Here is a 56,091-nt window from a genome sequence, read left to right on the forward strand (position 1 = left end):
GAAGCCGCCGCCTATGCCGAAGAAGCCGGAGGCGAGGCCAACAACAAGGCCCGTGGCCGCCAGGAGCGGCAGCAGCTTTGGCGCGGTCTCCAATGAAAGCCGGGCATCGGGATTGCTGCCGCCTCGGCGACGCCGCGTCATCAACGCGCCGACGACCAGCATGAGAAGCCCGAACAGCGCCAGCAGCTTCTGGCCGTCCACGGCCTTGCCGACTGCGGCGCCGATGATCGTGCCGACAATGCCCGCCACGGCGAACGCCACCGCGCAGGGCCATTTCACGGTCCGCGCCCGCGCATGCCCGACAAGGCCGAAGGCAGCGCTGGCCGCCACCGCCACCGCGCCGGTGCCGATCGCCTCATGCGGCGAGCCGACACGAACGACATAGAACAGGAGCGGGACGGCGAGGATCGAGCCCCCGCCGCCGACCAGGCCGAGCGAGAACCCGACCACGCTTCCCGAGGCGACCGCGAGCGCGTCCTGGATCAGGCTAGCGTCCATCACCGCCCCAACAGGCGGGAGAAGAAGCTCTGGCCCGGCTGCGCGTCTTTCGCCGGATCTCTTTGGACGGATTCAACCGGCAGGCCGGCCGAGCGCCACGCCGAGATGCCGCCCTGCATCACATAGGCTTCCGCGCGTCCGGCCTTTGCGACGAGCCGCGAGGCGTTGTTGCTGGTCCGCGTGCCGCCGGCGCAGAAGAAGACGACGCGCTGTTCGGGCGCCAATGGGAGTTCCGAAACATCCAGCCGGCTGAGCGCAATGTTCTGCGACCCCGGAATATGCGCCTGCGCATATTCGCCAGGTTCCCGCACATCGACGAGCAAGGCACCCTCCTTTTGAAGGCGCGCGACGGCTTGCGCATCGAGGCTCTTGAGCGAGCGTGTCATGGTCGTATTCCTTCTTCTCAGCCGAACGGCTTGGTCTTCTACGGACAGAAGATCCGCTTCATGGTTTCGAGGATCTGTACCGCCCGGACATCGGATATCCGGTAGTACAGCGTCTGGGATTCACGACGAAAAGCGACGAGATCATCTTCGCGCAGGCGCGCAAGATGCTGGGATAATGCCGATTGACTGAGTCCGACTTCGTCAGCCAGAGCCGTGACGGTCATTTCTCCCTGGCCCGCGAGATGGCAGAGGATCAACAGGCGGTGCTCGTTGGCGATCAGCTTCAGGAACTGCGCCGCTTCGCCCGCCTTCTGCTGCAACCCGTCGAGAGCATCGGCCTCCATGGGTAGGCTCCTTTATGCGATGTTGCTAATTTAGATAACGCTAATATATAGAGCGCAACTGAACCGCAAGGAGGCCGGCATGCCAAAAGCGAACATCCCCGATATCCAGGCGTTCTTCGACGAGGCGACCTTCACGGTCAGCTATCTCGTCAGCGATCCGGCGACGAAGCGCGGTGCGGTGATCGATCCGGTGCTGGATTATGACCCGGCCTCCGGCGAGGTCGATATCGGCTCCGTCGAGGCGATCCTGGCAGCCGCGCGAAATTCCGGCATCTCTATCGAATGGGTGCTGGAGACCCACGCCCATGCCGATCATCTGTCGGGCGCGCCCTATATCAAGGCGCAGACCGGCGCGAGGATCGGCATCGGCGAGCACATCAAGGACGTGCAGCGGATCTTTCGTCCCGTCTTCAATGCGCTCGACCTTCATACGGACGGGCGCGACTTCGATCGTCTCTTCGCCGAAGACGACACGCTCGCGATCGGCGAGATCGAGGTCGAGATCCTCCATACGCCCGGCCACACACCGGCGGATGTCAGCTACCGCATCGGCGATGCCGTTTTCGTCGGCGACACGCTGTTCATGCCGGACTACGGCACCGCGCGCGCCGATTTTCCCGGCGGCGGCGCCCACCAGCTCTACCGTTCGATCCAGCGCCTGCTGACGCTGCCGCCCGAGACGCGGCTGTTCATGTGCCACGATTATCTGGCGCCGGGCCGGGACAGCTATGCCTGGGAAACCACCGTGCGCGCGGAGCGCGAGGAGAACATCCACCTGAAGGGCGGCGTCGGCGAGCAGGACTTCGTCGCGATGCGCACCGCGCGCGATCACACGCTCTCGGTGCCGAGACTGCTCTTGCCCTCGATCCAGGTGAATATTCGGGCGGGACGCTTTCCGGAAGCGGAGGACAACGGCGTCCATTACCTGAAGATCGCCGTGAAGCCGAAGAGCGAAGAATTCCGACGGTCCATGGCGGGCGGCGGCTGAACGGACGCCGCTCATTCAGCTCCGAGGGTTGCGCCGTGGCGATCGGGTGAAGGTATGTCGGGCGGGGCGAGATTCCCCAAAGTGCCGAAGTGGCATTCCCCAGTCGGTCGCTAGGATGCTGTCGCCGCCTCCATGATCAGATCGATTTGAGCAAGCCGCCATCGATGCGGATCAGACTGCCGGTGATGTAGGACGCGCGGTCGCTGGCGAGAAAGGCGACGAGGTCGCCGAGTTCTTCCGCCCGGCCATAGCGTCCGGCAGGTATGGCTGCGATCGACTGTGCTTTAACCGCCTCGACCGACTGTCCAAGCCGCTTGGCCGTTGCCGCGTCGAGTTCGTCGACCCTGTCGGTCTGGATGCGGCCCTGGACGACCACATTAACCGTGACGCCATGCGGCGCGACTTCGGAGGCCAACGTCTTGCTCCAGCCGACCAGCGACTGGCGGAGCGCGTTGGAGAGCGCGAGGCGCGGCAGCGGTGCTTCGACGCCGGACGAGGTCAGCGTGACGATGCGGCCCCAGCCCCGGTCGATCATGCCGGGCAGCAACGCGTTGCTGATGGTGACGAGCGGCGTGACCATGATCGCGAACTGCTTCGCGAGCAGATCGGGGGTGAGGTCCTTGGCTTCGGCAGGCGGCGGACCGCCGGAATTGTTGACGAGGATGTCGATGCCGCCTGCCTGGCAGGCATTGATCAGCGCGTCCACGGAAGCCGGGTCAGTCAAGTCAAGCCGTTCGGCGCGAATGCTGCCGCCGGCCGCCGGATCGATCCGGCTGCCGAGCGCCGCGATCGCCTCGGTCGAGCGCGAGGCGCCAATGACCGCCGCGCCCTCATTGGCGAGCGCGATGGCGACCGCGGCCCCGAGACCCTTGCTGGCGCCGAGCACCAGCGCACGCTTGCCTTCGATACCAAGTTTCATACGGCGATCTCCTCAACCTTCCGGGTCTGGCGGGCGAGCAGCCTTTCGATATCAGCGACATCGGCGGGCGAGAGCACCGAGCCCGGCTTCCGCTGCTTGGCCGACGCGATGACACCGCGCTTGGCGAGCACATATTTGCGGCAGGCGAGACCGATGCCCTGCTGTTGCTCGTAGCGAGCCAACGGAAGATAGGCATCGAAGATGTCCTGCGCACGGTCCATATCACCGCGCCCACAGGCCTCCACCACGCCGACCATCATTTCCGGGTAGCAGAAGCCAGTCATGGCGCCGTCGGCGCCGCGTGCCATTTCCTCGGGCAGAAACAGGCCACCATTGCCGCAGAGGATGGAGATCCGCCGCGTCTCGCCCTTGTCGCTGAGGGCCCTGAGCGCGCTGATCTTGGCAAGGCCGGGCCAGTCCTCATGCTTGAGCATGACGCATGTCGGCACGTCGCGGACGATCCGGTCGATCACCTTGGCGGCGATGGCTACATTCGTGGTCAGCGGATAGTCCTGCAGCACGAAGGGAGTCTTGCCGAGCGCCTCTCCGACCGAGGCGTAGTAATTGTAGATCTGGTCGTCGGTCTTCAGCGTCCAGGGCGGCGCGACCATCACGCCGGCCGCGCCCATGTCCATCACGCCGTCGGCAAGCTCGCGCATCGGCGCGAGGCCCGGGGCCGACACCCCGACGATAATCGGCAGGCGACCCGCGACGCGGTCGATAACCCGGCGCGCCACCAGCCGCGATTCCTCGGCCGTCAGCTTCGGTGCCTCGCCAAGCTGGCCGAGGATCGTCAGGCCAGTCGCGCCGGCCTCCTCATAGAAATCGACCATGCGATCGATGCTGGCATCGTCGAGCGCGCCATCCTCCTTGAAGGGGGTAACGGCGATGACATAGACGCCCTTGGCGTCTTCGGTCAGAAGCGGCATCGGTTGGCTCCGGGCTTTCGGTCAGCGTGTCCAATAAAGAAGGGCGGGATTATCGACGAACACGCGGCGTTGCGCTTCGGCCGGCACGGCGTCGAGCGCCAGGGCGATGAGATCATCCTCTTCCGGCACGGTCTCGAACAGCTCCGTATGCGGCCAGTCGCTGCCCCAGAGCAGGCAGTCCGGATGGCTTGCGGCGAGAGCCCCGACGACCGAACGGTAACGGTCGGGCGCGGTCCCAGGCAGACGATAGGGTGCCGAAATCTTGACATGCACGCGCCCATCGTCGAGCGCGCGTTGCAGCGTCGCCAGCGGGCGCGGAGCGTCGTCGAGCGGCATGAAGGCGAGATGGTCGATGACGGCGGCGATGTCGTGACGGGCGGCGAGTGCGGCGACGCTGTCGATCGCGTCGGGGCCGACCTGGAACTGCAGGTGCCAGCCGCGCGCGCGGATGCGGGGCGCCAGCGCCGCCGCGGCATCGAGACCGATGCCCGCTTTGTTGCGCAGATTGATGCGGATGCCACGGACGCCGGCGCGGTCAAGCGTGCCGAGTTCCGCGTCGCTGATGGCTGGGTCCACCACGACGACGCCGCGAAGCTGCGCGGGGTGGGCAGCGAGCGCGTCGAGGAGAACATGGTTGTCGAGACCATAGACGCTTGGCTGAACCAGGACGCCTCTGGCGATGCCGAAGCTTTCGGCAACCGCCACCCAGTCCTCGATGCCGCGCATCTGCGGCGTGTAGCTGCGCGGGCTCGCAAGAGGCGCGCCGGCCGAAAACACATGCAGATGGCTGTCGCACGTTCCCTCCGGCAGCCGCAGCCCGCGCGGGTTCCGCAGCGGGCGCGGCGGCAGGCAAAGCGGTGCGTCTTCGGTATCAGCCATGCGGCATGCCCGTCAGGAAATCGAAGTCCGCGCCCTCGTCGGCTTGCAGGACATGCTGGTCATAAAGGCGGGCATAGCCGCGCGCCGGCGAAGGCTGCGGCGGCGGCAGGTCCGCCATGCGCCGCTCAAGCTCCGCCGCGTCGATCAGAAGCTCGATCCGCCGCGCCGGCACGTCGAGCCGGATGCGGTCGCCGGTCCTGACGGCGGCCAGCGGGCCTCCGGCCGCCGCTTCCGGCATGACATGCAGGATCACCGTGCCGAAGGCCGTGCCGCTCATGCGCGCGTCGGAGATCCGCACCATGTCCTTGACGCCCTGGCGGGCCAGATGGCGCGGGATCGGAATATAGCCAGCCTCGGGCATGCCCGGCGCCCCGCGCGGGCCAGCATTGCGCAGCACCAGTACGTCGTCGGCGGCGATGCCGAGCGTTTCGTCCTCGAGCCGCTCGGTCATGTCGCGCACCGAATCGAACACCACGGCGCGCCCCTCATGCACCTGCAGTTTCGGATCGGCGGCCGAATGCTTAATGACGGCGCCGTTGGGCGCCAGATTGCCTGAAAGGACCGCGAGGGCGCCGTCGGCCGAGACCGGGTTGTCGCGGCTTCGGATGATCTGATGCTCGTAGCGCGGCGGCAGGTTGGCGACGCAGTCGCGGAGCGTGCCGCCGAAGGCGAGCGGCGCGTCGAGATCGACGACATCGGTGAGTTCTGACAACAGCCGCGGCACGCCACCGGCCGCGTGGAACTCGCCCATATAGGCGACGCCCGAGGGCTTGAGATCGACGAGGACCGGCACGATCCGGCCGAGGCCGTCGAGCTCCGCCATGTCGAGCCTGCGCCCGAGCCGCCCATAAATCGCCGCGAGATGCACCACCGCATTGGTCGAGCCGCCGAGCGCCTGCAGGACGGCGAGGCCGTTGCGCAGCGCCGCCGGCGTCAGCACGTCGGCCGTCGTCACGCCAGCTTCCGCCATGGCGACCGCCACGCGGCCGGTTTCCTCGGCGATGCGGATGCGCTCCGCCGAGGTGGCGGGCGCCGATCCGGACATCGGCAGCGCCAGCCCCATCGCCTCGACAAGGCAGGCCATTGTGCTGGCCGTCCCCATGACGGTGCAGGTTCCCACGGAACTTGCCAGGCGGCCATTGATCTCGCCGAGTTCGGCCTCATCCAACTGACCGGCCCGGAATTGACCCCAGAGACGGCGGCAATCGGTGCAGGCGCCGAGCCGCTCGCCGCGATGATGGCCGGTTTCCATCGGCCCGGTCGGCAGGATGATCGCCGGCACCTCGCTGGAGGCTGCCGCCATGACCTGGGCCGGGATCGTCTTGTCGCAGCCGCCGATCAGCACGACGGCGTCCATCGGCTGCGCGCGCACCATTTCCTCCGTCTCCATCGCCATCAGGTTGCGAAGGAACATCGAGGTCGGCGCGGCGAAGCTCTCGTGGATGGAGATCGTCGGGAACACCATCGGCATGCCGCCGGCCAGCATGATCCCGCGCTTGGCGGCTTCGATCAGCTGCATGACATTGCCATGGCAGGGATTGTAGTCCGAATAGGTGTTGGCGACGCCGATGATCGGCCGATCCAGGGCATCGTCGGAATAGCCCATCGCCTTGATGAAGGCCTTGCGCAGGAACAGCGAGAAGTCCTGGTCGCCATAACTCGTCAGCCGTCTGCGAAGCCCGCGCGTCACCCTCGATCTCCCTTGCACGGATCACCGCGATCGCGTCGGGTCATTCCTACAGGGGTGGCGTTTATTGTCAATAATGATCAGCTGTATCGATGAGCTGCGAAGCGAAGGCTGATCGTTTTCTCCTTTCAAAATCGTTGAATCGGCTCTAGTTTAAAGGACAAACGGACGCGGTTGGGCGCAGAAATTATTGACAAGAGCGAGGTGGATCGTGCGGGTTGGCATGGTGGGCGCAGGCTGGGTCACTCAGTATCATCTGCCGGGATGGGCGGCGGTCGATGGTGCGGATGTGGTCGCGATCTGCGATCCCGACGGCGAGGCCGCTTCTGATCGCGCGCGCGCCTTCGGCATTGGAGCGCAGTTCGACACGATCGAAGCGATGCTGGATGGCGCGGAGCTCGACGCGCTCGACATCTGTTCGCCGCGGCCGCTTCACGCCCCGCATGTGCGGGCTGGCGCGGCGCGTGGCCTGGCGCTGCTCTGCCAGAAGCCGCTCGGCGTCGATCTTGGCGAGGCCGAAGCGCTGGTGGCCGACACGGAGGGCCGCGCCCGCCTGATGGTGCATGAGAATTGGCGCTTCCGCCCCTATTATCGCCGGCTCGCCGCCTGGCTGCGCGAGGGCGTCGTGGGCGACATCGTCTCCATCCGCTTCGAGTTTCATTCGAGCGGCATGCTGCCCGGGCCGGATGGTGCGCGGCCGGCGCTCGTCCGCCAGCCCTTTTTCCGTTCACTCGATAGACTGCTGGTGATGGAAGTGCTGATCCATCACCTCGATACGCTGCGCTTCCTGTTCGGCGAGTTTGACATGGTCACGGCTCGCCTTGGGCGAAGCAACAGCGAGATCATCGGCGAGGACAGCGCCATCCTGACGCTTTCCCGGCGCGGCGATGGCGTGCCGCTCTCGATCTCCGGCAATCTGGCGGTGCATGGCGCACCGCCAGCACCGATCGATCGCCTCAGCATCTATGGCTCGAAGGGAACGATCCTTCTGGAAGATGCGGATCTCCGCCTCGTCGGCGCAGAGCTGCGGCACGCGCCGTTCGATGCGCGCGAAAGCTATCAGGCGGCCTATGGCGCCGCGATCCGGCACTTCGTAGAACAGACGCGGTCGGGCGCGCCCTATGAGACCAGCCCGCAAGATAATCTTGAAACGTTGCGGCTGGTCGAGCGAGCGTACACGCTTAGCGGATTCGAGGCGTGCGCATCCGCGGCATCGCCGCAACTGGCATGAACCCGGCATCGGATGGCAAGCATGATCGATCTTGAGGTTCCCCCCGGCGACGAACACGAGGATATCCGTATCGTCCGGGCGCTCGAAGAGGACATCATTTTCGGGCGGCTGGCGCCGGGCGCGCGCCTGACCGAGGATTCGCTGCTGTCGCGCTTCCCGGTGACGCGCCATTTCGTCCGCCAGGCGCTGGTGCAGCTCGAGCAGATGGGCATCATCGTCCGGGAGCGGAACAAGGGCGCCACCGTCCGCTCGCTGACCCCGTCCGAGGTGCGGCAGATCTATGATGTGCGCGAACTGATTCAGCGTCAGGCGGCGCTTCTGATCCCGCTGCCGGCGCCGCACAGCCTCATCGAGACGCTTCTGGCCATTCACAAGGAGCATGGCGAGCATATCGAGAACGGCTATCTGCGCGGCGTGCACGAGACCAATGACCGCTTCCATCTCACGCTGTTCGGCGCTTGCGGCAATAAATATCTCGTGCAGTCGATCGAGCTTTATATGCGCTACAGCCTGCCGGTGCGCGCCAACTCGATGTCCGACCGCGCGGCGCTCGACATCTCGCACAGCCACCACAGGCTCATGATCGACATGCTGTCCGGCCGCGACAACTGGGTGCTGGCGCAGCTCTGTGTGGATCACCTTCAGCCGAGCAAGCGGCGCTATATCGAATTGGTCGAAAAGTGATCGCGCCCGCCGGGGAGGGCGGCGGGCGCGATCAGGTTCCGCATCAGTAGTCGATGCGGAACAGCGACACGCCCTGGCGCGGGAGGTCTGTCGCGAGAGTAAGGACGCCGTCGGCCGTCACGGTGCGTGTTTCCAGCACCGCGAGCTTCCCGGCGGCTTCGAGCCGCTCGTAATCGGCGCCCGTGACCGTCTGCGGCGAGCCCATCTTCTGCCACACGCCGAACGCGTTCGAATGGTCCTTGTCCATCCGGTAATGGGTGAGGCGATGACTGCCGGGACGCAGATTGGCGAGCGCCAGTGTCACCGTGGCGGCGCCGTCCTCGATATCGTCGTCGTGATAGTTCCATACGAGAACGCTGACGCCGCGCGCGTCGCGCGTCGCGACGGCATTGACGTCCGGCGTGTCGCGCACGCCATGCAGCATGATGTCCTCGATGGCTACCGCGTGGTCGCTCTTCGTCTCGATCCATTCGCCGCCGAGCTTACCGAGCATGCGGAAGCCGTTGAGCACCGCCTTGTCGACGCCATTGGTCGCAAGGTCGCGGAAGCCGTCGAACCAGGGCTGGTCCTCGAACAGGAAGGCCCAGGTGACGGCGCCCTCGATCTCGACGCCTGCGCGCTTGGACAGCTCATAGGTCCGGATCATGCTCTCGACGACATAGGCGCCGTAGAGCGGGCCGTTGCGATAGCCGTTCTGCGGGTGCACCCGCGCCGAGCAGGCCGCGCATCCCTCGGGGTCGGACTCGCCGATGACGGTCGGCAGATGGCGCAGCGTCGGGAACTCGTTGACGATGGCGAGGTTCGCCTCGATGTCGCGCAGCTGCTTGTGCAGGCCCATGCGGACGTGATCCTGCCAGACCACCGGATTGCCCTTGGCATGGAAGGCGATGAAGTCGATCGGCGTGTCGGTGTCGACGATGAACTGCAGGAACGCGCGGAGGAAAGTCTGGGCCTTCGGGTTGTTGAAGGCGCCGCAGGTGTGCGGCCCGCCGACCCGGACGCCGGGCAACGCATCCTTGAGGGCGCGGGCGGTGACCGCATACATCGCGCAGAATTCCTCGACCGTGCCCTTCCAGTAGTGGCCGTCCGGCTCGTTCCACACTTCCCAAGGCCAGCCGCGGACGACGTCTTCGCCATACCGGTCGGCAAGGTGGCGCGCCCAGGCATGGACGAGGTCGCCCCACTTCTTGAGGTCTTTCGGCGGTGAAGCCCAGCCGGTCATGATCGTCGCGTAGCGGTCCTCGAGCGACCAGCTGTGGCGATAGGGGCCGGGGTCGGTGGAGAGCGCTTCCGGCATGAAGCCGACCTGTACGAGCGGGATGTTCCCAGCCTCGACATAGGCATCGAAGATGCGGTCCATGATGGTCCAGTCATAGACCGGATTGCCACCGGCATCCTCGGTATAGGCGTTGGTCGATCCCCATTTGAGCGAATAGGTGCCATCGCCCGAGGTGAGGAGGTTATGCGTGCGTACGCGCACCGGCTCGGGGCTGAGCTCGGTCAGTTCCTTGAGCAGTTTCTTGCCATTGGCGGTGTCAGTGTAGTTCGGCTCGTCATAGCCGAACCAGTTCCACAACGGCTTGTAGGCGCCGCGCGACTCGGCAGCGTCGACGTCGATCCTGACGTCATAAGTCTTGGTCATCGGTGCTCCACCCTTGGCCGTCGGTTTTGAGGAAGGATCGGCCCGCAGGCGCTGATCGTCGGCACGCACGCTAACCCGGTCACTGTTTTTGTCAATAATGAAATCCCGATCGCACTAAGCCTTCGCGGATTTCCGCAGCAATGCGGCGGAGAAATCTGGTGCTTTGTCGATAATCCGGTTGCTCTCACGTTGGAAATTGTCGATAACAGGGGGCGAGCCGGGTCGTGGAGGAGCCTGCGATGGCCGGACATCGAGGACGCGTCGTGTCGGCCGCAGAGCCGGCTGGGCGTCAGGCCTGCGCGTGCGGGCATGAGGAGGAACGACAATGCTGTTCAAGAATCTGCTCGCGGCAATCCTTCTGACCGCCGCGTCCGTCCTGCCGGCTGGCGCCCAGGACTTCATCGCCGGCATTCCGCGCAACGAGACGCTGATCGTCCAGGGCCCACCGGCGCAGAATGCCGAATGGTTCAATCTGTGGGCACCCGGCGGCGGCGCGAGCAATGACGGCCTGCAGCAGCTGACCGCGGACACCTTCTGGTTCATCAATCCCGATGGAACCGGCGACCAGGCCTGGACGAACGCCCTCGCGGCGGATCGGCCGCAGTACAATGCCGACTTCACCGAGATGACCGTGAAGCTGAAGGACGGCATCTTCTGGAGCGACGGCGTTCCCTTCACGGCCGACGACGTCGTCTACACGGTCGAGACGCAGATCGCCCATCCGGGCATGGGCTGGAGCGCGCCGTTCACGGTCAATGTGGATCGCGTCGAGGCGACCGATCCGCATACGGTGGTATTTCATCTGAAGGCGCCGAACTCGCGCTTCCACACGCTGTTCACGGTGCGCTGGAACGCCGCCTGGATCATGCCGAAGCATGTCTTCGAGAAGGTCGCCGACCCGCTCGGCTTCAATAACAATCCGCCCGTCTCGCTCTCGGCCTATGTGCTGCAGAGCTATGACAAGGCCGGCAACTGGGCGATCTGGAAGCTGCGCGATGATTGGCAGCGGACGTCGATCGGCATGGGGCTCAAGGAGCCGCCGCAGGTCAAATATGTCGTCTATCGCAATGCCGGCAATCCCGATGCCCGCGTCATCGAGCAGCTCAATCACAATCTCGACGTCATCAACGACATCGCGCCGGAGGGCATGTTCACCATCGCCCGCAAGGCCGGTGACAACATGGCCGCGTGGTTCCCGGGCTTCCCGTTCGCCCATCCCGATCCGACGCTGCCTTCCGTCCTCTTCAATCACCAGGTCAAGCCGTTCGACAATGCCGATGTCCGCTGGGCGCTGGCACTGATGATCGACATCCGTTCTGTTGCCATGGGCGCCTATCGCGGCGCTGCCAACCTTGCCGCGCTCTCGACCCCGCCGACCGGCATCGCGGTGCCGGACTATTACGAACCGATGCAGGATTGGCTGCAGGGCTTCGAGCTCAATACCGGCACGCGGACCATCAAGCCCTACGACCCGACGATCGCCGAGCAAGTCGCAGCGCTGGTTCGCCCACAATGGGGCGAGAGCATTCCAAGCGATCCGGCCAAGCTGAAGACCATGTTCGGCTTCGGCTGGTGGAAGCAGGATGTCCAGGCGGCCACGGAGCTGCTGCAGAAGGCCGGCTTCACCAAGCAGGGCAACCAGTGGATGATGCCCGACGGGAAGCCGTTCGCGATCCGTCTGATGGTCGAGGGCGACAACATCCCGACGCTGGCCCGCGCCGGCACCATCATCGCCCAGCAATGGTCGATGCAGGGCATCAAGACGACGGTGGACGTCGCGGGGCCGACCAACGGCCAGCGCCTCGGCGCCGGCGATTTCGAGGCGGCGATCTACTGGAGCGTCGAGACCTGGGGCGGCCACCCCGATCTCTCCTTCTTCCTCGACAGCTACGACTCGGCCTATATCGCCGCGCCGGGCAAGACGCAGCCGCCGCGCAACCTGCAGCGCTGGAAGAGCGACAAGCTCGACGCGATCATTGCCGAAAATCGCAAGATCGCGTTCGACTCGCCGAAGGTCATCGAGCTGGGTCGTGACTATCTGAAGCTGGCCGTCGAAGAGATGCCCTTCATTCCGCTGATGGCCTACAACAAGTTCGCGCCCTTCGACACGACCTACTGGACCGGCTATCCGAGCGCTGCTGATCCATACGCCGCATCGGGACCGTTCTGGTCGAACCTGCGCTACATGATCGTCGCGCTGAAGCAGAACCCGAACGCGCCGAAGCCCTGACCGCTCAGGCGGGCGCGGCGAAGGTCGCGCCCGCATCCCCTTGCCGACAAAGTGGATCGCAGATGGACGGCTTTGCCAAATATCTCGCCCGGCGCTTTCTCCAGTTCATCCTCGTGATCTTCCTGGGCGTGTCGCTGGCCTTCCTCATCACGCATCTCTCGCCCGTCGATCCGGTCGAGCAATCCGTGTCGTTGATGACGAATTTCGGTGCGACCGATCCGCGATCGGTGGCGCTTCTCCGCGAGGCCCTGTCAGAACTCTATGGGCTGCAGGGTTCGTTCTTCGAGCAGTATCTCGCCTTCTGGGGCCGCGTGCTGCATGGCGATTTCGGTCCGTCGCTGTCGTCCTTCCCGACCCCCGTGATGTCGCTGATCATGGGCGCGCTGCCCTGGACGGTCGGATTGCTGACGTTGTCGGTGCTCATCTCGTGGTGCCTCGGCAACCTCCTCGGCGCGCTGGCCGGCTATTTCCGTTCCAATCTGCTGTTGAAGCTCTCGGGCGCCGCCGTCATGGCGCTGCATCCGGTGCCAGCCTATATCGTCGGTCTGCTGCTGCTCCTGACTTTCGGCTTTGTCTGGCCGGTGCTGCCGATCTCGGGCGGCGCGCAGATGAACCTGCAGCCGGGTTTCAGCCTCGCCTTTGTCGGCTCGGTCATCGTGCATGGGCTGCTGCCGGCGCTTACGCTCGTCCTTGTCGGCATCGGCAGCTGGTTCATCTCGATGCGCTCGCTCGTTTCCAACATCGTCACCGACGATCACGTCGTCTATGCCGAGCTCGGCGGCGTCTCGTCGGGGACGATCTTCAGCCAGTATGTCGCGCGCAACGCGCTGCTGCCGCAGCTGACCGGATTGGCCCTTTCTCTCGGCAATGTGTTCGGCGGCGCCGTGATCACCGAATTCCTGTTCAATTATCCGGGCGTCGGCAGGCTGCTGATCCAGGGCATCTACAGCGGCGACTACAGCCTGGTGCTCGGCGTCACCACGATGTCGATCGTCGCGGTGGCTGTCGCGGTCTTCGTCATCGATCTCCTCTACCCGCTCATCGATCCACGCGTGAGGCTCGGCTGACCATGTTCTCGATCCTCAGGGACCTGCTGCGCTTCAATGTCGAATTCCTCATCGGCTTCCTCCTGACGGGCACGATCTTCCTCTTTGCCGCGGCGCATTTCTTCGCGCCCTATCCCGACACGGCCATCTACTTGCTGCCGCCGGACATGCCACCTTCGGCCGAATTCTGGCTCGGCACCACGTCGCGCGGTCAGGACGTCTTCTGGCAGATCAGCGGTGCGATCTGGAACACCATGACCTTCGGCCTCACGGTGATGATCCTCAGCCGTATCGTGGCGCTCGCCGTCGGCATGGTGTCGGGCTATCTCGGTGGCAAGGCCGACGAAGTGCTGATGACGATCAACGACACGCTGATCGCGCTGCCCAACATCCCGATCCTGCTGCTCGTCTATTTCGTCATGCGCGACCAGATGACCTGGCCGCTCCTCGCGCTCACCGCGGCGCTGCTCGGCTGGAACTATGACGCGCGCCTCATCCGCTCGGTGACGCTCAGCCTCCGCAACCGGGAATTCACCCGCCACGCCGTGTTCGCCGGCATGAGCGTGCCGCAGGTGCTGATACGCCAGCATCTTCCCTATGTGATGCCGGTCGTCTTCTTCACCGCCATGAACAATCTGATCTGGGCCATCGGGCTCGAGGTCACGCTGTCGGTTCTCGGCTTCTCCGACGTCAACCGGCCGACGGTCGGCGGCATGATCTATTGGGCCAACCAGCATCAGGCGGCCGTTTCCGGCATCTGGTGGTGGCTCGTGTTCCCGATCGTCGCGGTGGTGCTGCTCTTTCTCGGCCTGTTCCTGCTGGCGATCTCGATCAACGAATATATCGACCCGCGCAGTCGCCTGAGCCGGATGGGAGGCTGACCATGCACGCCACTTTGAAGCCCGAGGCCTCGACATCGTCTGCCGATCCGGTGCTGCGCGTCGATAATCTCAAGGCCTACTACCAGATGAACTATTTCGGCGTGTCGCGCGAAGTGCGCGCCGTCGACGACATCACGCTGACCATCCGCCGAAACGAGATCTACGGCATCGCCGGAGAGTCCTCGTCCGGCAAGTCGTCCCTGATCAAGACGATCGCCGGTGCGATCCGGCCGCCGCTGCGCGTCGTTTCGGGCTCGGTGCGCTTCGATTTCGACGGCCGAACCCTCGACGTCTATAACGATCCCGAGGCGATGAAGGCGGCGCGCTGGCGTCATCTCAGCTATGTGATGCAGGGCTCGATGAACGTCCTCAATCCGGTCCGCCGGGTGAAGCACGCGTTCCACGATTTCGCCTTCCGCCATATGGGCCTGTCGCCGTCGGCGTTCCGGGCGCGTGTCGAAGCGCATCTCGAGCGGATCGGGCTCGATCCGCAAGTGCTCGAATCCTATCCGCACCAGCTCTCGGGCGGCATGCGGCAGCGGCTGGCGATCGGTCTCGCGACGGTTTGCGAGCCGGAATTCATCATCGCCGACGAGCCGACCACGGCGCTCGACGTCCTCGTGCAGCAGGATGTGCTGGCGCTGATCAAGGACGTCCAGATGCGGCTCGGCTCGTCGATCATCTTCGTGACGCATGACATGACGGTGCATGCGGCGATCGCGGATCGGATCGGCATCATCTATGCGGGGCGGCTGGTCGAGGAAGGGCCGTCGCAGGCGATGTTCGAGCAGCCGCAGCACCCCTATACCGCGCATCTCATCGCCAGCCTGCCGCGCATCGGCGATACGACGCGCCGCGTCTCGCTGCCCGGCAAGCCGCCCAATCTCGCCGATCCGCCGAGCGGCTGCCGCTTTCATCCGCGCTGCCCGCTTGCGATCGCCAAATGCGAGACCGAGAGCCCGCCGCTTGTGCCGCGCGGCGAGGGCCGCGTCGCCTGCTGGCGCGCCGGCGAGGTGGCGGCGGCATGAGCGCGCTCCTCCAGCTCGACCATGTCGGACGCAGCTATCCCGTCGGCGGCTTCTTCGCCCGGCGGCAGCTCCAGGCGGTCAAGGACTTGAGCTTCACGCTCAATGCCGACAGGCCCGAGATTTTCACGATCGTCGGCGAATCCGGCAGCGGCAAGACGACCACCGCCCGCATGATCCTCGGTAACGAGGTGCCGACCAGCGGCGTTATCCGCTTCCTCGGCCAAGATGTCGCCGCCATCCGCAGCCGCAAGGACCGGCTGGCCTTCATGGCGAAGGTCCAGCCGATCTTCCAGAACCCGTTCGAAGCCTTCAACCCGCTGACGACGTTGGATTTTTATCTCTATTCCACGGCGCGACGCTTTCTCGGCCTCAGGACTCGGGCCGAGATCGAGGCCGCCGCGGACAAGGCGCTGCAGCATGTCGGCCTTTCGCTGGTGGAGGTGCGCGGCCGCTATTCGCATGAGCTTTCGGGTGGCCAGCTCCAGAGAATTGCCGTCGCCCGAGCGCTCATCCCCAGCCCTAAGCTGATCGTGGCGGACGAGCCGGTCTCGATGGTCGACGCCTCGCTGCGCATGTCGATCGTCAATCTATTCCGCACCCTGCGCGACGATCTCGGCGTCACGATCATCTACATCACGCACGATCTTTCGACGGCTTATTATATCTCCGACCGCGTGATCATCATGCACAAGGGCGATGTGATCGAGGCCGGCGATGCGCGCGCGGTGCTCGGCAATCCGAGCGAGGACTATTCGCGCGCGCTGCGCAATGCCGTGCTGCCGCCAGATCCCGTCGCGGCGCGCCGGATCATCGAGGCGAGACTGGAGCGGCGCCGCGCCGCCCTGACCGAAGCGGGGACCTGACGACAGGGTCCGGAGCCGGGCCTCTGCGCTAGGACGCCGCTGCCGGGCGGGCCGGGGTCCGGCGAATGGAGCTGTTCCTCACGACGAGACGCGGCGCAACGAGATAGTGCTCGGGCGTTTCTCGCCCTTTGATTCGCTCGATGAGCAGACTCGCCGCCTTCAAGCCCAGCATCTGGCCGGATTGGTCGACGCTGGTCAGGCTGTTCTGGGCGAAATCGCAATACATTGTGTTGTCATGCCCGACGATGGCGATGTCGTCGGGGATTCGGCGGCCGAGCTCGGTGGCGACGCCGATCACCTGCAAGGCGATAAAGTCGGTCCAGCAGAAGATGGCTTCGGGCCGGTCGGGTGCCGTGAGGATGGCCCGTGCGGTTTTCTGGACGTCCTGCGGGGTCTGGCTGGCATTGACGATGCGGGCAAAGCGGCCGAGGCCAAGCCGGTTCATCTCATCGCGATAGCCGCGCTCTCTCTCCTTGATGATCGTCGAGTCGGAGATCAGGCTCAGCATCGTTATGTTCCGGTATCCGCTCTCGACGAGATGCCGGACGGCAAGGCGCGCAGCCTCGTCGTCATCATTGTTGACGGTGTCGTAGACTTGGTTGCTGGAGTGGTGATTGCCGATCGTGACGAGCGGCGTCCGCTTGGCGATCTCGATGAGTTGGGCCTGATCGTTAGCGCCGACAATCAGAAGGCCGTCCATCTGCCGGTCGATCATCGAATTGACGAGACCCTCATCGACTGTCGGCGTCGTCCGGTTGATGCCGATCAATGCCTGATACTGCGTCCCCGCAAGCGCATCGTGCGAACCGTCGATGATGTCGGCGAAAAACGGATTGCGAAAATCCGGCAGGATCAGGCCGAGCGTGAAGGTCTGCCCGCGCATGCCGCGCGCGGCGGTGTGCGGACGATAGCCAAGCTTGGCCATGGACGAGTGGACCTTGGATCGCATCGATGGACTGACGCCATAGGCCTCTCGAAGGACCTTCGATACGGCCGCGACTGATACATTGGCGTCCGCCGCCACGTCACGGATCGTGATCCGATTGGGCTTTCCGCCCCCGGAACTCTTCATCGCTTATCCGCCCAACCATTAGCCGGCCCATGAGGCCGACGCCCGCTCTTGGCTTAGCTCACCCCTCACCGAATTTCTATTGCCACCGCGTCCGAAATATAGAACGATGCACGTAGAACAGTATACACATTCTAAGGACGTGTGTAGGGCTGGCTGCAGGGAGGTTGCGGTGTCGGAAGTGTTGGCAGAAGTGGCGGCGCCAGAAATGGCGCGGTCCATTCCGCATGCATGGGCGGGACAGATGATCCGTCCGCTGGCGGACAAGGGCGTGGGCACGCCCGCGTCATTCGTCGCGAAGGAGTTCGTGCTGGAGAGGGTCCGCGGCGACGAGGTGCTCCGCATCAGCGCACTGGGGCTCTACCGCGCCTTCATCAATGGCAAGCGCGTCGGCAGCGATGAGCTCACCCCGGGCTGGACGAGCTATGACGTCCGCCTGAGCTATCAGACCTACAAGGTCTCCGATCTCCTCGTCCCGGGCGTCAACCGGATCGAGATCTGGCTCGCTGATGGCTGGCTGAGATCACAGATGATGTGGGGCCAGGCGCCGATCTTCAACACCTGGGGCAGCGAGATCGCGGCCATCGCCGAGCTGCGCGCCGGCGCGGCCGCCGATGCGCCCGTCCTTCTCGCGACGGATGACAGTTGGGAAAGCGGCGAACTGCCGATCCGCAAGTCCGGCATCTATTTCGGCGAGATCTTCGATGCGCGCTTCAAGCCGCATCCGACCGACGGCACCGCCGTGATCGACTTCGACACCGCCCGCCTCATCCCGCATGAGACGATGCCGGTGAAGGAACTGGAGCCACTGGAGGTCGTCAAGCAGTGGACCGATCCGGAAGGGCGCACGGTCTACGACTTCGGCCAGAATGCCGGCGGCTATGTTGCGTTCGATGTGACGGGCGCTCCCGGCGCGAAGGTCATCGTCGAGCATGGCGAAATCCTCGACAAGGATGGCGTCTTCTACAACGGCAATCTCCGCACGGCGGAGGCACGGCTCGAATATATCCTGGCTGGCAGCGGGACCGAGCAGTATCGGCCCCATTTCACCTTTCAGGGGTTCCGCTACGCCCGTGTCACGATCGAGGGCGAGGCAAAGCTCAGCCATATCCGTCTCATTCCGATCAGCTCCGTCACTGAGGTCAAGGCCGGGTTCACGTCGGGCAATGCGCTCGTCAACCGCCTGGTGCTGAACACGCTCTGGTCGCAGCGGGCTAATTTCATCGAGGTTCCGACGGATTGCCCGCAGCGCGACGAGCGCCTCGGCTGGACGGGCGACGCTCAAGTCTTTGCCGGCACGGCCTGCTACCTCGCCGATGCGCATGACTTCTTCAAGAAGTGGGTGCGCGACGTCATGGCGGATCAGCGCGAGGATGGCGCGGTGCCGCATGTCGTGCCGGACCCGACGCGCCTCAACCCGAAGGATTATCCCGGCTTCTTCGGCAGTACCGGCTGGGGCGATGCCATCGCTATCGTGCCGTGGCAGCTCTATCTGCACTATGGCGACGCGGCGTTTCTAAGGGAGACGCTGCCGGCCATGGTCAAATGGGTCGACTTCGTCTGGTCGATCAGCGACGGACCCATCGTCTCGCCGCCGCGCAATTGGGGCGGACGGGGCTTTTCGTTTGGCGACTGGCTGCAGCCGAGCGGCCCGAGCGCCAAGCCGCTGCCGACGATCGGCGATGACGCCGCCGCGACCATCTATCTCTACATAACGTCCACCCTCGTCGCGCGGATCGCGCGGATCGTCGGCAACGCCGAGGTCGCGGACCGCATGGAGGCCATGGCGTCGAAGGTCAAGGCGGCTTTCGCCAGCGAGTTCGTCACGCCATCGGGCCGTCTTTGCTATGACGACCAGACGTCCTATGCGCTGGCTTTCCTGCATGACCTGATTCCGGCCGACAAGCAGGAGGCCGCCAAGGCCTATTTCAAGGCGACGATTGCCCGGTCCGATGGCCGGATCGGCACCGGCTTCATTGGCACACCCGCCTTGCTGCCGGCCCTCGTCAAGATCGGGGAGCCGCGCCTCGCGGCCGACGTCTTCCTGCAGGAGGAAGTCCCGGGCTGGCTCTATCAGGTCAAGATGGGCGCGACGACGATCTGGGAACGGTGGGACGCCATCCAGCCGGACGGCACGATCTACAATCCGCAGATGAACTCGTACAACCACTATGCCTATGGCGCCGTCTGCCAGTGGCTGCTGGAGGGTGTTGCCGGATTCAGGCCCGATCCGGAGGCGCCGGCTTTCACGACCATCATCTTCGAGCCGACCATCGTTCCTGAACTCTCGCCGGTGAAGGCTTACCATGACAGCCCGGCCGGAATGATCAGGGCCGAATGGACGCTGGACGGCGGGAAGGTTCGCTACGAGATCGAAATTCCTGCCAGGTCCAGCGGCGTGCTGAGGCTCGATCAGGCCTACAGGAACGTCACGGTCGATGGGAAGCCCGGCAGCACGGGGGAACAGACGCTCACCGAAGGCAAGCATCTCATCACCTTCGACTATTCGGCGCCGCCGCGCGCGCAGCGCGACGGCACCAACATCAATGCGCGGACCCCGTAGGAGAACGGGCCCGCATAACCAACTGCATCGGCACGGATAGGGAGGAAACCTATGCCACGATCGAAGAACTGGAGCGTCCTGGCCGGCTTCGCCGCAGGCCTGACGGTCATGACGGCCTTGTCGGGATCGGCATTCGCGGACACGACCACGCTGACATTCCTTGTTCCATCCGGCGAAGAGAATGTCGCGCGCGCTCAGTCGCTCGCAAAGGCGTTCGAGGCCGCCAATCCCGATATCAAGGTCGATATCGATACGCGGCCTGGCGGCGCGGAGGGCGACAACCTCATCAAGACGCGCCTGGCGACAGGCGAAATGTCGGATATCTTCCAGTACAATTCGGGTTCGCTCTTCCAGGCGATCAACCCGCAGCAGAACCTTGTCGATCTGTCGGGCGAGCCGTGGCAGGCCGATGTGCAGGACATCTTCAAGAAGGTCGTGACGGCTCCAGACGGTACGCAGCGCGGCGCGCCGATCGGCACCGGCATGGGCGGCGGCATCTACTACAACAAGAAGATCTACAGCGATCTCGGACTCTCCATCCCGAAGACCTGGGCCGAGTTCATGGCGAACAACGCCAAGATCAAGGCGGCGGGCAAGGTTGCCGTCATCCAGACCTTCAAGGACACCTGGACGTCGCAGCTTTTCGTCCTCGGCGACTTCTACAACGTCAACGCCGCCGAGCCTGATTTCGCGACCAAGTTCACCGGCAATCAGGCGAAGTTCGCGACCTCGCCAGCGGCTTTGAAGGGCTTCGAGCACCAGGCCGAGGTTTTCAAGGACGGATATCTCAACGAGGACTTCGGCGCGGCCACCTACGATGACGGCCTGCGCAAGCTTGCGACCGGCGAGGGCGCGCATTACCCGATGCTCACCTTCGCGACGGGCGCCATCAAGACGACCTATCCCGAGCATCTCGGGGATGTCGGCTTCTTCGCCATGCCGGGCGACGACGCCACCAAGAACGGCCTGACCGTCTGGATGCCGGACGGACTTTACATCGCAGGCAGCAGCGAGCACGCCGATGCCGCGAAGAAATTCGTCGCCTTCGTCGCGAGCCCGGCCGGCTGCGAGGCCCAGACGGCCGCGCTTGGCGTGACCGGGCCCTATATGGTGAAGGGCTGTGCCCTGCCCACGGACGTCCCTCCGGCTGTGGCCGACCTGCTTCCCTATTTCGGCGAGAACGGTGCCGCCTCTCCGGCGCTCGAATTCGTGTCTCCGGTCAAGGGTCCCTCGCTCGAGCAGATCACGGTCGAGGTCGGCTCCGGCATCCGTCCGCCGGCCGACGGCGCTGCGCTCTATGACGAAGACGTCAAGAAGCAGGCCCAGCAGCTCGGTCTGCCCGGCTGGTAGCAGCGACGCGGGTCCGGCTCGCGTGACGATCCGGACCCGTCCATGAGAGGACACACGATGACGCTTGCAACCGCCGCCTCCGGTGGACGGGTTTCTGTGCCCAAACGATCCATCCGGACGCCTTACCCGACCTGGTTCTTCCTGCCGGCGGCCGTGATCTATGCCGTGCTGTTCCTCTTTCCGACGCTGGCGTCGCTGTTCTTCAGCATGACGCGCTGGACGCTGTTCAACTGGACGTTCATCGGCTTCGACAACTTCGTCCAATTCTTCAAGGAGCCCTTTCTGGTTCAGGGGCTCGTCAACACGCTCATCTATGCCGCGGTGACGTCCGGGCTGAAGGTCGTGCTCGGCCTTCTGTTCGGCATGCTGCTCACCTCGGAAATCTGGGCGCGCGACTATCTCCGCTCGGTCGTATTCTTTCCGGTGCTCGTCAGCACGGTCGGCGTCGGAATCACGTTCACGGTCCTGATGCATCCGACGCAGGGCCTCATCAATGAGAGCCTCGCCCTTATCGGCCTGCCCGGTCCCGGCTGGCTCACCAACCCACGGCTGGCGCTCTTGTCCGTCGCTCTTGTCGATGTCTGGAAGGGTGTCGGCCTTGCGACCGTGATCTATATCGCCGGTATCGTCTCGATCCCCCGCGACTATTACGAGGCGGCGCGCATCGACGGCGCCGACGCTGTCCAGCGCTTCTGGAACATCACCCTGCCGCTCGCCCGGCCGGCCACGGTGACGGTGGTGCTGCTGAGCCTGATCGGCGGCCTGCGTTCGTTCGATCTGATCTGGTCGATGACCCGCGGCGGCCCCGGCTTCACCTCCGACGTCATCGCCTCGGTGATCTACAAGCAATATCAGGCCGGCTTCTACGGCCTGTCGACGGCCGGCAATGTCGTGCTTTTCGTCATGGTGGCGCTGATCATCGTGCCGCTGTCGATCGCCCTCAACCGCCGGGAGGTCGCGCGATGAGCCCGCAGCGCCGCTATCTGTCCGGGCTGCTGGCCATCCTCGTCTCGACTGTGGTCTTCGTGATCCCGTTCGCCTTCATCCTGCTGACGGCACTGAAGGACAAGAAGGAATCGGCGCTCCGCTCGTTCTCCTGGCCGGCCAGCTTTCACCTCTGGGACAATCTCGTCCAGGTGATCCAGGCGCGCGACTACATGCTGCTCACCGCCTTCTTGAACAGCACGATCCTGACGGTTGTAAGCGTGACGCTGATGGTGGTGTTCGGCGCGATGGTCGGCTTCGTGCTGCAGCGCCGCCCTTCGATCTGGACGTCGATCGCCAGCTTCTTCGTCCTGGTCGGCCTGATCATGCCGCCGGCCGTCGTCCCGACCATCTGGGTGCTGCAGAGCCTCGGCCTGTTCAAGACGCTGCACGGCATGATCCTGATCGAGGTCGCCTATGGGCTCTCGTTCAGCATCCTACTGTTCCGCGCCTTCGTCGCGACGATCCCGCGCGAACTCGACGAAGCGGCGACCATCGACGGCGCCGGCCCGCTGCAGCTCTTCTTCCGCATCATCCTGCCGCTGCTGAAGCCGGTGGTGGTAACCGTCATCGTCGTCCAGTCGGTCGCGATCTTCAACGACTTCACCAACCCGCTCTATTATCTGCCGGGCAAGCAGAACGTCACGGTCCAGCTCACGCTCTATAATTTCCAGAGCATGTTCGACACCTCGTACAACCTGCTCTTCATGAACGTGCTTCTGATCACGATCCCGCCGCTGATCGTCTTCCTGTTCTTCAACCGCCAGATCGTCGCCGGCATGACGGCGGGCGCCGTGAAGGGGTAGGGCAGTCAGCCCTTGACCGAACCCTGCAGAAGGGCAGCGACGAACTGGCGCTGGAAGACGAGGAACAGGATCAAGGTCGGCGTCAGGATCAGCAAGGCCCCGGCGCAGAGCAATGGCACGTCGGTGCCCCATTGTCCCTGGAAAGCGCCTAGCGCCCCGGCCATGGTCCGTTGCTCGGGGTCCTGGACGAGGACCACCGGCAGCAGGAACTGGTTCCAGGTCCACAGGAACAGAAGAATCGAAAGCGACATGATCGCCGGCCGCGCGATCGGCAGCTGGATCAGCCAGAACTGCTTCCAGTCCGAGGCGCCGTCAACCTCCGCCGCCTCGCCGAGTTCCTGCGGCACATTCAGGAAATGCGCACGCATCCAATAGACCGAAAACGGCATGAAAAGACCGATCAACGGCAGGATCAGCGCCATCCGTGTGTTGAGGATGCCGAGCGCCTTGGTCTCGTAATAGAGCGGCGTGATCACCGCCTCGAGGGGGAGCGTCAGACCGAGCACGAAGATGAGATAGAGCCACTTGCCGCGGCCCTTGTCGATCCGCGACAGGCCGTAGCCGGCCATGGTGGCGATCAGCACCGACACCGGCACGACGCCGCCGACGATCAGCGAGCTCGACCACAGCAGCTTCGTCATGTTGGCGACTTCGAACGCCTTGACGAAATTGCCCCATTGCGGATCGGACGGCCATTGCAACCCGGCTGGATAGCTACCGGAGGGGGCGAGCGCCGCGGAGAGCATGCTGAGGAAGGGCAGCAGCGTGACCGCCATGAGCGCGATCAGCATGGCGCGCGCGACGAGGGCATTGCCTTTGGATTCGATCATCGCTTCGGCCGCGCAAACCACTGGATGGGGAGGACGCAAAGAAGCACGAGCAACATCAATACGATAGCCAGCGCCGAGGCGAGCCCGACCTGGCGGTGTGCGAAGGCCAGACGGTAGATTTCCAGCCCCGGCACCATGGTCGAGATGCCTGGCCCGCCTGCCGTTGCGATATAGACGATATCGAAGCTGGCCAGCGCTGCGATCACCGTGATCGTCACGCAGACGCCAATCTCCTGCCTGAGCGCTGGGATCGTGATGTAGATCAGCTCCTGCCATTTGTTGGCGCCGTCGAGTTCGGCGGCCTCGTAGATGCTGCCGTCGATCTTGGCGATGCCGGTGACCAGCAGCATGGTGCAGAGACCGAGCAGCACCCAGGCGCCGATCATCCCCACCGCCGGCAGGGCGAAGGTGAAGTCTCCGAGCCAGCCGCGCGCCAGCGAACCGAGGCCGACGGCCGTCAGCATCTGGTTGACGAGCCCCGTCGAGGCGAACATCCAGCTCCAGGCGATACCGGCCGCGACCAGCGGGATCACCTGCGGCAGGAACAGCACCGTGCGGGTCACCGTGCCGAACGGGCCAGCCATGTGGCCGCGAATGACAGTGGCGACCGCAAGGCCAAGTGCGATCGGAATCAGCGTGAAATAGAGGATGAGATTGAACGCGTTGCCGATCACCTGCAGCAGGTCCGGATCGGTCAGCACGATCAGATAATTCCTGAGCCCGACAAAGCGCCAGCGCCCGATGCCGTCCCATCTGAGGGTCGAATAGAACAGCGACATGCCGAGCGGCACCAGCACGAACGCGGCGTACATGATGAGCGCCGGCGCGATGAAGCCGGCCGCGATCAGCAGCTTGCGCTGGTCGCGGTCCAAGCGAGGCGCGTGCCTGCCCGAGAGCCGACGCGGCGAGCCTTCGGCCCGCCGCGTCGTTGCTTTATTGAGGGTTGTCTCGCTCAACGCGAGAGTTCCTGCGCATATTCCTTCTGCACGGCCTTGAGCAGGCCGTCTGCCGTCTGCTTGCCGCCCACGAGCTTCTGCAGCTCCGGCGTCCATCCGGCCGAGAAGATGGCGCCGGTCGCATTGGCGATGAAGTCCATGGCGCCGTTCTCCTTGGCGATCACGGAACCAGCGGCGAGCGTCGCCTCCGTCACCGAGCCGGGCGCAACCGCCGGAATCGGCAGCGAGGTCGGGCCGCCGGGGTTGGAGCCGCCGATCTCGACATTGATCTTGCGCGCCTCCGGATTGGTCGCCACCCAGTTCAGGAAGAAGGCGGCGCAATCGGCGTGCGGCGCCTTGGCGCCAATGCCATAGGTGAGGGGCGCAGACATCGCGGCATGGCGTCCACCGGACTCGGCCGGTGGCATCAGGAAGAAGCCAGCCTTGCCGGCCATCTGCTTGTCGAGATTGCCCGACTCCCAGTCGCCGTTGAACATGAACAGCGCGTCGCCCTTCATGAAGCCGCTCATCATCCCAAAATAATCGATCGCATTGGTGTCCGGCGCGAAATAGCCGGCCTTTACCCAGCCCTCGAGATGCTCGGCAGCCTTGAGATTGGCGGGCGTGTCGATCGTCGCGCCGTCCTTCTGGAAGATCCAGTCATTGATCGGCTCGGGCGGGCCATAGGCGCCCATCAGATCCTGCAGCGGGAAGGCGAGGCCGCCATTGGTCTTGTTGAACTGGATAATCGGCGTGATGCCGGCCGCCTTCGCCTTGGCGAGGATCGCATCAAGCTCAGCCAGCGTCGTCGGAGGGGCTGTCATGCCGATCTTGGCGGCGAGTTCCTTGTTGTAGAAAACGCCGGTCATCGAATAGTTGAGGCCCATCGCATAGAGCGAGCCAGTACCGCGCGGACGACCCTCCGGCTCGACGCGAAGCTGGATCAATTGTGAGGCCGGGAACTGATCCCAGCCGAAATCGGCATAGTAGCCATCAAGGTTCTTCAAAAGCTCATTCGCGACGAGATCGCTCATGCTGGGCAGGCGCACGAGATCGGGCGGCGCGTCGCCGGCCAAGAGGCGCGGCGTGTTCTCCATGAGATTGGCGAACTGGTCTTCCTTGATGTCGAATTTGACATTTGGGAACTGCTTGCTGAATTCGTCGGCCAGCTTTCCGGCCAGTGGAAATCCAGTCTCGAGATAGGCGCTGACGGTCACCGGGTCGGTGCCGCAGCTCGGGGCGGCCAGCGCTCCTGTCGAGGCTGCAACCGACAGCGTCAGGGCGATGCCGGCTGCTTCGAGCTTCTTTATGGTCAAGGTGTCCTCCCTCAGCAAATCCACGCCAGGAAGGCGTGCTAAAAGGATTTAGCATAGGCGCGCCGTGGCGGGCAAGATCAGGCTCGCGTCGGTTTCAGAGAGCGGCGCGCAGCGCGTCGATGATGCGGGTTGCCCGAAGATCGCCGGGGCCCATCATCCAGTTGGTCACGAAGGCGAAGCCGAGTTCGGCCGCCGGGTCGGCAAACGTCACCTGGCCGCCGGCACCGTCATGGCCGAAGCTTTGCGGCGTGAGGTAATGGCGCGCATCGGAATCGAGCTGGAAGCCCATGCCCCAGCGGGGATGCGGCGGCGGCTCGGCGAAGACCGGCGGTCCCTCGGATTGGACGGTGGTTGCCAGCGCGGCCGTCGCGGGGGCGAGCAGGCGTACGCCGTCGGTCTCGGTGACGGTCGCCGACCAGATGCTGGCCAGCGCGTCGGCTGTCGCGATGCCGCCGGCGCCGGGGATCTCGGCGCTCCGGATGCGCGGATCATTGAAGCCGCCATCCGCCGTGACGAGCGATGCGGGCAACGCCTTGCCAAGCGTCATCGCGCGGTAGGTCCAGTTCGGCGTGGCCGTGGTGGTCTTCGCTGCCTCCGCGGCCCAGAGATCGAGGAGCGCCGGGTCGACCTGCAGATGGGCCACATGCTCCTGCGCGTCTTCGGGCAGTCCAATCCAGGCTGGCACCGCCAGCGGTCCTGCGATCGTCTCGGCGAAAAAGGCGCCCACCGACTGGCCGGTGACGCGGCGGATGACTTCGCCTGCGAGCCAGCCATGTGTCAGCGCATGATAGGCGTGGCCCGAGCCGAGCGGCCACAGCGGGGCTTGCGCAGCGAGTAGCGTCGCCATGGTCGGCCAGTCCAGCATGTCGTCCGGCGAGACATCGACGATGGGTGCCGACAGGCCGGCTTTGTGCGCCAGCAGGTGCTTTACCTGCACATCGCCCTTTCCAGCGGCGGCAAACTCCGGCCAGTAGCGGGCGACGGGGGCCTCGTAGTCGAGGCGGCCTTCCTGGACGAGGCGCGCCGCGAGGATCGAGACGAGACCCTTGGTGCAGGAAAAGACCACGGACGCCGTCTCTGGCTCCCAGCGCGCGCTGGTCCTCTCGTCCGCGATACCGCCGAAGAGATTGACGACGCGTTCACCCTTGATGCGGATGGCGAGCGCAGCACCCATGCTTGGATGGCCGTCAAACGCCGCGGCGAACGCATCGGCGATCGGCTCAAAGCCAGGTGTAACGTCTCCCTGAATGGTGATGGTCATGCGCTTTCCTCGATCCACAACGCGCCATTCCGTTCGACGATCGGCATCGGATCGGTGACGGCGCCGATGAACACGCCATTCTCGTCATTATTCCTGAACGCGAGCAGGACCGGATGGCCGGCGCGGTCCTCGATGATGCGGCCGCTATAGAGCTGCTCTGACGCGACGAGGTTTGCCGAAGCGATGGGGTAGGGCCCCTCGGGCTTTTCGGCAGCCACGCTCCAGATGCCGCCGACCGGGCCATGCCTCTGGTCGATCAGCTTGGCGGTGTCGCAGGAAAAGAGCAGATGCGTCTTGCCGCCGATACTCACGACCTGTGGCACTTCGAGATGCTGGAAACCGGCGCCGATCTCACTGAGCGGCGGTTGCACATCCCAGATCTCGAGATCCCTCGACGTCGCATGCCCGATGATGCCGCGATCGAGTTCGTCGCCATTGTTGGCGCGCGCCGTGATCAGCATGTGCCAGAGCTGACCGTCCGCCGACGGAAACACCCACGGATCCCGCCAGGCTTCTTCCGGCCAACTCGAAGAGCCGAGCGTCTCATACCAGCGCGGATCGGCCTGGCAGATCGGCCCGGGCTGCTTGGTCCAGTGATGGAGATCGGGCGATGTCGCCACGCCGATCGTCTCGATATTGGCGTGCGTGTCGGGTGTGAGAAATCGGCTGCCGGTATAGAACATGCGCCAGAGGCCATCCGGTCCGCGCACCACCGAGCCGGTCCACGTGGCGGTCTCGTCGAAATCCCCAGTCGCGCCAGCCTCGAAGGCACGGCCGTGATAGGTCCAGTTGACCAGGTCGGCAGAGGTCGCATGGCCAATCCGGGCATTGCGATGGCGGAGGTGCGGATCGCCGAGCGCGTGCGGGGCATGCAGGAAGAACATGTGGAAAGTGGCGCCGTCGTCGGCGAGCCAGAAATCCCACACCCAGTGATCGTCCAGCGCGAAGGCCATGGAAAATACCGCAGTTGCTAAAAGGATTTAGCAGATGATATACGGCAGGCGGATTTGTCAAGTTCCCCGCCGCCCCGTTATGACGGGCGGGAACTCCGCCACGGGGGTTGCAGCTGCGCGGAGGTGATATCGTTGGGAAAGAAGCGCGTCACGCTTGCCGATGTTGCCCGATTGGCGGGCCTGTCGCAAACGGCCGCCTCCATGATCCTGACGGGTCGGCCGGATACGCGCCTGTCCGCCGAAGCGCATGCTCGTGTCCATGCCGCTGCGGCTGAACTCGGCTACCGGCCCAATCTCGCGGCGCGGGCGCTGCGCACGGACAAGACGCGGACGATCGCCTTCATTTCGGACGTCGTCGCGACAACCCGTTTCGCCAATGGTCTCATACGCGGCACGCTGGCGGCCGCCGACGAGGCGGGCCATGTCGTCCTGCTGCTGGAAACCGGCGGAGAGCCGGCCCGCGAGGTCCAGGCGATCGAGGCCGCGCTGGATCGTCAGGTCGACGGGTTCATCTTCGCCGCCATGCGCGCGCGCGAAGTCTTCGTGCCTGCGCTGCCGGCGGCAAGCCGGGTCGTGATGCTGAACGCGACCAGCCGGCAGCATCCGGTGTCCGTGCTCCCGGACGAGTTCGAGGCCGGGCGCGCCGCCATAAGGCTGCTTGACAGCGCCGGTATTCGCGACGGGCTTGCCCTGATCGGCCACAATCCGGTGGTCGAGCAGGGCTATTTCCGCTCCGAAACCGTGTCGCGGCGCCTTGCCGGCATTCGGGCCGAGATGGAACGGCTCAACATGGCCTTCGTCGTCGAGGAGAGCTGCTGGAACTGGGAGGCGACGCATGGCTATGAACTGGTCAAGGGCCTCCTCGATCGCCGCGCCCCCATCAAGGCGCTGCTCTGCCTCAATGATCGCCTCGCTTTCGGTGCTTATCAGGCGCTCGGCGAGGCCGGGCTGAAAATTCCGGCGGATATTCCCGTCATATCGTTCGACAATGACGAACTCGCTGCCGATCTGCGGCCGGGGCTGACGACGTTCGCCCTTCCGCATGAACGGATGGGGCAGGAAGCCGTCCGCCTGCTGCTCGCACCCGAGATCGAGCCGTTCGAGCATCTGATCCCGATGACGCAGGTTCTGCGCGAATCGCTGTCCAATATCGGCGACGGTTGAGACTGGGTCTCTGGTCGATGCCCTGCGAGCCGCTTTTCAGCCGATTGCCGCCGGCAGTGTGAGGGCGACGCGGAGGCCCCTCGGGGCGTTCCGTGAGAGCGTCAGCGATCCGCCATAGAGTTCGGCGAGCTCCCGCGTGATGGAAAGGCCGAACCCGTGGCCAGGTGTCGTCTCGTCCGTCCGTCGGCCCGGCAGCAATACATCCTGCAACAGCGCCTCTGGCAGGCCCGGTCCATCGTCGCGGATCGTGAGGACGACCCTGCGCGCCTCTTCGCTTGCGGAGACCGCGACGGTCGAGCGCGCCCATTGAAACGCGTTGTCGAGCAGGTTGCCGAGCATCTCGTCAACGTCCTGGCCTTCGCAGGCGACGCCGATTTCACCTGCGATGTCGATTTTGACGGCGATGTTCCTATCAGCATGGATCTTGGCGAGCGCAGCCACGAGATCGACGACACGTGGGGCGAGGAAAGTCGCAGCCATTCCTGCGCCGCCGGCCGCGGCGGCCCGGGCCCGTCCTAAATGATGCCGGATGCCCCGCTCCATCTGCTCGACAAGCGGCGCCATCGCGCCGTTCGGGTCGCGGCCGGGCTCCGCAAGCTCGAGCGCGAGGCCCGCAAGCGGCGTCTTCAGGCTGTGGGCGAGATTGGCGACATGCAGGCGTGCGCTGGCGAGGCCGGCGGCATTCTGATCGATGAGCGCGTTCAGCTCCGCCACGACCGGCACCAGTTCGGCCGGCTGCTCGGCAGGCGCGCGTTGCATGCGACCAGCGCGCACGGCCCGCAGATCCTCGGAAAGCTTCGCAAGCGGCCGCAGCCCGATTCGGACCTGCATGAAGCTGGCTGCCAGCAGGCCGGCGGCGATGGCGAAGATCGAGATCACCAGCGGCACGAGGGCTTCTCGGAGCGGGGTCGCTATGGCCGAAAGCGGTGCCGCCGCTGTGATGACCAGCGGTGTCGTTCCGACCAGGATGGAGCGCGTTCGCACATGCAGTTCCTCGCCGGCGGCCGAGACTGCATTGGGCGGCGGCGGTCCGTCCGGGTGATGCGGCTCCCCCGGCTGGCGCGGCTCCGCTGGAGGCGGTGGATCGACCGGGCGGGGCGGCAGGCCGAGCGTGCCTCCGGCGAGCGATGACGACCTGAAGTCGACACCCTCGCCGTTCACCTGCCAGTACCAGCCCGAGCCAACCCGGTCGAAAGGCGGCACTTCCGCGAAGGGGCGCAGGTTCACCCGGCCGTCGGGACCGGACGTGATCGCACCCGAGACGGTTGCGATCTCCAGATCGAGGCGCTGGTCGATCTGCCCGACGATGAAGCGGTCGAGGATCAGGCCGATCAGGATGGTCGCGGCGGCAAGCGCCAGGACCATGAAGATCGCACCGCCGACCAGAAGCCGTCCCCCCAGCGAGCGCGGCAGGATGCTCATGCCGGCGTTGCCGTCAGGCGATAGCCGCGGCCGCGGCTGGTTTCGATGCTGTCATGGCCGATCTTGCGGCGAAGCCTGCCGATGATCACCTCGAGCGAATTGGAATCGACGTCGGCATCGCCGTCATAGACCCGCTCCAGCAATTCGCTGCGCTCAACGATCACTTCCTTGCGCAACATCAGGCATGAGAGAACGCGCCATTCAAGCGCCGTCAGCTTCAGCGGCAGACCATCGCGCTCGAAGGTGCCGATCTGCGCGTCGAAGGTCAGCGCGCCGCAGACGAGGCGGGTGGCGGCATGGCCGTTGGCGCGGCGGACCAGCGCGCGCAGCCGCATGATCACTTCCTCGACCTTGAACGGCTTGGTGAGATAGTCGTCGGCGCCGGCCTTGAAGCCTGCGACCTTCTCGGACCATCCGTCGCGGGCGGTGAGGACAAGGACCGGCAGCGTTCTCTCCTCTGCGCGCCATGCCTTCAGGACGGAGATGCCGTCCAACTTGGGCAGGCCGAGATCGAGAATGGCAGCGTCATAGAACTCGGTCGAACCCAGATGGGCGCCGTCCTCGCCATTCGCGGCGATGTCGACGACGAAGTTCTCCGCCCGGAGCGACGCTGCGATCCGCTCTGCCAGTCCTTTATCGTCCTCGACGAGCAACACGCGCATGAAAGGCTCCAATACCAGCGCCGTGGTTAGTCCCGCGACCTTAACTGAAACTGAACGGTCCGGTTCAGTTGGGGTTCGAAGCGGGTTGCTAGAAAGGCGGCCTCTGCAACGAAGGAGCATCTGACGATGTCCGAAACACCGAATACCCAGGCCGAGACTGTTGCCGCGCAGACCGATAGGCCAGCTCTGGCATCGCGCTTCCGTCCGAAGAAGCGGTATGCCTTCGCAGCCCTTGCCGCCATCGCCATTATCGGCGCCGGCGCTGCCGGCGGCGCCGCCGCCGTGACCGCGACGCGCTCAACCGCCGAGATGGCACCGGTGACGCCGGTCGCGATCTCGGGCCTTTCGAGTTCCGCGCTGGTCTCCGTCAAGGGAAATGTCGCCGAGATCTTCGGCAACAAGTTCATCATCCAGGACAGCAGTGGTCGTGCTCTGGTCGAAACCGGTCCGGCTGGCGACAACGGCAAGCTGGTTGCACCCAACGAAGCCGTGACGGTGCAGGGCCGCTTCGACAACGGTTTCATCCACGCGGACTTCGTGGTGCATGCCGATGGCACGGTCGAGGCTGTCCGTCCCGCCGGCCCGCCGCCGCCGCCCCCGCATGGTCCGCGTGGCCCGCATGATCACGCCAGCGGTCCGGACGGCCCGGCGCCGCATGAAGGACCCGGCCCGAATGATGCGCCGCCCCCGCCGCCCGCGCCGCCGGCCCCGGATGCATCGGGGGCGCCTGTCGCCCCGCCGGCTCCCGATGCGTCTGCGGCGCCCGTCGCCCCGGCTCCCGCAACGCCCGCAGCGCCGGCGCCTGCTACGACGCCGTAATCCCCGGCCCTGAGGCCGAAGGCGTAGATAGTCGCCGCAAAGCCACGGCTTTGCGGCGATTTCTATGCCGGCATCGCCAGGATGTGACATCGCTGGCAAATCCGATTATGGACGGCGCGGATTTCAGCCGCCGTGTCGGCGGGAAAGGCATTCATGTCGTCCCATTTTGCCGTCTGGATTATCGCCGCCATTGCTACCGCCGGCGTGATCCTCAGGCCCTTCAGCCTGCCGGAAGCGGTCTGGTCGGTCAGCGGAGCGGCGCTCCTTGTCATCCTCGGTCTTCTGTCGGTGCCGGATGCGCTTATCGGCATCCGCAAGGGCACGGACGTCTACCTCTTCCTGATCGGCATGATGACGCTCGCCGAGTTGGCGCGGAAGGAAGGGCTTTTCGACTGGTTGGCGACCATCGCCGTCCGGCATGCCCGCGGCTCCGGCATTCGCCTGTTCAGCCTCGTCTATATCGTCGGCATCGTCGTGACGGTCTTCCTCTCCAACGATGCGACAGCGGTCGTTCTGACCCCGGCCGTCTATGCGGCGGCGCGTGCCGCCGATGCCGAGCCGCTGCCTTACCTCCTGATCTGCGCCTTCATCGCCAATGCCGCGAGTTTCGTGCTGCCGATCTCAAATCCTGCCAATCTGGTGATCTATGGCAGCCAGATGCCGACGCTGCCGGTCTGGCTCGCGACCTTCGGACCGGCCTCGATCGTCGCCATCGCGCTGACATTCCTGTCGCTGCGGTTCGTCCTGCGGTCCAGCCTGCCGAAAACGATCGGGACGGATATCGCGCCGGTGCGCCTGTCGCGCGGCGGTTTCCTTGCCGCCATCGGCATCGGCGTCACCGCCGCGCTGCTGCTGCTCGCCTCGGCGCTCGGCTGGGAACTCGGCCTGCCGACTTTCATCGCCGGTCTGCTCACCGCCTGCTTCATCCTGATCGGCAGCCGCCAGTCACCCTGGCCCGTCGTCAAGGACATCTCTTGGAGCGTGCTGCCGTTGGTCGCCGGCCTTTTCGTGCTGGTGGAGGCGCTGCAGACGACGGGCGTCATCGACGCGCTGGCCACGCTCACGCAACATTTCGCTGCCCAATCGGTCAGTTGGACGGCGGCCGGTGCAGGCGTGGTGGTCGCGCTCGTCTGCAACCTGATCAACAACCTGCCGGCCGGGCTGATCGCCGGTTCGACGGTCGCAGCAGGGCAGTTGCCGACACCGATCACCAATGCCGTGCTGGTCAGCGTCGATCTTGGCCCGAATCTCTCGGTGACCGGATCACTGGCGACGATCCTGTGGTTGGTGGCGCTGCGCCGGGAAGGGCAGACCGTCGGCGCCTGGCGCTTCCTGAAGATGGGCGTGGTCGTGATGCCACCCGCGCTGATCGGCGCGTTGCTCGCTCTTCATCTTTTTGCAGGCTAAGGGCGGTCGGTCCCGCCCATAGGCCGTGATGCCGCATTGGGCCCGCAAAGGCCCAACGCGCCGATCAGGCTGGCCACGCTCTAGGCGCGCTGCAGCATGCCATCCTGAAGCATGAGCCGGGCCGCGCCTGCGGCATCGAGGGTGATCTCGGCGGCCAACGATTCATAGAGAATCCGAACGGCCGAACCCGCTGCGCCCTGAACGATGGCCTCGACGAGCGCGCCATCACTCCAGGCCAGATCCACCGTGAAACCGCCGCGGGCGCGCACGCCCTTGACCGAACCGCGGTCCCAGCCTGCCGGGAGGGCCGGCAACAGGCGGATCGCGCCGGGCTTCGATTGCACCAGCATTTCGAGGATTCCGGCGGCGCCGCCGAAATTGCCGTCGATCTGGAAGGGCGGATGGGCGTCGAACAGGTTTGGATAGCAGCGTTCCGGACCGAGCAGCAGCGTCAGGATGTCGGCGGCATGTTCGCCATCCCGGAGTCGTGCCCAGAGATTGAGGCGCCAGCCGATGCCCCAGCCCGTGGCATCGTCGCCGCGAGTTTCCAGCGAATGGCGTGCGGCGGCGGTGAGTTCCGGGTTGGCGTCAAAGTCGATCTGCAGGCTCGGATAGAGACCGTAGAGATGCGAGACGTGCCGATGGTCGAGTTCGGGCGCCTGCATGTCCCAGTCCTCGGCCCATTCCTGCAACTGGCCCGACGAACCGATCCGATCGGGAGCCAGTCGCGGCAGCGTTTCCGCAAGGCGCGCGCGAAGCTCGGCGTCGAGCCCCAGCAGGTTTGAGGCGCTGATCAGGCCGCCGAACAGGTCGCGCATGATCTGGTTGTCCATCGCCGGCCCGGCGCAGAGCGAGCTGCCGAACGGATGGAGATTCTCCGGCGAAAGCGAGGGGCAGGTAACCAGTAGATCCGATCCCGGCAGTGGCACCAAATAGTCGAGCAGGAATTCCGCCGCGCCCTTCATCAGCGGGTAGATGCGCTTCAGCAGAGCTTCCGAGCCCGAGAAGAGGTAGTGGTCCCAGAGCTGGGCGCACAGCCACGCGCCGCCCATCGGCCAGAGCCCCCATTGCGGTCCGTCGATCGGGCCCGCGGCCCGCCAGAGGTCGGTGTTGTGATGCAGCAGCCAGCCCCGCGCGCCGTAATGCTCGCGTGCGAACACCGCACCCGTGACCGCGAGGTCCTCGACCATGCCGATCAGCGGCTCAAAGCATTCGGGAAGGTTGCCGGGGTCGGGCAGCCAATAATTCATTTCTAGATTGATATTGGCCGTATATTTGCTGCCCCAGGACGGACGCGTTTCCTCGTTCCACAAGCCCTGCAGGTTGGCTGGCTGCGTGCCGGGCCGCGAGCTCGAGATCATCAAATAGCGGCCATATTGCAGGAACAGCGCCGCCAGAGCCGGGTCCTGCGTCTCGGCATAGTACACGATGCGCTGGTCGGTCGTCCGCGGGTCCGGGGCGGCTGAACCGAGGCTGACGGACAGGCTGCGGAAGAGCCGCCGATGTTCGGCGAGATGCTCGTCCAGCAGCGTCTGCGGCGATTGCCGCACCGCAGCCTCCAGACGCGCCTCAACGAGCGCATCCGGATTGCCGCCGACATCGTCGAAACGGCGGAAGCTGGTGGCTGCGTCGACGATCAGCGTGACGCTGTCGGCACCCCGGACACGGAGGGTTTCGGGACTGTTGCTGAGCGCGCCGCCCTCATGCAGCACGCGAAGGCCGAACCGGAAGGCGAGCGCACCGGGAATGCCGTTCTCGCGCCGGTTCGTTCCCCGGAAGGCGAGGCCATCGCGCGTCGAATTCTCCATCTCGCCCGGCTGCGGGCTGGTCATGCCGATATCGAGCGAGACCGCACCGGGCCGGTCGGCAGTGATGCGGTAGACGATCACTCCGGCAACCGGCGAGGCATAGGCTTCGCGCCGGAACGTCGTACCGCTCGCTTGGTACTGTGTCGCCGCAATGGCGCTGTCGAGATCGAGCGTCCGCTCGTAATCGGCTGCGATCATCGAATGGTGGAAATGGATGAAGACGTCGCCGATCGGCTGAAACGAGGTCTGCAAATAGGGCTCGGCCATCAGGAAGCTGTGGGCGAGATCCTCTGCCTCCTTGTAGCGGCCGGCAAAGATCAGGCTGCGCACTTCGTCCACATGGCGCCGCGCCTGAGGATTGACCGGAGAATAAGGGCTGCCGGTGAAGAACGTGCTCTCATTCACCTGCAGCCGGTCGCGCGAGATATCACCGAAAATCATTGCACCAAGACGGCCATTGCCAATCGGCAGGGCTTCCGTCCAGACGGCTGCCGGGCGTGTGTAGCGAAGCTTGAGATCGGTCATGAAAAGCCGTCGGGTTGGAGATTGGCGACACATTTGGGCGGCGCGATTTGAGAAAGGGATGGCCGTTCAAATCTCGATTGTCAAATGGAGATGATAACGTTTCAACTTACCTGGCTGGCCCTTTCTCGACTGATGATCTCGATCCGAGACGCCTGCTTTGCGGTCCCGCCGCAGCGCAGCGGGTCGGCTGCGCTGCGAGGATCGACCGCGATTGGCCTGTTGGTGTCGCGCCTTGGCGATGGCGCAGCGCCTGGCCCACGCCACGATGCTGGATTGCGGGATTATTCTGCACGGTTCGACGAAGCGGATCGCGTCACCGTTGGTCGTAGCCTTATTCGCCGGCAGCAGGATCGTGGCCTTCGGCGTGCCTCGATCTTCGATGCTTTGCATGGATTGGTAGGGCAGTGCAGCATTTTACAACTCCTCTAGCCAGTCGTTGTGAGACCTGCCAAAAGAGAATCTGGAGCAACGGGCGTTGCCGCGCTGGATCGCCTGATAGCGTGGCCTCCTCGGCAGTGTGTAGGACGCAACAGGACAAGCAGGTCGAGCGGGCCGATGCCGGATAGTTTCATCTTTGCCTATTGTGGCCCGGCAGCCGTTCCTTCGGATCTTCTGATGCGCTGGAATGTAGACCCGGTGCTGTGGGGTATCCTGGCGCTTGTCGGCCTTCTCGTCGCGCGCGGGCCATGTGCCGATCGGCGGGCTGGCGCGGCGGCACTGGCGCTCATGGTCTTTATCTTTGTCTCGCCGCTCTGCGCGCTGTCCTCTGCGCTCTTCTCGGCGCGCGTGCTGCACCATGTGCTGCTCATCGCGGCCGTCGCGCCGTTGCTCGCCATCGCTTTCCCATCGCGGGGCTGGCGATCGCCACCACTGTCGCTTCTGGTCGGGCTGCAAGCCGTCGTGCTGTGGGTCTGGCATATGCCTGCCGTGTATGAATGGGGCCTCGCCAGCATTCCGACCTATTGGATGATGCAGGTGACTTTGCTCGGAAGCGCCTGGCTGCTCTGGCGCGCCGTGTTCTCGGCCGAGACACCGGCCGGCGCGGCGCTCGTCGCGCTGGTGACGACGGTGGCGCAGATGGGCCTTCTCGCCGCGCTGATCGTCTTTGCGCCGCGCGCTCTTTATGCCGTTCACTTCGCCGGGGCGGCCGCCTGGGGGCTCGATCCGCTCACCGACCAGCAGTTGGCCGGCCTGCTGATGTGGGTCCCCGCGGCGCTGCCCTATCTTGGCGTCGGTCTGTGGCTGGCCTGGTCGAGCCTTGGACCCGCGGAACCGGCGTCATGAGGGCGGCGCTTCGATGACGACGCTGCTGAAATTCATTCATCTCGCCGCCATCGCCGTCTGGTCGGGCGGGCTCATCGTGTTGCCGTTCCTGTTCCGCCAGCGGGTCGGACTTGTTGCGGGTCCGGAGCTCTTCCGCCTGCACCGCTTCGTCCGTTTCATCTATGTCGGCATGGCCTCACCGGCCGCCTTCATCGCGATCGCCAGCGGCACGGCGCTGATCTTCCTGCAGACGACGTTTCTTGAGTGGTTCTCGCTGAAGATGGTGCTGGTGGCGCTGATGGTGATGCTGCACGTCGTCGCCGCGCTCACCCTCGCCCATCTCTTCGAGCCCGGCCGGAGCTTCGGCCGTGGCGCCTATCTGGCGCTCACAACGGCCTATCTCGTCCTCATCACGGCGATCATCTGGGTCGTGCTCGCCAAGCCGGTTATCGATTCCGACCAGTTTGCGGCGGCTCTCTTCACGCCTGGCGGGCTCGGTCAGTTCGTACGCGAGATCTTGGGCGAGACCAGAATTCCGATGCCATGATCGAAGACGAGTTTCCCGCCATGCCAACCCGCAAAGCCCGCCATAGCGGCGGCGAGCGCCGAGAGCGCGAGCCCGTGCGGCAGGACGGATTGCGGATAATCGAGGCGAATGCCCCAGTTGGCCGCGGTGATGGCGACGAGCGTCATGGCCGCGATCGCATGCGACCAGCTTGCTTCGCGCAGGCGGATACCGCGCACCAGCAGCAGTTCCCCGGTTCCCACGATACTCGCCGCGACGCCGGTCCAGAAGGTCACGCCGGCCGACCAGAGGCCGACCCGCCGCCAGAATACGTCGCCGGACCACCAATAGACGACGTCGATGCCGAGCGTCGCAATCACGAAGGCGATCGGAAAGTGAACCATCAGCACATGGATCGGATGGCCGACCAGGGCGATGGCCGATCCGGTATCAAGCTCGAACAATTCGAGCATGACCGGGTTCTTGCGGGCCGCAGCGGGGATTGTCTTCTTCAGGGCCATGCGGCGTTTTCCTTTCGACCGCTGCGGATGCGGTGGCGCGATCATAGCGCTTCATCGCCGCTCGTCCATGCCGTCACAGGAAAGGCCTCGGCCGGGTTGACGATGGCAACGCTTGCCGGTTGCGCCGGGCCGCGCTCGACGCTCGATCCCGCGGGTCCGGCCGCCAGCACCATCGCCACGCTATGGTGGGTTCTGCTCGTCGGCGCGGCGCTGCTGTTTCTGCTCGTCATGGTGCTCTTCGTCATCGTCATGATGCGGCCGGGCTGGGCGCGGAAGGTGTCGCCCGCGCGATGGATCGTGCTCGGCGGCCTTGTCCTGCCGGCGATCGTGCTGACGCCCCTCGTCGTCTATGCGCTGATGACGGGAGAGCGCCTGCTTCCACGTTCGGCGGATAACCCGCTGCGGATCGAGGCGGAGGCAGAGCAGTGGCATTGGAATTTCACGTATCCCTCGGCCGGTGGCGTCAAGACGGAGGGCGTGCTGCATCTGCCGGCAGGCCGGCCGATCGATGTGGTCGTCACCAGCCTCGACGTTATCCACGCCTTCTGGATTCCGCGTCTCGCCGGCAAGATCGACGCCATCCCCGGCCACGCCAATGTTCTGCGGATCGAGGCCGATCAGCCCGGAACCTATGAGGGCCTCTGCAACGAGTTCTGCGGCAAGGGCCATAGCGGCATGCGTTTCGATGTGATCGTGCACCCTGCGGCCGCCTATGATGCGGCGCTCGTCGCACCCGATCTTGCCGGAAGGATAGCCCGATGACCGACGCGATCGATCAGGGCGCTACGCCGCCCGCCGGTTCGGCACTGCGGCTTCACCGCGAACTCTCCGAGATTTGGCGGACAGGCCCAGGCCTCCAGCGGCTCGCGGCCGTCAATCATTCGATCCTCGGCATCCGGTTCATGGTCACGGCGCTTGCCTTCTTCGCGATCGGCGGCGTGCTCGGCATGCTGACGCGCGTCCAGCTCGCGACGCCGATGTCGGCTTTCATGGATGTCGGGACCTATAATCAGGTCTTCACGATGCATGGCTCGATCATGCTGTTCCTGTTCGCGATCCCCATGCTGGAGGGCATCGCCGTCTATCTGACGCCGAAGATCCTCGGCACGCGGGATTTCGCCTTTCCGCGCCTCACCGCCTATGGCTACTGGTGCTATCTGTTCGGCGGGACGATCCTGACGGTATCCCTGTTGGCCGGCGTGGCGCCGGATGGCGGCTGGTTCATGTACACGCCGCTGTCTTCCAACGTCTACACGCCCGGCATCAACGCCGATGTCTGGCTGCTCGGCGTCACTTTCGTCGAGATTTCCGCGCTGACGCTCGCGGTCGAGATTGCGGTCTCGACGTTGACCATGCGGGCACCGGGCATGTCGCTCGACCGGATGCCGGTGTTCGGCTGGTACATGCTCGTCACCGCCTTCATGATGATCCTGGCCTTCCCGCCGCTGATCCTTGGCTCGATCCTGCTCGAGTCGGAACGGGCCTTCGGCTTCGCCTTCTTCGACCCGACGCGCGGCGGCGATCCGCTGCTCTGGCAGCATCTGTTCTGGCTGTTCGGCCATCCCGACGTCTACATCATCTTCCTGCCGATGGCCGGGCTGCTCTCGACCATGATCCCGGTCCTCGCCGGCGTGCCGCTCGCCGGCTATCGCGCTATTATCGTCGCGATCATCGGCCTCGCCTTCATGAGCTTCGGCATCTGGGTGCACCACATGTTCACGGTGGGCATCCCGCATCTGGCGCTCGCCTTCTTCTCGGCCGGGTCGGCGATCGTCGCCGTGCCGACCGCCGTCCAGCTCTTCGCCTGGCTCGCGACGCTGGCGCAGGGCCGGCCGCGCTGGAACGTGCCGATGCTCTATGTCTTTGGCTTCTTCTCGACCTTCGTCATCGGCGGCCTGACGGGGGTCATGCTGGCGATCGTGCCGTTCGACTGGCAGGCGCACGACACCTATTTCGTGGTCGCGCATTTTCACTATGTGATCGCCGGAGCCGTCGCCTTCCCGCTCATTGCGGGACTCTACTACTGGCTGCCGTTGCTGACGGGACGCGTCGCGGTCTATCGCCTCTCCGTGCCGGCCTTCTGGCTGATCTATATCGGCTTCAACCTCACCTTCTTCCTGATGCACCTTGTCGGTCTGCTCGGCATGCCGAGGCGCATCAATACCTATCCAGACTTCGAGAGCTGGACCTTTCTCAACATGCTCTCCTCGGTCGGGGGCTTCATCATGACGATTGGCTTCGCGCTGGTCGTCGTCGATCTCATCGCGCAGATCCGTTACGGCCGGCGCATCCGCCGCGACCCCTGGCACGCCGCCACGCTCGAATGGGCGATGCCGATACCGCCGGCGCCCTACGCCTTCGCGTCGCTGCCCCACATCGAGGCGCGCGCCGACCGGATCAATGTCGGCACGCTCGCGCCGCAATTGGCACGCGGCGAAGGCTATCTCGGCGCGACGCGCAATGGCTGGCAGGAGACACTCGGCGTCCATATGACGTCCGGCGCGCCCGAGCAGTTGATCGTGCTGCCGCGGCCGACCTATCTGCCGCTATGGACGGCGATTGCCACCGCGGCGGCCGTCCTCACCATGTTGGCCAAACTCTATCCGCTGACGCTCGCGATGGCGGCCGTGACGGCCGGGCTGTTCGTGTTCGCAGCGCTGAACGCCGGGCTTGACCGCGACCATGGCCTGCTGCCCGTGGGGCGCGGCGTCAGCGTGCCTGTTCACACCGAATGTGCCCATCCGCCTGCCTGGTGGGCGCTGGTATTCACGCTCATTGCCGACGGTACGCTATTCACATCGCTTGTGTTCGGACTGCTGTTTCTCTGGGTCGCCGCGCCGAACTGGCCACCGGTCGCGGTGCCGGACACCGGCCTCGCGCTGTCGCTCGTCTGCATTCTCGCGCTCGCGGCGGCCGCGTTCTTCGCGCGCCGCGCGCTTGTTCGCCTCGTCGGCAGACAGGCGCCTCGACTGTTCATCGCACTCGCGGCCCTGGCTTTGCTGGTGGCCATCGGCGTTGCCGTCGTTCTGATCGGAGGCATCGTCCCGCGTCCGTCCGATCATGCGCTCGGGGCGACCGCGGCGGCGTTGCTGACCTTTCTCGCCCTCCACGCCGGCATCGGCCTCCTGTTCCTTCTCGTCGCCACGTTGCGCCTCGCCTCCGGCCGAGCCGGGCCGACACGGACCATCGATCTCCGACTCGCGCGCCTGTGGATCGACTACACGGCGATTACCGGCGCGCTGGCGGTCGGCCTAGTGCTGGCGCTGCCGGCTCTCGTCGCCCTGCTGGGAATGCGGCCATGAGCGCGGCTCTCCCCGGCAGGACGCATGCGCCGGAGGATCCGGCGCGCCCGTTCCCGATGCGCGATCTCTGGTGGCTGGTGCCGGGTTTTGCCCTGTGGTTCACCGCTCTCAGCACGGTCTATGCCCTCCACCATATCGGCTGCACATTCGGCTGGTCTGCCCGCACCATCCATCTTGGCCTCGCCGCAGCGCTCGCCATCCATCTCGCAGCCATCGGGATTCTCTGCCGCATCGAACTGAGGCGTGGCGCCAGCCGCGACTTTGGCCACACGGGTCGTTTCATGCATTGGGTCATTCTCGGCACCCTTCTGGCGGCGCTCGGAAAGGTCGTCCTCACGCTGGCGCCGGCGCTCTTCTTGTCGGTGTGCCTCTAGGCGGCGGTGATGCGCTGACGCGAATGTGCTGCCGGGCCAAGCGGCGGATTGCGGCAAGGAAAGGGCGGGGGCCTGACCATGAAATATTCCACACACGGCGTCGTCTGGTTGGTCGTCTACGCCCTGTTCATTCTCTTGCCGTTGCTGGCGCTTCTCACCGGATCGCTGCCGCCGCCGCGTGACTTCTGGACTGAATTCTCAGCAGCCCTCGGCTATTCCGGCCTTGCCGTCATGGGGCTGCAATTCGGCATCACGGCGCGATTCCGTTATGTGACGGAGCCGCTCGGCGAGGACGTCATCTATCATTTCCATCGCCGTATCTCACTGTTCGCCGTGGCGCTGGTGATCGTGCACCCGGCGATCATGCTGATCGTTCACCCGCAGCTGCTCGCCATGCCGACGGGCATCGACGCGATACCATGGGGCGCCGTCGCAGCCTTCATCTCGGTAGGCGCGCTTATTGTCCTCGTGATCACGGCGCTGTGGCGCGCCGAACTCCGCATCCCCTACGAATGGTGGCACTTCAGCCATATCGCGCTCGCGCTGATCGCAGTGACCGGGGGTCTGCTGCATATGGTGGGCTGGAGCTTCTATCTCGCCGACCCATGGAAGCGCGCGCTCTGGATCGGCCTTACGATTTTTTGGCTCGCGCTGCTTTTCTATGTGCGCATCATCAAGCCGCTCTTCATGCTCCGCCGTCCCTACAGGATTACGGAGGTGCGGCGCGAGCGCGGCGATACCACGACGCTGGTGATGCATCCGGACGGGCATGAAGGTTTTCGTTTCAGACCCGGGCAGTTCGGTTGGCTCACGGTGTGGGGAACACCCTTCAAGATTACCGGCCATCCGTTCTCCTTCTCGTCCAGCGCGGCGGCGACTGACGGCCGTGTCGAGATGTCGATCCGCAAGCTGGGTGATTTCACGGCTGGCATCCCGGACATCCCCGTCGGCAAGCGGGTCTATCTCGATGGGCCCTATGGCGCGTTCACGATCGGTCACCCGACCGACATGCATGTGCTGATCGCCGGCGGCGTCGGCGTCACGCCGATGATGAGCATGATCCGCACACTGGCGGACAAGGGCGACACGCGGCCGATCCTCCTGCTCTATGGCAGCAAGGACTGGGATCAGGTGACTTTTCGCGAGGAGCTGGAAGCGTTGCAGTCGAGGCTCGACTTGAAGGTCGTCCACGTGCTGGCCAATCCGCCCGCGGATTGGTTCGGCGAGAGCGGCCATGTCTCGGCGGACGTGTTGAAGCGCCATTTGCCCGAGCCTTATGCGGCGCATGAATATTTCATCTGCGGGCCGGGCGTGATGATGGATGCGATCGAGTCCGCGCTTTCCGAGCTCGGCGTGCCGATGTCGAAATACCATTCCGAACGCTACAGCTTCGTCTAGGGAGGACACCGATGCGCCGTCTGTTCGCTGATCGGCTGGTTCTGGCGACCGCTATCGTCGTCGTCCTCGGCTCTCTCCTGTTTGCGGTGCTGCGCATCACGAGTTGAGCGCGCCGGCCCGCCGATGCTGCCTGAATGTCAAAGGGCGCTCGCCCCTGTCACCTTGATCCATCTCATTCTCGGCTGGAGCTCACATATGCGCCTTTGTGTTGTCGTGGCGGCGATGGCCGCGAGCCTGCTTCTCGCCCCCGGTGGTGCAATGGCAGCCTCCAGCGACGGGACGGCAGCCACCGCTCCGCCGATCAACGAGCCCTGGACGGCACGCGGCAACGAGCCGAACTGGCAGTTGCGCATCGATACCGGGACGATGACCTTCCGGCCGATGGAAGGCGCCGCGATCAAGGCGCCCCTGCCGAAGCCGTCGCATGAGGGAGATGCGTGGATTTACAAGGTAGCGTCGGGCGACCTCTCGGTCTCGCTGAAGGCTGGCGTCTGCCGCGATACCATGACCGGCATGCCAAGCCCGGTCAGCGTCAGCATCGCCACTGGCGGCAAGACGCTCATCGGCTGCGGCGGCAATCCTTCGGATCTTCTGGCCGGCAAATGGCATGTGGTCGCGATCGGCGGCAAGACGGTTCCGAAAGACGTCACGGTGAACCTCGATTTCGATGTCGCCACGGGGCAGGTGTCCGGCTCGTCGGGCTGCAATCGCTATTTTGGCGGCTTTGCGCTCTCTGGCGAGGGTTTGACCTTCAAGCCCGGCATGGGCGCCTCAATGATGGCGTGCGAAGCGGCGGCGACCGCAACGGAGAAGGCGTTCCAGGCAGCGCTCGCCAAGGCGCAGCGCTTCGATATCGGCGCCGACGGTAGGCTCCAGCTCATTTCCAGCGATCAGGTGACCATCGAGGCGACGCGCGAGCCCAAGGGCTGAACCGGATCGCATCAATGCATCTGCAATGAATATGGCGGATCAAGAGACGTAGCCGGCCTGCCTCTACGTTTGCTGGCATCAATCGACAGATCGACTGGCCTTCAATGGTTGCTTTGGGAAGCCACCGCTGAGAGCCGCGCGATCGTGTGGGCGCTCAGACGACAACTTAACATTCGGGGACTTCAAACATGCTTTTCGATGGTGGTTTCACATTCAGCAATTTCCTTGCTGACGTTTTCGCGGTTTTCATCTTCATCCTGTGGTTCTGGCTGATGATCACCGTCATCAGTGATCTGTTCCGGCGCCACGACGTTCCGGGTTTCGGTAAGGTTATCTGGGTGATCGCGCTGCTGATCTTCCCTTATATCGGCATCTTTGCCTATCTGCTGACGCAGAGCCGCGGCATGGCCGAGCGCAACCAGGAGCGTGCCAAGCATGCTCAGGAGCAGCTCCGGCACATTGTCGGCTTCAGCGCCGCCGATGAGATCGACAAGCTCGGCAAGCTCAAGGCCGCCGGCTCGATCTCCGATGCCGAATATGGCCGCCTGCGCGCGCGGCTGGTCGAGTAGGCCGCCGAACTGGCACCCTGCACATGAGCACGGAGCCGCTGGAAACCGGCGGCTCCGCAATAGTGCGGGTGTAGGCGCGACCCTTTGCCGACGCCGAACTCTTCCGGCCTGCCTTTCGTTCTAGTCGAGCCAAGCCCTGACTTGCTTCTTCAGGAAGGCGAAATCGTCCGGGTTTCCCTGAGGGCTGCCGGCGAGATGACCCCAGATGCTGGGGATCGGATGGAGCGCGCCCGCGGCGAGATGCGGCAGCTCCGCGGCGTTATCGGCGACCGGGAAATAGAGATCGGTCCGTCCCGGCAGCAGCAGGACCCGTGCCTTGATCGTGTTGAGCGCGCGGACGAGGTCGCCGTCATAGAGTTCGTTGGCGCTGATGTCGGAATGAATCCAGGTGTTTGCTTGCGCGTAGAGATCGGCGGCAGCGCGGCGCGTGAAGCCCGGCTCCCACTGATGGTCGAGGAAATCATCGAGATCGCGGGTCCCCGGTGCACTGAGATGGAGCCCGGCGCGATACCAGTCCTGACTCATCGCCCAGCCGGCATAGATCCGCGCGAAGGCCTTGAGACCGCCCTTCGGTTCGGCGGAGAAGCGTCCGCCGCCAACATGTTCCGGCGCGGCCTCGAGCGCAGCGAGCAGCGAAAGCAGGAACACCTTGTTGTGTGCCGAGGTTCGCGCGCTGCCGCAAACGATGATCGCGCGGGCGACGGCATCGGGATACAGCGCGGCCCAGTGATAGGCCTGCTGCGCGCCCATCGAGAAACCATAGACGGCTGCGATCCGTTCGACCCCGAACTGTTCCACCAGCAGCCGGCGCTGCGCCCGCACGATGTCGGTGGTCGTGACCAGCGCGGGATAATCCGGTGTGTTTGAGGGGCTCGATGACAGCCCGTTGCCGAACATATCGGGTATCACAATGAACCAGCGGCACGGATCGAGCACGCCGTCGGCACCGATCAGCCATTCTACATCGGTGTGGTGAGCCGAATAGCTCGTCGGATAGACGATGACATTGTCCTTCGCTGGCGACAGGGTGCCGAAGCTCTTCCAGCTCAAAGTCGCGCCGGGCAGAGTCGCGCCCGACTGCAGCGTAAGGTCGCCAAGCGCAAAGCGGCCGGCTTCAGTGATCGGTATCATGCAAACTCCGGGAAAGCTGGAGCGTCGGTGCGCTCGCGGCGAGGGGAAGAGGCCGATCATCCAAGCAAGTTACGGTCCACGCCCGCAAGGGGCTTCAGCATTCTCTGCCGCGTCTACGAGAGGCAGAGCGGTCCGCCGGGTGCGGTGAGCACGATGGCGAGAACGCCGGCGCTGATCAGGCCGCCGCCGGCCAGCACGCGGCGGAGCGGCGTCGCGGTGACCTTGCGCAATCGGGAAAGACCGAGCGCCGAAAGGGTGACCGCCGGAACCGTGCCGAGCCCGAACCCGGCCATCAGCGTCACGCCGCCCGCGACCGATCCCGTCAACAACGAGTTCAGCAGTGCTGCATAGACCATGGCACAAGGCATGGCACCCCAGAGCACGCCGCTTGCGAGAAGCTGCGGATATCCCGCCAAAGCCAGGCTGCCCCGAAAAGCCCCGAGACGGCCGGCCAGGGGCAAGAACAGTCGGTCGAGGCCCGCCATGGCCGGAACGACGCCTGCGACGGATAGGCCCATCCAGACGATCGTCAGCCCTGCCGCCCATTGCATCAGCTGATGCGCGGACTGGAGGTTGACGCTGCCGTAGAGACCGGCGCCGAAGACGCCGAAGGCGGCGCCTGCTGCGACATAGCTCGCGATACGGCCGGCCTGCGCCGCCAGCGTCTGCAGCGTCGCCGCCAGGAGTGTGCTTCGACCGCCTCCGGCGAGCAGCAGGCCACAGGCGATCGGCCCGCACATGCCTGCACAATGCAGGCTCGAGGCAAAGCCCATCGCAAGGCCAGTCAAGAGAATGCCGAGCAGCACGGATCTATATTCCTATCGATAAGCCGGCTCATTAAATGCCATAGGCGTTGGTCAGGACCTGCGACCGATTGACCGGCTTGGCCGGAGGGCGCCGGCTTCCGCGACCATGCTGAGGGCTCCGGCCGGTCACCTTGATCTTGATCAAGGCGAGGGCACTGCCGCGCTGCAACGACATCACCTCGATGTGATTTGGATTCACGGCGTCGTGTGAGGGCTGGGGTGAAGAACAGCGGTTGGATTTTGGTGCTCGCGGTCGCCACCTTCGGGGCGCTTGTCGCGGCGGGCCTGGCGCAGGACGATCTGTTCCGCGCGCATATGTTCGTGCTGACGCTGACGCTTGGCGGCGGCACGCTTTATCTCCTGCGCACAGCCTCCTTCGAGCCGGCCGTTCCGGTCGATCCCGACGCATATCTCGACGGGCCGATCAGGGTCGGCACCGTGCTGACTGTGTTCTGGGGTGTGGTCGGCTTTCTCGTCGGCGTCATCGTGGCGCTGCAGATGGCCTACCCCGATCTCAACATCCAGCCCTGGTTCAATTTCGGACGGATGCGGCCGCTGCACACCTCGGCGGTTGTCTTCGCCTTCGGCGGTTCAGCGCTCCTGACGACGAGCCTCTATGTCGTCCAGCGGACGACGCGGGCGCGGCTGTTCGGCGGTGATCTCGCCTGGTTCGTGATGTGGGGCTACCAGCTCTTCATCGTCATGGCGGCGACCGGCTATCTGCTCGGCATCTCGCAGGGCCGCGAATATGCCGAGCCCGAGTGGTATGTCGACATCTGGCTGACCATCGTCTGGGTCGCGTATCTGGTGCTGTTCCTCGGCACGCTGGTGAAGCGCAAGGAACCGCATATCTACGTCGCCAACTGGTTCTACCTCGCCTTCATCGTGACCGTGGCGATGCTGCATGTGGTCAACAACCTGGCGGTGCCGGTCAGCTTCCTTGGCGTGAAGAGCTATTCAGCCTTCTCAGGGGTGCAGGATGCGCTGACGCAGTGGTGGTACGGCCACAACGCGGTCGGCTTTTTCCTGACCGCCGGCTTCCTCGGCATGATGTATTACTTCCTGCCGAAGCAGGCCGGCCGTCCGGTCTATTCCTATCGCCTGTCGATTATTCACTTCTGGGCGCTGATCTTCCTCTATATCTGGGCCGGTCCGCACCATCTTTACTACACGGCCCTTCCGGACTGGGCGCAGACCCTCGGCATGGTGTTCTCGATCATGCTGTGGATGCCGTCCTGGGGCGGCATGATCAACGGCCTGCTGACGCTGCGCGGCGCCTGGGACAAGATCCGGACCGACCCGATCATCCGCATGATGGTCGTTGCGGTGGCGTTCTACGGCATGTCGACCTTCGAGGGTCCGGTCATGTCGATCCGCGCAGTGAATGCGCTGTCGCATTACACGAACTGGACCATCGGTCACGTCCATTCCGGCGCCCTCGGCTGGGTCGGCATGATCTCGTTCGGCGCCGTCTACTTCCTGACGCCGCGGCTGTGGTACCGCGAACGGCTCTACTCGCTGCGCATGGTCAATTGGCACTTCTGGCTCGCAACCCTCGGTATCGTCATCTACGCCGCCGTCATGTGGGTCGCGGGCATCACGCAGGGCCTGATGTGGCGCGAGTACAACGACCAGGGCTTCCTCGTCTATTCCTTCGCGGAAGTCGTGGCCGCCATGCATCCCTACTACGTGCTGCGCGCGGTCGGCGGGATGCTCTACCTCGCGGGCGGCATCGTCATGGCGGTCAACGTCGCCCTCACGATCAAGGGCCATGTCCGCGTCGAACGGCCGCTCGTCCCTGCCGCGCCGCAAATGAAACTGGCAGCCTAGGAGCGCCCTGTGTCCATTCTAGACAGACACGACGTCATCGAACGCAACGTCACGTTGCTGCTGGTTCTCTCGCTGCTCGTCGTCTGCATCGGCGGCATCGTCGAGATCGCGCCGCTGTTCTTCTTCCAGAATACGATCGAGAAGGTCGATGGCATGCGGCCCTATACGCCGCTCGAACTCGCAGGGCGGAACATCTACGTCCGCGAAGGCTGCTATGTCTGCCATTCGCAGATGATCCGGCCCTTCCGCGACGAGGTCGAGCGCTACGGGCATTATTCGCTCGCCGCGGAATCGATGTACGATCATCCGTTCCAGTGGGGCTCCGCCCGCACCGGCCCGGACCTCGCCCGTGTCGGCGATCGCTACTCGAGCCAGTGGCAGGTCGACCATCTGAACGATCCGCGCGCCGTGGTGCCGGAATCGATCATGCCGCGTTATGGCTTCCTCGCCGAGACGCCGCTGGATACGCGGTTGATCGGCGCTGATCTCGTCGCCAATTCCCGCGTCGGCGTGCCCTACGACCAGGCGATGATCGACAATGCCAAGGCGGATCTCTTCGCGCAGGCCAACCCGGATGGTGACGCCGGGGGCCTCAGGAGCCGTTACGCAAAGGTCCGCGTCGAGGACTTCGATGGCGATCCGACCCGCGTGACCGAGATGGATGCTCTCGTCGCCTATCTGCAGGTGCTCGGCACGATGGTCGACTTCAGCAGCTATGACGAAAGCGCGAACAATCGCTGAGCGGGGCGGGATTACTCGATGATGGACTACGAAACCTTGCGGCACTTCGCCGATAGCTGGGGCCTCGTCTATATGGTGGCGATCTTCCTGGCCGTGATCGTCTTCATTTTCCGCCCCGGAGCCAAGGCAGAGGCGCGCGATGCCGCCCAGATCCCGTTCCGCGACCCGACCGGCGAGGACAGAAAGCCATGAAGCAGCCCGACGTCGACCATCTGAGCGGCATCGAGACGACCGGCCATGAATGGGACGGCATCAAGGAACTGAACAATCCGCTGCCGCGCTGGTGGCTGTGGACGTTCTATGCCTGCATCGCCTTCGCGCTCGTCTATTCGGTCCTCTTTCCAGCCTGGCCGCTCATCGGCGGGGGGACGCCTGGCCTGCTTGGCTATTCGACCCGCGGCGAGTTCCATCGCGAGGTCGCGGCGGCGCAATCCGAACAGGCGGCCAACCTGGCGAAGATCGCCGCCATGCCTGTCGCGGTGATCGCGGCCGATCCGGCGCTCGCCGCCTTCGCTTCGGCCGGCGGTGCCTCGGCCTTCAAAGTCTACTGCTCGCAGTGCCACGGTTCCGGCGCCGAGGGTGGTGTGGGCTATCCGAACCTCAATGACGACGAGTGGATTTGGGGCGGCTCGATCGACCAGATCTACCAGACCATCGCTCATGGTGCCCGGTCGCTCGGTGACGACCAGACGCATGACAGCATCATGCCGAATTTCGGCAGCGACGGCATCCTGACGCGAGACCAGATTCGCTCCGTCGCTCTCTATGTCGCATCGCTCTCCGGCCTAGCCGGCGGCGAGAAGACGCCCGAGGGTGAGCAGCTCTACGCGCAGAACTGCGCCGCCTGCCATGGGCCCGACGCCAAGGGACTGCAGGCGATGGGCGGGCCAAACCTCACCAATGCGATATGGCTCTATCGCGGCTCGGTCGATGGCATCGTCGCGCAGATCAATCATCCCCGCCTCGGCATGATGCCGGCATGGGGCGCCAAGCTCGGCGATGTGACGGTGAAGGAACTCGCCGTCTATGTGCATGGGCTTGGCGGCGGGCAGTAACACAAAGCCGGCAAAGTGCGACCATGACCGGGCGGTCGCGCCGTCCGGTCCTTTGACACAGGTCAAGGCCGGATGAGGCTTCGGATGCGACGGTGTGTCGTCCCATGGAGATCAGCAGGTGACCCTATCCGACGCTACGGATCAGGACGGCCATTCGGCCGCTGAGCGTTTCAGCGTCGAGGCCGTCAATTCGCAGAAGATCCGCCAGCCGCTCTATGCGCCGCGTCGCAAGATCTTCCCGAAGCGCGCCTCCGGCACATTCCGCCGCTTCAAATGGCTGGTGATGCTGCTGACGCTCGGCATCTACTACCTGACGCCGTTCCTGCGCTGGGATCGGGGACCGTTCGCGCCCGACCAGGCGGTGATGGTCGATCTTGCCAACCGGCGCTTCTATTTCTTCTTCATCGAGATATGGCCTCAGGAATTCTACTACGTCGCCGGGCTCCTGATCATGGCCGGCGTCGGGCTCTTCCTGATCACCTCGACGGTCGGCCGTGCCTGGTGCGGCTATACCTGCCCGCAGACGGTGTGGGTCGATCTGTTTCTCGTGGTCGAACGCGCCATCGAGGGCGATCGCAATGCGCGCATCAAGCTGGACGGCGCCCCCTGGTCGCTCAACAAGGCGGCGAAGCGGGTCTCCAAGCATGTGATCTGGCTGGTGATCGGCGTCGTCACAGGCGGCGCCTGGATCCTTTATTTCGCCGACGCGCCGACGCTCATCCGCAGTTTCGCGCGGTTCGAGGCGCCGTCGGTCGCCTATATGACAGTCGGCATCCTGGCTGCAACAACGTATGTATTCGGCGGCCTGATGCGTGAGCAGGTCTGCACCTATATGTGCCCTTGGCCGCGCATCCAGGCAGCGATGCTCGACGAATACTCGCTGACCGTCACCTATAATGACTGGCGCGGCGAGCCGCGGACGCGCCATGCCAAGAAGGCGATCGCCGAGGGCCGGCCGGTCGGCGACTGCGTTGACTGCAATGCCTGTGTTGTCGTCTGTCCGATGGGCATCGACATCCGCGACGGTCAGCAGCTTGAATGCATCACCTGTGCGCTCTGCATCGATGCCTGCGACGGCGTGATGGACAAGCTCGGACGCGAGCGCGGGCTGATCTCCTATGCGACACTCAATGACTATAATGCCAACATGGTGCTCTCCGGCGCTTCGGCGACCACGCCGATCGAGCCGGCACGGGTGCGCAACCCTGCGACCGGCAAGCTCGTCGACGCGATCCGGCACACCACCTGGCGCTCGATCATACGCCCGCGCACATTGGTTTACTTCATGGTCTGGGCCGGCATCGGCGTTGCCATGCTCGTGGCGCTGTCGATGCGCTCAACGCTCGAGGTCAGTGTGCTGCATGACCGCAACCCGCAATATGTGCTGCTCTCCGACGGCTCGATCCGCAACGGCTACAAGGTCAAGATCAGCAATATGCGGCCGGAGCCGCGCGCCGTTACGCTGTCGGTGGAAGGCCTGCCGGGCGCGGCACTGACGAGTGCCGATGCTGCCGCACAGCCGGTTTCCTCGCTGACCTACCAGTTGCAGCCCGATGCCGTTCTCGAAACCCGGATCTTCGTTCGCGCCGCGCCCGGAGGCCTCGCCTCCAACAACGCGGATTTCACGCTGAAGGTCGAGACGGCGGATGGCGCCGCCGTCGTGGCGACTGACGCCAAGTTCGAAACGCCGAAGGAAACGCGCAGATGACCAGCAAAGCTCTCCGTGAACGCGAATTTACCGGCTGGCACATGCTGGCGGGAATGGGCGCTTTCTTCGGGGTCATCATCGGCGTCAACGTCTTCCTTGCCGTCTCGGCAAGCCGAACCTGGACGGGCCTCGTCGTCGAGAACTCCTATGTAGCGAGTCAAGAATTCAACGAGAAGGAACGTCTGGCCAAGGAACAGGCGGCGCTCGGCTGGCGTGCGGTGCTCACCTATGACGCCAGCCGCCTCCAGCTCGATATCCGCGACCGCGACGGCGCGCCGATCGATCTCGGCCCGGTGACGGTGGCACTGACCCGGCCGCTCGGAGATCACGAGGATCGCACCGTTCCGTTGTTCCGCGGCACCAACGGCGTCTATTCGGCTGTCATCGACCTACCGCATGGTGTCTGGAACGCCGTCAGTGCCGCGCCGGGCACGCCACATGGCGCCTTCGAACAGCACAGCCGTCTGATGATTCGCTGAGAGGATGGTTCTGATGCCAGTCAGCGCGATCATGGACACGCCCAGCCCAGGCATCGCCGAGCCGGCATCCGACGAGACCGAAGCGCTGCTGGCGCTGAGCCGATCCGCCGGCGCCGAGGCGCGCCAGATCGAATTCGCTGTGCCGGACGCTTATTGCGTCACCTGCATTAACGCGATCGAGAACGGGCTCTCGCGACTGCCGCAGGTGGTCAGCGCCCGCGTGAACCTCTCGCAGCGCTGGGTGCGGGTGGTCTTCACGCCGGAAAGGGGCTCCGTGCTTGATTTGCCGCGCGCCATCCGCGCCAGCGGATACCGCACCCATGCGCTGGATCCGGTGGCCGACAATCGCCAGGACCACGCGTTGCACGAACTGATCCGCTGCATGGCCGTCGCGGGCTTTGCCGCCGGCAACATCATGCTGTTCTCGGTTTCGATCTGGTCGGGAGCCGATGCGGCGACGCGCGACATGTTCCACTGGATCTCGGCACTGATCGCGCTGCCGGCCATCGCCTATGCGGGACGCCCGTTCTTCCGCTCGGCCTTTGCCGCGCTGCGGGTTGGTCGAACCAATATGGACGTTCCGATCAGCATTGGCGTCGTTCTGGCAACGCTGCTCAGCATCTGGGAGACGGTGCATTCCGGCGCGCATGCCTATTTCGACGCCTCGACCATGCTGCTCTTCTTCCTGCTGGTCGGCCGCACCTTCGATCACCTGATGCGTGAGAAGGCGCGCGGCGCGATCGCCAATCTTGCGAGGCTCACGCCGCGCGGGGCCATGCGCTGGTTTCCTGATGGGACGACGACTTATGTTCCGGTCGAGGATGTCGTGCCCGGCATGGAACTGCTGCTGCGCGCGGGCGAACGCGTTCCGGTCGATTGCCGGGTTATCGAGGGCAGGGGCGATGTCGACCTCTCGATCGTGACGGGCGAGTCGGCGGCTGTCAGCATTGGGCCGGGCGCCAGCCTGGCGGCAGGTGCGATCAATCTCGCCGCCGCCTTGAAGGTCGAAGCCGAACGGCCGGTGTCGGAATCGTTCCTGTCGCAGATGGCGACACTGATGGAGACGGCCGAGGCCAGTCGCACAGCGCATCGCCGCATCGCGGATCGCGCCGCCGCCATCTATGCACCCGCCGTCCACGCTTTCGCTATCGCCACATTTCTCGGCTGGGGCCTCCTGGCCGGAGATTGGCATGAGGCTCTGATGAGTGCCGTCGCCGTGCTGATCATCACCTGTCCCTGCGCGCTGGCGCTCGCCGTGCCGATCGTCCACGCTGTTGCGGCGGGCAGGCTGTTCCGCAACGGCATCATGATGCGCGACGGTACGGCGCTCGAGCGCGCCGCAGCCGTGACCGATATCGCCTTCGACAAGACCGGCACGCTGACCCTCGGTGCCGTCCGCTATGACGGCCAGGTGTCCGGCGATCCCGCTATGCTGCCGATTGCCGCCAATCTCGCGGGGCACAGTCGGCATCCGCTCGCCGCGGCACTCCTTGCCGCCTCGCCGGCTGCGCCGCTTCCAGCCGACGAGTTCCATGAGATACCGGGTCAGGGGATCGAGGCTCTAGCGGATGGCGTCTGGTGGCGGCTTGGCAGCGCCCCTTTCTGCGGCGGCCCCCAGGCTGCGGCAGGGGACGGGACGGAGGCCTGCCTTGGCCGCGACGGGCGCGTCGTCGCCGTCTTCCGCTTCGTCGACGCGATCCGACCCGACGCAGCCAGCGCCGTGGCGACGCTCAAGGCGGCAGGCAAGAGGGTCGAAATGCTGTCCGGAGACGGCCCCGCGACGGTTGAATCCGTGGCCGAGGCGCTCGCCATCGAGCAAGCTTCCGCGCGCCTTTCGCCCGAGGCCAAGCTGGTGATCCTGAAGGGTCAAGCCGAGGCGGGACGCCGGGTCATGATGGTGGGAGACGGCATCAATGACGCGCCGGCGCTGCGCGCCGCCCATGTCTCGATGGCTCCCTCCTCGGCGAGCGATATCGGGCGTAGCGCCGCCGACTTCGTCTTCACCAATGGTCGGCTCGCGAGCGTGCCCTTCGTGCTGGACATCGCGCGGCGCGCCGATCGTCTGGTGCGGGAAAATCTCGTCCTGGCGATCGGCTACAACACGCTCGCACTGCCGCTTGCGGTCGCCGGCCATGTCACGCCGCTCGTCGCCGCGGTCGCGATGTCGACATCCTCGGTGCTGGTCGTCGCCAATGCGCTGCGGCTCAACCTCGGCACAAACCTCGTTCAGCCGGAAGAAGCGGTACCGGCTTGGCGACAGGCGGAGGCTGCAAGAACATGAACGGTCTCGTCATCCTCATTCCGGCCGCGATCTGCCTGGGACTGCTGGCGCTGGTCACCTTCCTCTGGTCGCTCAAGACAGGCCAATATGACGACCTCAAGGGCGCCAGCGAACGCATTCTCGACGACGAAGCGCCGATCCGCAGAGTCGATGGAAAATAGCGCCGATTCCTGCGCAATCCGTCCCTAGTCAAAGACATCATCCGGCATAGGCGACGGTAGGATTTTCGATCGTAATGACAAAATATACGTTTTGCCTTGCAAGTCGAACGGATAGGGCCTATATCCAATCCATCGATGTTTCTTGTTGAATTTTGTTATGGCGCGATGAGCGCCTCTGGCGAAACTCCCCGATCAAATCGATGTCTCTACGGCGTTCGGCGCGTTGCCGCACGACGAATCTCTTTGTCGATTGAAAGGAAATCGTCATGAGTGTTGGAACCGTTAAGTTCTTCAATGCCACCAAGGGTTTTGGCTTCATTCAGCCGGACAACGGCGGCGCGGACGTGTTCGTCCACATCTCCGCTATCGAGCGCGCCGGCATGCGTTCGGTCTCCGAAGGTCAGAAGCTCAGCTTCGACGTCGTGACCGACAGCCGCAGCGGCAAGAGCGCAGCCGAGAATATCCAGGCAGCGTAAGGATTTCGCTTCTGACCTTTGACCACGGATGTACTGGCGGCGGTCATTGAGGCGTATCAGAGAAGGTCGGGCTTGCCCGGCCTTTTTCATTGTTGGAAGAAGGAGGGCGGAATGAAACTCAACCCCGAATCCGAACCAATCAAGAAGGCCCCCTCGCGCATGGAGGCCAAGAATGAGCAGACGACGAAGGCAGCGCGCCTGATCATCGACGGCGAATTGTCGAAGCGGGTCGCAAAGACCGAGCGCCTGCGTGCGATGCGCCTTGCCCAAGAGGCGGTTGACGCCGCCGCCGCGGAGGCCGCGCCCAAAAAGCCGGCCAAGACGCCGCGTAAGAAGGTTGCAGCCGCCAAGGCTTAGGTCTCAGGCGGGCTCCGGCCCGCCGAGGCATCAGCGCGCCTTCAGGCCGCTGCGAACAATCCGGCGTCATCGCGGACGGCATTGCCTGACTGGAG

At 64.8% G+C, this 56,091-nt stretch carries 54 protein-coding genes (2 of these 54 cut by a window edge); 33 read left to right on the forward strand and 21 right to left on the reverse strand.

The genetic code is table 11. The features are described from left to right. The 3 genes in view from BUB39_RS12760 to BUB39_RS12770 are tightly spaced (at most 38 nt apart) and all read right to left on the reverse strand, a layout consistent with a single transcriptional unit that may run on beyond the window. A protein-coding gene (locus BUB39_RS12760) for a sulfite exporter TauE/SafE family protein (RefSeq protein ID WP_073053761.1) crosses the window boundary here: on the reverse strand, positions 1–498 show its 5' portion. It extends 315 nt beyond the left edge of the window; 498 of the gene's 813 nt are visible here — the first part of the coding sequence; it begins with the start codon at positions 496–498; the stop codon falls past the left edge of the window. Beyond that, a complete protein-coding gene (locus BUB39_RS12765; protein WP_073053763.1) occupies positions 498–884 on the reverse strand; it encodes a rhodanese-like domain-containing protein in 387 nt (128 codons plus the stop codon). Before BUB39_RS12765 ends, BUB39_RS12760 begins: the two co-directional genes overlap by 1 nt. Positions 885–922: 38 nt before the next feature. Then, entirely contained in the window at positions 923–1,228 is a 306-nt protein-coding gene (locus BUB39_RS12770; protein WP_073053765.1) for an ArsR/SmtB family transcription factor, read from the reverse strand. A 79-nt stretch (positions 1,229–1,307) separates the two neighbouring features. On the opposite strand from BUB39_RS12770, the gene BUB39_RS12775 reads away from it, so the two are divergent. Next, the gene (locus BUB39_RS12775) at positions 1,308–2,216 is read left to right on the forward strand and encodes an MBL fold metallo-hydrolase (protein WP_073053767.1); all 909 of its coding nucleotides are present in this window, start codon (positions 1,308–1,310) and stop codon (positions 2,214–2,216) included. 136 nt (positions 2,217–2,352) lie between these two features. Here BUB39_RS12775 and BUB39_RS12780 read toward each other — a convergent pair whose 3' ends face one another. From BUB39_RS12780 to BUB39_RS12795, 4 genes are read right to left on the reverse strand one after another with little or no spacing between them, the layout of a single operon-like run. Then, positions 2,353–3,135: an SDR family oxidoreductase gene (locus BUB39_RS12780; RefSeq protein WP_073053769.1), complete on the reverse strand. Its 783-nt coding sequence runs from the start codon at positions 3,133–3,135 to the stop codon at positions 2,353–2,355. Next, positions 3,132–4,064: a dihydrodipicolinate synthase family protein gene (locus BUB39_RS12785; protein WP_073053772.1), complete on the reverse strand. Its 933-nt coding sequence runs from the start codon at positions 4,062–4,064 to the stop codon at positions 3,132–3,134. The genes BUB39_RS12780 and BUB39_RS12785 overlap by 4 nt, the downstream gene beginning before the upstream one ends. A gap of 21 nt (positions 4,065–4,085) precedes the next feature. After that, entirely contained in the window at positions 4,086–4,943 is an 858-nt protein-coding gene (locus tag BUB39_RS12790) for an amidohydrolase family protein (RefSeq protein WP_073053774.1), read from the reverse strand. Further along, positions 4,936–6,633: an IlvD/Edd family dehydratase gene (locus BUB39_RS12795; RefSeq protein ID WP_073053776.1), complete on the reverse strand. Its 1,698-nt coding sequence runs from the start codon at positions 6,631–6,633 to the stop codon at positions 4,936–4,938. Before BUB39_RS12795 ends, BUB39_RS12790 begins: the two co-directional genes overlap by 8 nt. Before the next feature lie 220 nt (positions 6,634–6,853). Between BUB39_RS12795 and BUB39_RS12800 the strand changes: the two genes are divergently transcribed. Then, positions 6,854–7,861, forward strand: coding sequence for a Gfo/Idh/MocA family protein (locus BUB39_RS12800; protein WP_073053778.1), 1,008 nt, complete (start codon positions 6,854–6,856; stop codon positions 7,859–7,861). 21 nt (positions 7,862–7,882) lie between these two features. Next, positions 7,883–8,545, forward strand: a complete 663-nt coding sequence (locus BUB39_RS12805; protein ID WP_073054248.1) for a GntR family transcriptional regulator — start codon at positions 7,883–7,885, stop codon at positions 8,543–8,545. 43 nt (positions 8,546–8,588) lie between these two features. On the opposite strand, the gene BUB39_RS12810 is transcribed toward BUB39_RS12805, so the two are convergent. Further along, positions 8,589–10,187, reverse strand: coding sequence for a GH39 family glycosyl hydrolase (locus BUB39_RS12810; protein WP_073053780.1), 1,599 nt, complete (start codon positions 10,185–10,187; stop codon positions 8,589–8,591). 325 nt (positions 10,188–10,512) lie between these two features. Between BUB39_RS12810 and BUB39_RS12815 the strand changes: the two genes are divergently transcribed. The 5 genes from BUB39_RS12815 (at position 10,513) to BUB39_RS12835 (ending at position 16,235) form a co-directional block, all read left to right on the forward strand. Continuing rightward, on the forward strand, positions 10,513–12,417 hold the full coding sequence (locus tag BUB39_RS12815) for an ABC transporter substrate-binding protein (protein WP_073053783.1): 1,905 nt from the start codon (positions 10,513–10,515) through the stop codon (positions 12,415–12,417). A 62-nt stretch (positions 12,418–12,479) separates the two neighbouring features. Further along, positions 12,480–13,484, forward strand: coding sequence for an ABC transporter permease (locus tag BUB39_RS12820; RefSeq protein WP_073053785.1), 1,005 nt, complete (start codon positions 12,480–12,482; stop codon positions 13,482–13,484). 2 nt (positions 13,485–13,486) lie between these two features. Beyond that, complete coding sequence (locus tag BUB39_RS12825; protein ID WP_073053787.1) at positions 13,487–14,344, forward strand: ABC transporter permease; 858 nt, start codon at positions 13,487–13,489, stop codon at positions 14,342–14,344. A gap of 2 nt (positions 14,345–14,346) precedes the next feature. Beyond that, positions 14,347–15,372, forward strand: coding sequence for an ABC transporter ATP-binding protein (locus BUB39_RS12830; protein WP_073053789.1), 1,026 nt, complete (start codon positions 14,347–14,349; stop codon positions 15,370–15,372). Beyond that, on the forward strand, positions 15,369–16,235 hold the full coding sequence (locus BUB39_RS12835) for an ABC transporter ATP-binding protein (RefSeq protein WP_073053791.1): 867 nt from the start codon (positions 15,369–15,371) through the stop codon (positions 16,233–16,235). The genes BUB39_RS12830 and BUB39_RS12835 overlap by 4 nt, the downstream gene beginning before the upstream one ends. Positions 16,236–16,263: 28 nt before the next feature. Here the strand turns inward: BUB39_RS12835 and BUB39_RS12840 are convergent, their stop codons facing one another. Further along, on the reverse strand, positions 16,264–17,307 hold the full coding sequence (locus tag BUB39_RS12840) for a LacI family DNA-binding transcriptional regulator (RefSeq protein WP_073053793.1): 1,044 nt from the start codon (positions 17,305–17,307) through the stop codon (positions 16,264–16,266). A gap of 205 nt (positions 17,308–17,512) precedes the next feature. Between BUB39_RS12840 and BUB39_RS12845 the strand changes: the two genes are divergently transcribed. Genes BUB39_RS12845 through BUB39_RS12860 form a run of 4 tightly spaced genes read left to right on the forward strand, consistent with a single transcriptional unit; the run spans position 17,513 to position 23,007 of the window. Continuing rightward, on the forward strand, positions 17,513–19,867 hold the full coding sequence (locus BUB39_RS12845; RefSeq protein ID WP_073053795.1) for an alpha-L-rhamnosidase: 2,355 nt from the start codon (positions 17,513–17,515) through the stop codon (positions 19,865–19,867). Positions 19,868–19,918: 51 nt separating this feature from the next. Beyond that, a complete protein-coding gene (locus tag BUB39_RS12850) occupies positions 19,919–21,217 on the forward strand; it encodes an ABC transporter substrate-binding protein (protein ID WP_073053805.1) in 1,299 nt (432 codons plus the stop codon). A 57-nt stretch (positions 21,218–21,274) separates the two neighbouring features. Beyond that, a complete protein-coding gene (locus BUB39_RS12855; RefSeq protein WP_139251452.1) occupies positions 21,275–22,183 on the forward strand; it encodes a carbohydrate ABC transporter permease in 909 nt (302 codons plus the stop codon). Continuing rightward, entirely contained in the window at positions 22,180–23,007 is an 828-nt protein-coding gene (locus BUB39_RS12860; protein ID WP_073053808.1) for a carbohydrate ABC transporter permease, read from the forward strand. The genes BUB39_RS12855 and BUB39_RS12860 overlap by 4 nt, the downstream gene beginning before the upstream one ends. 5 nt (positions 23,008–23,012) lie before the next feature. On the opposite strand, the gene BUB39_RS12865 is transcribed toward BUB39_RS12860, so the two are convergent. The 5 genes from BUB39_RS12865 to BUB39_RS12885 form a co-directional block, all read right to left on the reverse strand. After that, entirely contained in the window at positions 23,013–23,837 is an 825-nt protein-coding gene (locus BUB39_RS12865) for a carbohydrate ABC transporter permease (RefSeq protein ID WP_073053810.1), read from the reverse strand. Then, entirely contained in the window at positions 23,834–24,793 is a 960-nt protein-coding gene (locus tag BUB39_RS12870) for a carbohydrate ABC transporter permease (RefSeq protein WP_244540234.1), read from the reverse strand. The genes BUB39_RS12865 and BUB39_RS12870 overlap by 4 nt, the downstream gene beginning before the upstream one ends. Then, on the reverse strand, positions 24,790–26,088 hold the full coding sequence (locus BUB39_RS12875) for an ABC transporter substrate-binding protein (protein WP_210187065.1): 1,299 nt from the start codon (positions 26,086–26,088) through the stop codon (positions 24,790–24,792). Before BUB39_RS12875 ends, BUB39_RS12870 begins: the two co-directional genes overlap by 4 nt. A 94-nt stretch (positions 26,089–26,182) precedes the next feature. After that, a complete protein-coding gene (locus BUB39_RS12880; protein WP_073053812.1) occupies positions 26,183–27,349 on the reverse strand; it encodes a serine hydrolase domain-containing protein in 1,167 nt (388 codons plus the stop codon). Continuing rightward, positions 27,346–28,302, reverse strand: coding sequence for a glycoside hydrolase family 68 protein (locus BUB39_RS12885; protein WP_073053814.1), 957 nt, complete (start codon positions 28,300–28,302; stop codon positions 27,346–27,348). Before BUB39_RS12885 ends, BUB39_RS12880 begins: the two co-directional genes overlap by 4 nt. A gap of 132 nt (positions 28,303–28,434) precedes the next feature. On the opposite strand from BUB39_RS12885, the gene BUB39_RS12890 reads away from it, so the two are divergent. Then, on the forward strand, positions 28,435–29,466 hold the full coding sequence (locus BUB39_RS12890) for a LacI family DNA-binding transcriptional regulator (RefSeq protein ID WP_073053816.1): 1,032 nt from the start codon (positions 28,435–28,437) through the stop codon (positions 29,464–29,466). 36 nt (positions 29,467–29,502) lie between these two features. Here BUB39_RS12890 and BUB39_RS12895 read toward each other — a convergent pair whose 3' ends face one another. Together BUB39_RS12895 and BUB39_RS12900 are read right to left on the reverse strand one after the other, a co-directional pair. Then, positions 29,503–30,888, reverse strand: coding sequence for a sensor histidine kinase (locus tag BUB39_RS12895; protein ID WP_073053818.1), 1,386 nt, complete (start codon positions 30,886–30,888; stop codon positions 29,503–29,505). After that, positions 30,885–31,550: a response regulator gene (locus tag BUB39_RS12900; protein ID WP_073053820.1), complete on the reverse strand. Its 666-nt coding sequence runs from the start codon at positions 31,548–31,550 to the stop codon at positions 30,885–30,887. Before BUB39_RS12900 ends, BUB39_RS12895 begins: the two co-directional genes overlap by 4 nt. 126 nt (positions 31,551–31,676) lie before the next feature. Between BUB39_RS12900 and BUB39_RS25980 the strand changes: the two genes are divergently transcribed. Further along, positions 31,677–32,369 (forward strand): hypothetical protein, encoded by a 693-nt coding sequence (locus BUB39_RS25980; RefSeq protein WP_210187066.1) that lies wholly within the window; start codon positions 31,677–31,679, stop codon positions 32,367–32,369. Positions 32,370–32,522: 153 nt separating this feature from the next. Continuing rightward, positions 32,523–33,776 carry an arsenic transporter gene (locus BUB39_RS12910; protein ID WP_073053823.1) on the forward strand — a complete coding sequence of 418 codons (1,254 nt, stop codon included), beginning with the start codon at positions 32,523–32,525 and terminating at the stop codon, positions 33,774–33,776. A gap of 80 nt (positions 33,777–33,856) precedes the next feature. Here BUB39_RS12910 and BUB39_RS12915 read toward each other — a convergent pair whose 3' ends face one another. Further along, the gene (locus BUB39_RS12915; RefSeq protein ID WP_073053825.1) at positions 33,857–36,109 is read right to left on the reverse strand and encodes a glycoside hydrolase family 95 protein; all 2,253 of its coding nucleotides are present in this window, start codon (positions 36,107–36,109) and stop codon (positions 33,857–33,859) included. Between the two features lie 615 nt (positions 36,110–36,724). On the opposite strand from BUB39_RS12915, the gene BUB39_RS12920 reads away from it, so the two are divergent. Together BUB39_RS12920 and BUB39_RS12925 are read left to right on the forward strand one after the other, a co-directional pair. Then, positions 36,725–37,393 carry a cytochrome c oxidase assembly protein gene (locus tag BUB39_RS12920; protein WP_244540235.1) on the forward strand — a complete coding sequence of 223 codons (669 nt, stop codon included), beginning with the start codon at positions 36,725–36,727 and terminating at the stop codon, positions 37,391–37,393. Positions 37,394–37,406: 13 nt separating this feature from the next. After that, positions 37,407–37,919, forward strand: coding sequence for a CopD family protein (locus BUB39_RS12925; protein ID WP_073053827.1), 513 nt, complete (start codon positions 37,407–37,409; stop codon positions 37,917–37,919). Here BUB39_RS12925 and BUB39_RS25775 read toward each other — a convergent pair. After that, on the reverse strand, positions 37,871–38,398 hold the full coding sequence (locus tag BUB39_RS25775) for a DUF2231 domain-containing protein (protein WP_073053829.1): 528 nt from the start codon (positions 38,396–38,398) through the stop codon (positions 37,871–37,873). The genes BUB39_RS12925 and BUB39_RS25775 overlap by 49 nt on opposite strands. Before the next feature lie 102 nt (positions 38,399–38,500). On the opposite strand from BUB39_RS25775, the gene coxB reads away from it, so the two are divergent. The 6 genes from coxB (at position 38,501) to BUB39_RS12960 (ending at position 44,971) form a co-directional block, all read left to right on the forward strand. Beyond that, a complete protein-coding gene (gene coxB / locus BUB39_RS25780; protein WP_073054258.1) occupies positions 38,501–39,160 on the forward strand; it encodes a cytochrome c oxidase subunit II in 660 nt (219 codons plus the stop codon). Further along, the gene (locus BUB39_RS12940; protein ID WP_073053831.1) at positions 39,157–41,700 is read left to right on the forward strand and encodes a cytochrome c oxidase subunit I; all 2,544 of its coding nucleotides are present in this window, start codon (positions 39,157–39,159) and stop codon (positions 41,698–41,700) included. The genes coxB and BUB39_RS12940 overlap by 4 nt, the downstream gene beginning before the upstream one ends. Beyond that, positions 41,697–42,074, forward strand: coding sequence for a hypothetical protein (locus BUB39_RS12945; protein ID WP_073053833.1), 378 nt, complete (start codon positions 41,697–41,699; stop codon positions 42,072–42,074). The genes BUB39_RS12940 and BUB39_RS12945 overlap by 4 nt, the downstream gene beginning before the upstream one ends. A 78-nt stretch (positions 42,075–42,152) precedes the next feature. Next, complete coding sequence (locus tag BUB39_RS12950) at positions 42,153–43,472, forward strand: ferredoxin reductase family protein (protein WP_073053835.1); 1,320 nt, start codon at positions 42,153–42,155, stop codon at positions 43,470–43,472. 195 nt (positions 43,473–43,667) lie between these two features. Beyond that, positions 43,668–44,402 carry an META domain-containing protein gene (locus BUB39_RS12955; protein WP_073053837.1) on the forward strand — a complete coding sequence of 245 codons (735 nt, stop codon included), beginning with the start codon at positions 43,668–43,670 and terminating at the stop codon, positions 44,400–44,402. Between the two features lie 188 nt (positions 44,403–44,590). Further along, positions 44,591–44,971: an SHOCT domain-containing protein gene (locus tag BUB39_RS12960; RefSeq protein WP_073053839.1), complete on the forward strand. Its 381-nt coding sequence runs from the start codon at positions 44,591–44,593 to the stop codon at positions 44,969–44,971. A gap of 120 nt (positions 44,972–45,091) precedes the next feature. Here BUB39_RS12960 and BUB39_RS12965 read toward each other — a convergent pair whose 3' ends face one another. Together BUB39_RS12965 and BUB39_RS12970 are read right to left on the reverse strand one after the other, a co-directional pair. After that, a complete protein-coding gene (locus BUB39_RS12965) occupies positions 45,092–46,102 on the reverse strand; it encodes an alpha/beta fold hydrolase (RefSeq protein ID WP_073053841.1) in 1,011 nt (336 codons plus the stop codon). 113 nt (positions 46,103–46,215) lie between these two features. Beyond that, positions 46,216–46,908 (reverse strand): sulfite exporter TauE/SafE family protein, encoded by a 693-nt coding sequence (locus tag BUB39_RS12970; RefSeq protein WP_139251454.1) that lies wholly within the window; start codon positions 46,906–46,908, stop codon positions 46,216–46,218. Between the two features lie 219 nt (positions 46,909–47,127). On the opposite strand from BUB39_RS12970, the gene ccoN reads away from it, so the two are divergent. The 10 genes from ccoN to BUB39_RS13020 all read left to right on the forward strand — a co-directional run bounded on the left by ccoN (position 47,128) and on the right by BUB39_RS13020 (position 55,996). Then, positions 47,128–48,738, forward strand: coding sequence for a cytochrome-c oxidase, cbb3-type subunit I (ccoN, locus tag BUB39_RS12975; RefSeq protein WP_073053843.1), 1,611 nt, complete (start codon positions 47,128–47,130; stop codon positions 48,736–48,738). 9 nt (positions 48,739–48,747) lie between these two features. Further along, positions 48,748–49,479 carry a cytochrome-c oxidase, cbb3-type subunit II gene (gene ccoO / locus BUB39_RS12980; RefSeq protein WP_073053845.1) on the forward strand — a complete coding sequence of 244 codons (732 nt, stop codon included), beginning with the start codon at positions 48,748–48,750 and terminating at the stop codon, positions 49,477–49,479. Positions 49,480–49,497: 18 nt separating this feature from the next. After that, on the forward strand, positions 49,498–49,671 hold the full coding sequence (locus tag BUB39_RS12985; protein ID WP_073053847.1) for a CcoQ/FixQ family Cbb3-type cytochrome c oxidase assembly chaperone: 174 nt from the start codon (positions 49,498–49,500) through the stop codon (positions 49,669–49,671). Continuing rightward, a complete protein-coding gene (gene ccoP / locus BUB39_RS12990) occupies positions 49,668–50,534 on the forward strand; it encodes a cytochrome-c oxidase, cbb3-type subunit III (RefSeq protein ID WP_073053849.1) in 867 nt (288 codons plus the stop codon). Before BUB39_RS12985 ends, ccoP begins: the two co-directional genes overlap by 4 nt. A 118-nt stretch (positions 50,535–50,652) precedes the next feature. Then, positions 50,653–52,242 (forward strand): cytochrome c oxidase accessory protein CcoG, encoded by a 1,590-nt coding sequence (ccoG, locus tag BUB39_RS12995; RefSeq protein ID WP_073053851.1) that lies wholly within the window; start codon positions 50,653–50,655, stop codon positions 52,240–52,242. Continuing rightward, on the forward strand, positions 52,239–52,721 hold the full coding sequence (locus tag BUB39_RS13000) for a FixH family protein (RefSeq protein ID WP_073053854.1): 483 nt from the start codon (positions 52,239–52,241) through the stop codon (positions 52,719–52,721). The genes ccoG and BUB39_RS13000 overlap by 4 nt, the downstream gene beginning before the upstream one ends. A gap of 13 nt (positions 52,722–52,734) precedes the next feature. Further along, complete coding sequence (locus BUB39_RS13005; protein ID WP_073053856.1) at positions 52,735–55,002, forward strand: heavy metal translocating P-type ATPase; 2,268 nt, start codon at positions 52,735–52,737, stop codon at positions 55,000–55,002. Next, positions 54,999–55,163: a cbb3-type cytochrome oxidase assembly protein CcoS gene (gene ccoS, locus BUB39_RS13010; RefSeq protein ID WP_073053858.1), complete on the forward strand. Its 165-nt coding sequence runs from the start codon at positions 54,999–55,001 to the stop codon at positions 55,161–55,163. Before BUB39_RS13005 ends, ccoS begins: the two co-directional genes overlap by 4 nt. A gap of 266 nt (positions 55,164–55,429) precedes the next feature. Continuing rightward, positions 55,430–55,639, forward strand: coding sequence for a cold-shock protein (locus BUB39_RS13015; RefSeq protein WP_073053860.1), 210 nt, complete (start codon positions 55,430–55,432; stop codon positions 55,637–55,639). Between the two features lie 18 nt (positions 55,640–55,657). Continuing rightward, on the forward strand, positions 55,658–55,996 hold the full coding sequence (locus BUB39_RS13020) for a hypothetical protein (protein ID WP_425292910.1): 339 nt from the start codon (positions 55,658–55,660) through the stop codon (positions 55,994–55,996). Positions 55,997–56,037: 41 nt separating this feature from the next. Here BUB39_RS13020 and BUB39_RS13025 read toward each other — a convergent pair whose 3' ends face one another. Beyond that, positions 56,038–56,091: the 3' end of a metal-dependent hydrolase family protein gene (locus BUB39_RS13025; protein ID WP_073053864.1), read on the reverse strand. It continues 1,188 nt past the right edge of the window; the window shows 54 of its 1,242 coding nt (coding positions 1,189–1,242); its start codon lies beyond the right edge, outside the window; it ends in the stop codon at positions 56,038–56,040.

The sequence above is a fragment of the Kaistia soli DSM 19436 genome (assembly GCF_900129325.1).
GTDB classification, from domain to species: Bacteria; Pseudomonadota; Alphaproteobacteria; order Rhizobiales; family Kaistiaceae; genus Kaistia; species Kaistia soli.

What these genes read in the sequence shown, in the direction of transcription:
- BUB39_RS12765 (WP_073053763.1), bottom strand. Translation starts at nt 884, where the DNA reads ATGACACGCTCGCTCAAGAGCCTCGATGCGCAAGCCGTCGCGCGCCTT.
- BUB39_RS12770 (WP_073053765.1), bottom strand. Translation starts at nt 1,228, where the DNA reads ATGGAGGCCGATGCTCTCGACGGGTTGCAGCAGAAGGCGGGCGAAGCG.
- BUB39_RS12775 (WP_073053767.1), top strand. Translation starts at nt 1,308, where the DNA reads ATGCCAAAAGCGAACATCCCCGATATCCAGGCGTTCTTCGACGAGGCG.
- BUB39_RS12780 (WP_073053769.1), bottom strand. Translation starts at nt 3,135, where the DNA reads ATGAAACTTGGTATCGAAGGCAAGCGTGCGCTGGTGCTCGGCGCCAGC.
- BUB39_RS12785 (WP_073053772.1), bottom strand. Translation starts at nt 4,064, where the DNA reads ATGCCGCTTCTGACCGAAGACGCCAAGGGCGTCTATGTCATCGCCGTT.
- BUB39_RS12790 (WP_073053774.1), bottom strand. Translation starts at nt 4,943, where the DNA reads ATGGCTGATACCGAAGACGCACCGCTTTGCCTGCCGCCGCGCCCGCTG.
- BUB39_RS12800 (WP_073053778.1), top strand. Translation starts at nt 6,854, where the DNA reads ATGGTGGGCGCAGGCTGGGTCACTCAGTATCATCTGCCGGGATGGGCG.
- BUB39_RS12805 (WP_073054248.1), top strand. Translation starts at nt 7,883, where the DNA reads ATGATCGATCTTGAGGTTCCCCCCGGCGACGAACACGAGGATATCCGT.
- BUB39_RS12810 (WP_073053780.1), bottom strand. Translation starts at nt 10,187, where the DNA reads ATGACCAAGACTTATGACGTCAGGATCGACGTCGACGCTGCCGAGTCG.
- BUB39_RS12815 (WP_073053783.1), top strand. Translation starts at nt 10,513, where the DNA reads ATGCTGTTCAAGAATCTGCTCGCGGCAATCCTTCTGACCGCCGCGTCC.
- BUB39_RS12820 (WP_073053785.1), top strand. Translation starts at nt 12,480, where the DNA reads ATGGACGGCTTTGCCAAATATCTCGCCCGGCGCTTTCTCCAGTTCATC.
- BUB39_RS12825 (WP_073053787.1), top strand. Translation starts at nt 13,487, where the DNA reads ATGTTCTCGATCCTCAGGGACCTGCTGCGCTTCAATGTCGAATTCCTC.
- BUB39_RS12830 (WP_073053789.1), top strand. Translation starts at nt 14,347, where the DNA reads ATGCACGCCACTTTGAAGCCCGAGGCCTCGACATCGTCTGCCGATCCG.
- BUB39_RS12835 (WP_073053791.1), top strand. Translation starts at nt 15,369, where the DNA reads ATGAGCGCGCTCCTCCAGCTCGACCATGTCGGACGCAGCTATCCCGTC.
- BUB39_RS12840 (WP_073053793.1), bottom strand. Translation starts at nt 17,307, where the DNA reads ATGAAGAGTTCCGGGGGCGGAAAGCCCAATCGGATCACGATCCGTGAC.
- BUB39_RS12845 (WP_073053795.1), top strand. Translation starts at nt 17,513, where the DNA reads ATGGCGCGGTCCATTCCGCATGCATGGGCGGGACAGATGATCCGTCCG.
- BUB39_RS12850 (WP_073053805.1), top strand. Translation starts at nt 19,919, where the DNA reads ATGCCACGATCGAAGAACTGGAGCGTCCTGGCCGGCTTCGCCGCAGGC.
- BUB39_RS12855 (WP_139251452.1), top strand. Translation starts at nt 21,275, where the DNA reads ATGACGCTTGCAACCGCCGCCTCCGGTGGACGGGTTTCTGTGCCCAAA.
- BUB39_RS12860 (WP_073053808.1), top strand. Translation starts at nt 22,180, where the DNA reads ATGAGCCCGCAGCGCCGCTATCTGTCCGGGCTGCTGGCCATCCTCGTC.
- BUB39_RS12865 (WP_073053810.1), bottom strand. Translation starts at nt 23,837, where the DNA reads ATGATCGAATCCAAAGGCAATGCCCTCGTCGCGCGCGCCATGCTGATC.
- BUB39_RS12880 (WP_073053812.1), bottom strand. Translation starts at nt 27,349, where the DNA reads ATGACCATCACCATTCAGGGAGACGTTACACCTGGCTTTGAGCCGATC.
- BUB39_RS12885 (WP_073053814.1), bottom strand. Translation starts at nt 28,302, where the DNA reads ATGGCCTTCGCGCTGGACGATCACTGGGTGTGGGATTTCTGGCTCGCC.
- BUB39_RS12895 (WP_073053818.1), bottom strand. Translation starts at nt 30,888, where the DNA reads ATGAGCATCCTGCCGCGCTCGCTGGGGGGACGGCTTCTGGTCGGCGGT.
- BUB39_RS12900 (WP_073053820.1), bottom strand. Translation starts at nt 31,550, where the DNA reads ATGCGCGTGTTGCTCGTCGAGGACGATAAAGGACTGGCAGAGCGGATC.
- BUB39_RS25980 (WP_210187066.1), top strand. Translation starts at nt 31,677, where the DNA reads ATGTCCGAAACACCGAATACCCAGGCCGAGACTGTTGCCGCGCAGACC.
- BUB39_RS12910 (WP_073053823.1), top strand. Translation starts at nt 32,523, where the DNA reads ATGTCGTCCCATTTTGCCGTCTGGATTATCGCCGCCATTGCTACCGCC.
- BUB39_RS12915 (WP_073053825.1), bottom strand. Translation starts at nt 36,109, where the DNA reads ATGACCGATCTCAAGCTTCGCTACACACGCCCGGCAGCCGTCTGGACG.
- BUB39_RS12920 (WP_244540235.1), top strand. Translation starts at nt 36,725, where the DNA reads ATGCGCTGGAATGTAGACCCGGTGCTGTGGGGTATCCTGGCGCTTGTC.
- BUB39_RS12925 (WP_073053827.1), top strand. Translation starts at nt 37,407, where the DNA reads ATGACGACGCTGCTGAAATTCATTCATCTCGCCGCCATCGCCGTCTGG.
- BUB39_RS25775 (WP_073053829.1), bottom strand. Translation starts at nt 38,398, where the DNA reads ATGGCCCTGAAGAAGACAATCCCCGCTGCGGCCCGCAAGAACCCGGTC.
- coxB (WP_073054258.1), top strand. Translation starts at nt 38,501, where the DNA reads ATGGCAACGCTTGCCGGTTGCGCCGGGCCGCGCTCGACGCTCGATCCC.
- BUB39_RS12940 (WP_073053831.1), top strand. Translation starts at nt 39,157, where the DNA reads ATGACCGACGCGATCGATCAGGGCGCTACGCCGCCCGCCGGTTCGGCA.
- BUB39_RS12945 (WP_073053833.1), top strand. Translation starts at nt 41,697, where the DNA reads ATGAGCGCGGCTCTCCCCGGCAGGACGCATGCGCCGGAGGATCCGGCG.
- BUB39_RS12950 (WP_073053835.1), top strand. Translation starts at nt 42,153, where the DNA reads ATGAAATATTCCACACACGGCGTCGTCTGGTTGGTCGTCTACGCCCTG.
- BUB39_RS12955 (WP_073053837.1), top strand. Translation starts at nt 43,668, where the DNA reads ATGCGCCTTTGTGTTGTCGTGGCGGCGATGGCCGCGAGCCTGCTTCTC.
- BUB39_RS12960 (WP_073053839.1), top strand. Translation starts at nt 44,591, where the DNA reads ATGCTTTTCGATGGTGGTTTCACATTCAGCAATTTCCTTGCTGACGTT.
- BUB39_RS12965 (WP_073053841.1), bottom strand. Translation starts at nt 46,102, where the DNA reads ATGATACCGATCACTGAAGCCGGCCGCTTTGCGCTTGGCGACCTTACG.
- BUB39_RS12985 (WP_073053847.1), top strand. Translation starts at nt 49,498, where the DNA reads ATGATGGACTACGAAACCTTGCGGCACTTCGCCGATAGCTGGGGCCTC.
- ccoP (WP_073053849.1), top strand. Translation starts at nt 49,668, where the DNA reads ATGAAGCAGCCCGACGTCGACCATCTGAGCGGCATCGAGACGACCGGC.
- BUB39_RS13000 (WP_073053854.1), top strand. Translation starts at nt 52,239, where the DNA reads ATGACCAGCAAAGCTCTCCGTGAACGCGAATTTACCGGCTGGCACATG.
- BUB39_RS13005 (WP_073053856.1), top strand. Translation starts at nt 52,735, where the DNA reads ATGCCAGTCAGCGCGATCATGGACACGCCCAGCCCAGGCATCGCCGAG.
- ccoS (WP_073053858.1), top strand. Translation starts at nt 54,999, where the DNA reads ATGAACGGTCTCGTCATCCTCATTCCGGCCGCGATCTGCCTGGGACTG.
- BUB39_RS13015 (WP_073053860.1), top strand. Translation starts at nt 55,430, where the DNA reads ATGAGTGTTGGAACCGTTAAGTTCTTCAATGCCACCAAGGGTTTTGGC.